Below are 43003 nucleotides of genomic sequence, written 5' to 3'. Positions count from 1 at the left end.
CACCGGTGAAGTCAACGTGGGCAACCGTCGCATCACCGGCCTGTCGGCCGGCGCCGAGGACACCGACGCCGTCAACGTCGCGCAGTTGAAGCAGGTTGCCGTCGACTCCACGGCCGACGCGGTCAAGTACGACAACAGCACGCACAACACCATCACGCTGACGGGCAACACGTACAACTCGACCACCAAGACCGGCGGCACGCGGATCACCAACGTCGCAGCAGGCGTCGATGGCGGCGATGCCGTCAACGTCGATCAACTGGAAGCAGCGAAGACCCGTTACTACAGCGTCAATGACGGTGGCGTGGTCGGTGCCAACCACGCGAACGACGGCGCCACCGGGACCAACTCGCTGGCCGCTGGCGTCGCCGCACAAGCGAGCGCCACGGAGAGCGTCGCGATCGGCTACAACGCAAAGGCCTATTCTTCCCAAAGCGTGGCGCTTGGCGCCAACAGCATCGCCAACGCCAGCCTGATCGCCAGCGCCTACAACCCCACCGCGCTCTACACGCTGGCGGGCTTGACCCCGATCGGGGAGGTGTCGGTGGGTTCGGCCGGCAAGGAGCGCCGCATCACCAACGTCGCTGCCGGCGCTGCTGACACAGACGCGGTGAACGTCGGCCAACTGAAGTCGGCGGTCAGCGCGATCTCCAGCAACCCCTCGGGCAACGACCGCGCGGTGACCTACGACGGTGCCGCCGGCTCCCCCAAGGACCAGGTGACACTGCAGGGCGCACAGTCGACCGATGGCGGCAAGACCGGCGGGACGACCATTACCAATGTCAAGCAAGGCGCGGTTTCCAATACCAGCACAGATGCCGTCAACGGCAGCCAGCTGTATGAAACCAACCAGCGTGTCGACAATATCGATGTGCGCGTAAGCAACGTCGAGAACAAGTTCATCGACGCATTCAGCGACCTGGACAATGGCTCGCGCTACTTCAAGGCCGACGGCACGAACACGGACGCCGACAAAGCGACCGTGCAAGCGGGCACCAACGGCGTTGCATCCGGCTCCAATGCCGCCGTTTCCGGAAAGAATGGCGTGGCCATCGGAAATGGCGCGGCTGCCTCCTCGGAAGAGACCGTCGCCGTCGGAGCCAATGCCAAGGCATCGGCGTCCGGAGCAACCGCCACCGGCAGCGGCGCGCGAGCGTCCGGCAAGAGGAGCTCCGCGGTCGGACAAAACGCAAGCGCCAGCGGCAACAACTCCGTTGCCGTGGGCGCGGGCGCCAAGGCCTCGAATGCCAACAGCGTGGCGCTGGGAGCAGATTCGGTGACGAATCGCGACAACTCGGTCTCGGTCGGCTATGCCGGCGGCGAGCGGCAAATCACGAACATGGCCGCGGGCACCGCCCCGACCGACGGCGTCAACGTGTCCCAGTTGAACGACACCAAGAACGACATCATGAACTACACGAACGGGAAGCTGCGCAATCTGCGTAACGATGCCAACGCCGGCACCGCGTCGGCCATGGCCATGGCCGCGCTGCCCCAGGCGACGCTTCCTGGCAAGGGCATGTTCGCGCTCGGCGGTGGCACTTATGGCGGCCAGAGCAGCTTGGCTGTCGGGGTATCCGGCATGTCCGAAAGCGGCAAGTGGGTACTCAAGGCGAATGCGACCACCAACACCCGGGGCAATGTCGGCGCCGCGGTCGGGGTTGGCTTCCACTGGTAATCCACTCGTTCCTCAACCTGTCCCTGCGGCCACGGAGGCCGCAGGACTCTTCTCAAGCTGAAGATTATGAAGATCAACCAAACATGGGCGGCCCGTAGCCTGGCCGCGGCCGTCATCGCGCTCTTGCAGGCGTGCGCCAACACTCCCCCGGCCTCTTCCTCCGCTATCGATGGACAGGAAGCCGCGCTGCGCTTCCCGGCCCAAGAAAAAGCCTGGCCCAAGGAAGGGTCCTACCCCAACGTGGAGAATCTCCGCCTGCTTGGTCCCGGAATGACCAAGGATCAGTTATACGGTCTGCTCGGACGGCCACATTTCAATGAAGGGTTCTTCAACGTACGGGAGTGGAACTACCTGCTACAGATCCGTACCGGTCCCACGCCCCAGGATGGCGTGACCACATGCCAGTTGAAAGTCCTTTTCGATTCCAACATGAAAGCGGCCTCTTATCATTGGAAGCCCGAGAATTGCGCAGAGCGCACAGAATCAGCGCCGTTACGCGCCCATGCTTCGCCCCCGACGTTGTTGAAGCGCACGGTGCTTTCGGGCGATGTGCTGTTTGCATTCAATGGTTCCAGCCTGGCCGACATCACTCCCAAAGGACTTGAGCAGCTGCAACGTCTGGCGCGCGAACTGGCCAGCCTCAAGAGCATCACACGCGTGGAGATCTCTGCCTATACGGACAGCATCGGCAGCGACAGCTACAACGTGGCGCTCTCACAAAAGCGCGCGGCTTCCATACGATCATTACTCGTCCGCGCCGGGGTCGACGCCAATATCATCCAAGCCCGCGGCATGGGTAAATCCGTCCCGCCGCAATCGCAATGCGGACCCATGTCCAAGGCGGAATTGATACGGTGCTCCGCCCCAGACCGTCGCGTGGAGGTCCAGGCCTTCGGGACGAACTGATTTTTCGGGGCAGCCCAATTGGACTGCCTCCGTACGAATACCCATCCCTGAGACACTGCGCCACCTAGAACAGCACGCCCTCCTGCGGCGACAGCGGCGGCGGCAGGTCCTTATCGCCCAGCAGCTCTCCCACATTGATCTCGATGCTGCGGCACAATGCGTCCAGCGGCAGGTTGTTGGGCAAGCGGTCGAAAGGTTCCTCGATCTGTTCGCCCAAGGCATCCAGGCCGAAGAAGGTGTAAGACAACACGCCCACCATGAACGGCGTTACCCAGCCTATGCTGCCGACCAGGCAGAACGGCAATAGCAGGCAATAGATGTATACGGTGCGGTGCAGCAGCAGGATGTAGGCAAAGGGTATCGGCGTACCGCGTATCCGCTCACAGCCGCCGCCAATGTAGGACAGCCGCGTGATCTGGCCATCGATCTCCGCGAGAAGAATGCTATCCAGCCGCCCTTCCCGTCTCAATTGCGCGTATGCCTGGCTTAAGTCACCCAGCTGCACACTGGGCGGATTCGAGGCTTGCATGAGACGGGCCGCTCGGTCCGCGGGCAACCATCGCTGCAGGTCTTCCTTGGGGTCGCTTTGCCTCAGCATGTGCCGCAAGGCATGGGCGTAGGCAACCAAGCCATGCGCCAGTTCACGCTGGCGCGCGGCAGGCAGGCCGTCGGGAAAGCTCAGCGTCAGCCGGGTCAGATTGCGAATGACGATCAGCAGCTCGCCCCAGAGAGTACGCGCCTCCCACCAGCGTTCGTAGGCGACGCTGTTGCGAAACCCCAGGAAAATGGCCAGGGTCAAACCCACCAGCGTCAGCGGAACGGCGCCAAGTCCGACGCCGCTCAAAGGCAGGCGATGCTCCGCCAGCACCACGGCCGTCGCCAGGAGCATCATGGCCGCCACCCTTTTCCAGATAACGGAAACGATGGACCCTTTGAGCGTGAAAAGCAGCAACCAGGGAGAGCGGGAGGCGGGGCGGACTATCATGGCGGCCTAAGCTTGCATGTCTGCCTGCGCGGCCTTGCGGATACGCACCGGAATCGATTTGTAGGAAGGGGTGCCGCATTCCTTGTCGATGTAGTCCAGCGGAACCAGCACATTGGCTTCGGGATAGTAGGCCGCCACGGAGCCTCGCGCGATGCTGTATTCAATCGCGGTGATACCCGTCAACCTCAGGGTCCGCACCGAAGACACGGTTTCGATGTCCACCAGGTCGCCATGTTCCAGGCCCTGCGCGGCCAGATCTTCTCGATTCATGAAAAGTACGTCACGGCGGCCAAAAACGCCGCGGTAGCGATCATCCAAGCCATAGATGGTGGTGTTGTACTGGTCGTGGCTGCGTATGGTCACCAACCGCAGCACCTCATCGGGCCAAGGTTCATAGCGCTCGCGCACGCCAGGAAACACCGAGAACATCGCCTTGCCCGTCGGGGTGTTCCATTTGCGCTCCGTGGGCGGCAGAGGCATGCGAAAGCCGCCGGGCACGCGGATACGCGCGTTGTAGTCTTCGAATCCCGGTATCGTGCGTTCAATCAGGCTGCGGATGCGGTCATAGTTTTCCACCAGCCGCAGCCAGTCCACCTTGCTATGCGGCAAGGTCGCCTTCGCCATGGCGGCCACGATCGCGGGCTCCGACCTCAGTTCAGTGGACGCCGGTTTGAGCTTTCCTGCCGAGGCATGGACCATGGACATCGAATCCTCCACGGTCACCGACTGTGGGCCTTCGGCCTGGACGTCGAGCTCCGTTCGCCCCAATACCGGCAACAGGAAGGTTTCACGGCCGACCAGCAGATGCGAACGGTTGAGCTTGGTTCCGAGGTGCACGCTCAGGGTCAGTTTCTTCATCGCCGCAAAGCAGAGTTCGGGATCGGGTAAGGCGACGGCGAAATTGCCGCCCAGGCAGATGAGCGCCTTGGCCGTTCCGTCCACCATGGCTTGCATGGCTTGTACCGCGTCGTGACCGTGGCCATGGGGCGGTTTGAAGCCGAAGACCTCCTCCAACTTGCCGAGAAACTCGGCGGACGGCTTTTCCGTGATGCCAACGCTGCGGTTGCCTTGCACGTTTGAATGGCCGCGCAATGGGCAGATGCCCGCGCCGGGCTTGCCGAAGTTGCCGCGCAAAAGCAGGAGGTCGGCGATCAGCTTCACATTGGCCGTGCCCGTGTTGTGCTGGGTGATCCCCATGCCGTAGGTAACGATGGTCGCGTTGGACTTGGCATAGGCTTCCGCCACATGTTCGAGGTCGGCACGCTGCAGGCCGCTTTCGGTTTCGATGTCGGTCCAGGAAGTCGCTTCCAGGTCCGCGGCCAGCGCATCGAACCCAAGGGTGTGCTCGGCGATGAAACCACGATCCAGCACGTTGCCGCGCTGCGCTTCGAGCGCAAGCAGCGCCTTCATGATGCCCTTGAGCGCGGCCGCGTCGCCGCCAGCCCTTACCTGGTGGTACGTGGAAGCGATATCGGTCGAGCTGAAAGTCGCCATTTCCACGATGCTCTGCGGATCGGCGAAACGTTCCAGGGCGCGTTCGCGCAACGGATTAAAGACAATGATAGGGACCTTGCGCCGCGCCAATTCGTGCAGCGTGCCCATCATGCGCGGGTGATTGGTGCCGGGATTGTGGCCGATCGAAAGAATGAGTTCCGCATGGTCGAAGTCTTCCAGCGACACCGTTCCCTTGCCGATGCCAATGGACTGCGGCAACCCCACGCTGGTCGCCTCGTGACACATGTTCGAGCAATCGGGGAAGTTGTTGGTGCCGAACTCGCGCGCGAACAGTTGAAACAGATAGGCCGCCTCATTTGATGCGCGCCCCGAGGTATAGAATTCGGCCTGATCTGGCGCATCCAGACTGCGCAGCGTCTGGCCGATGCGTTCGAAGGCCGCATTCCACGACACGGGCACGAACTTGTCGGTGGCCGCGTCGTAAGCCATCGGATGGGTCAGTCGGCCGAAATCCTCAAGCTCATAGTCCGACAGTTCCAGCAATGACGACACCGTGCGCTCGGCGAAGAACTCCGGTGTCACGCGCTTGCTCGTCGCCTCCCACGTGACCGCCTTGGCGCCGTTTTCACAGAACTGGAAAGTGGATCTGTGTTCCTTGTCCGGCCATGCGCAACCAGGACAATCGAAGCCCGCAGGCTGGTTGGTGCGCAGCAGGACCACGGGGGCTTCCATGACCTCCATCTGCTGCCGCACGGCCTGGGCCGTCGCCTTCAATGCCCCCCAACCGCCCGCCGGGCCGTCATAGGGTCGAATACCTGGCACTTCGCGTCGTTTGGTCATGAAAGTCTCCTGGCAGCACTTTTGCGCCGCAATTGCGCGCAAGCTGTCCCGCCAGAATGCGGCAATCGGGAAAAGTCAGCCAATTTTTCCTTTGAACCTCTTGATAACCCCTGATTATCAAGGCTTGGGCGGCAGGGCGTGATTGAGGACGGCTTCCAGGTCGGATTGACTGGCGATCTGCCAGGCTGCCGAGGACAGGGCGGGTTGCTTGTCGCGCCGCAACCTCACCAGACAAACATCCTCGGCGTGTTCTGGGGTAATGGGGTGCGCCAGCAATCCAGCCCCTTCGTACTGCGCCGGCAAGGCGCTCATAGGCAGGATCGAGAATGCCCGTCCACTCTGGCATTCCGCCAGGAGCACGCGGATATCATTGCTTTGCAACACGACTCGCGGCTTTGCCTGCACGGCATCGAAGCATTTATTCAGGGTTTGGCGGTTTTGCATGTCGGGGCTCAGCAAACATAGCGGCAGCTCACCGACTTCCGACCAATCGAGCTGGCGCGGCAATGACGCCTGCTCGTTCGCCACCAGCACGTAGCGCTCCGAATACAGCGGCATTGCGTCAAATTCGGCGTTGTCGAGCACGGATCGTTGATAGAGAATGCCCAACTGGATTTCCTGGGCCTTCAGCCTGCACAATATTTCGGGCGTGCTGAGCGAGGTAACCTCCAACGTCAGTTGGGGCAGGATCTCGCGATACTCCGCACTGAGCAGCGTGGCCGCATGGTTGGCCGTTGGAATCGCGCCTATTGCCAGATGCCCCTGCGGCACGCTGCGAACCAGATCGGCCTCCTGCCGCAGCCCATCCAGGGATGAGACCACCTGCCGCACCCACTGGATCACCCGTTCGCCCTCGGGCGTAACGCCTTCGAAGGTCCGATTGCGCTTGATGATGGTGATCCCGAGTTCGCGCTCGAGCTCCCGGATCCCATTGGACAATGCAGGTTGCGATACATGGCAGCTTTCCGCCGCCCGCCCGAAATGCCGATACTTGTCCAGCGCCAAAAGATAGTTGAGTTGGCGGATAAACATTCACATCCCTCGCAACAAAAACGCCCGCAAAAGCGGGCGTCTATTCATCTGGCTACCGGCCGGCGCCAAGGCGGCACTCAGCGGCCGTTGGCCTTGGCCGTAATGCCGTTGGCCGCGCCCATGTCGGTGTTGGGCACATCGCGCAGCAGCACGCGCACGTCCTGGCCCGAGATGCCGATGCTGCCGCATACCGCCTCGTTCAGCGCAGCGATCAGGGCAGCCTTCTTGGCTTCGTCGCGGCCCGAGATCAGGGCGACGTCGACGCGTGCCATGGCCTTGCCGATTTCTCCGCCCACGATCACGTGTTCCGCCGGCACTTCCTGCAACACGATTCGCACGCTGGGAAGCGGCGCCGCGATGCTCTCGACGACGGCGTTGGAGGCGGCCTTCAACAGAGCGGCCTTCTGGGCGGCCGAATGGCCTTCCATGATCTGGACATTCAAAATAGGCATGACTGATTCCGATGTTCCGAAAAAGGAGAAACCGGCCCAGGCGGCCGGCAAACCATCATATCCGGACTTGGCCCGCGCAAACGGCCGCGCGGCCCAGGTCCGGATTAGGGTTTCTCCCTGTCAGGCAGCCTGATCGCGTTGCGGCGGCGCGGGCTGTTCCTGCGTGTCGGCGGAAACCTCTTCGGCCGGAGCCGTCGTTTCGGCCAGCGCCGGGGTGACCAGCTCCACGACCTTCTTGCGCGACAGCATGCCGATGAACTCGTCGTCTTCGCCTGTCACCGCGACCGGCTGGTCGCTGTGCACCAGTTGCGCCAGCACTTCGCCCAGGCCCGCCGTAGCCGGCACGGATGCCAGATCCTCGACGTAGCGCGAGATATCGCGCGCGCCCTCCTCGATGGCTCGGGTGGCCGCCTCGGCGGTCAGCACGCCCGCGAGCCGCTTGCCGTCCAGCACCGGCGCGTATTCATAGTTCAGGGCACGCATGCGGTCCATGGCGTGGGCGGGACGCGAACGCATGGTCAGCGTCAGGCGCGCCGGGTTCACGGCGTGCGTGGCGTTGAGCACCTTGGTGCGGTTCACGTCCTGCAGGAACGACTGCACGTAGTCGTTGGCGGGGTTCAGCAAAATGTCTTCCGGTGTCCCTTCCTGCACCAGTTCGCCGTCCTTGAGGATGGCGATGCGATTGCCCAGGCGCAGCGCCTCGTCCAGGTCATGCGTGATGAAGACTATGGTCTTGTTGAGCTTGGCCTGCAGTTGCAGCAGCTGGTCCTGCATCTCGCGGCGGATCAGCGGATCCAGCGCCGAGAAGGCTTCGTCCATCAGCAGGATTTCAGCATCGGTGGCCAGCGCACGGGCCAGGCCGACACGCTGCTGCATGCCGCCCGACAATTGGTGCGGATACTGGTTCTCGAAGCCCGACAGGCCCACCTGGTCCAGCCATTCGCGGGCGCGCTTTTCGCGTTCGGCGCGCCCCACGCCCTGCACGGTCAGCCCGTAGGCGGCGTTGTCCAGCACGGTACGGTGCGGGAACAGGCCGAAGCGCTGGAACACCATGCTCATCTTCTTCTGGCGGAAAACTTCCAGGTCGCGCTTGTTCAGGCTGACCACGTCCACGCCATCAACCAGGATATGGCCGGCGCTGGGCTCGATCAGGCGGTTGAAGTGGCGGATCAACGTGGACTTGCCGGAACCCGACAGGCCCATGATGACGTAGATGCTGCCCTCTTCGATCGACAGGCTGATGTCACGCAGGCCCAGCGTGTGGCCGCTCTCGGCCAGCAACTGTTCCTTGCTCATGCCGCCCTGGGCGGCTTCCAGCCATTTCTTCGGATGCGGCCCGAAGACCTTGTAGATGTTCTTGACCTCGATCTTGCTCATCGCTGGCCTCCCTTGCGCATGCGCTGTCCATACGATTGCGTGATCCGGTCGAACAGCACGGCCAGTACCACGATACCCAAGCCCGCCAGCAGGCCGCGGCCCACTTCCAGGCGGTTGATGCCCAGCAGCACTTCATAGCCCAGCCCGCGCGCGCCGATCATCGAGGCAATCACCACCATCGACAGTGCCATCATCGTGGTCTGGTTGATGCCCGCCATGATGTTGGGCAGCGCCAGCGGAAGCTGCACGCCGAAAAGCTGCTGACGCGGATTGGCGCCGAAGGCACGCGAGGCTTCCAGCACTTCGCGGTCGACCAGGCGGATACCCAGGTCGGTCAGGCGGATCAGCGGCGGCACGGCGTAGATCACGGTCGCGATGATCGCGGGAATCTTGCCCAGGCCGAACAGCATGACGACGGGGATCAGGTACACGAAGCTGGGCATGGTCTGCATTACATCCAGCACCGGCAGCATGATGGAGCGCAGCCAGTTGACGCGCGCCATCAGCACGCCCAGCGGGATGCCGATAAGCACCGACAGGCCGGCCGCCATGATCATCAGCGCCAGCGTCTGCATGCCGGCGTCCCACAGGCCCAGAACCCCGATCACGCATAGCAGCGCGCCCATCGCCAGGCTCAGGCCGATGCGGCGGCTGACGCCCCAGGCGATCGCAACAGTGACCGCGACCACCGCCCACCAGGGCGAGCTGCGCAGCAATTGCTCCAACCACACCAGGGCATGCAGCACGGGCTGGGACAGAGTCTCCAGCGTGTCGGCATAGTTGGTGACCAGGTGATCGACAAAGCCGTCGATCGCCCCCCGGACCTGCCGGGCGGGAATAATTTCAGGAAACATTCGTTCTACTCCATTCTGGCGCACTCACCGCCCGGACCGCGCCCGCATCCCCGGAATCGGGCAATGCGGCGCAAGCTTGCGGCTTCCAGCTAGAAAACGGCCGGCCATCCCGGCAACGCCAGCGCGTCTCGGTCCGGGCTCTGGGGCCCGGCCGGCGGCCATCCCGGCAAAGGAATCCGGCCCCAGGCGGGGCCGGTGCGCGCCCGGACGGCGCGCAGCCAGGCACATGGCGGGTTACAGCGCGCTCTGGACGCGCCCGGCGACGTCAGCGGGGACCCATTTGGTCCAGACGTCGGGTTTGTTCTTCAGGAACCACTTGGCCACGGCGTTGGCTTCGTCGCCAGACTCTTCCATGTGGGCCAGGGTTTCGTTGATCACCGGCAGCGGCACCGAAACCTTGGACAGGAATTCAGTGAGCTTGGGCGCCTCCTCGGAGAACTTGGTGTTCACCGCAGTGAAGACGGGATTGTCCGGATAGGCGCTGGGCTCGGGCTTGGCGCACTTGGGCGACGTCAGGCACTTGTGCTTTTCGGCGTCGTAGGGCGGCATGTCGAGCTTGACCAGGTCCATCGAGCCAACCAGGGGCGTGGGCGACCAGTAGTAGAAGACCACGTTCTGCTTGCGCTTGTATGCGGACATCAGCGCCGCCTTCTGCGCGGCGCCCGTACCGGGCGAATACAGCGTGTAGGTGTCGTCCAGCTTCAATGCGTGGAACAGGTTGTTGCTGGTGATTTCGCAACCCCACCCTGCCGGGCAGCCATAGAAGCGACCCTTGCCGGGCTCTTCGGGATCCTTGAACTTGTCCTTGAACTTGGGCAGGTCGGCCGCGGACTTCAATTCGGGCAGACGCTCGGCCGTATAGCGGGGGATGTACCAACCCTCGGCGCCCATGTAGAGATCGCCGATGCGCTTGACCTTGCCGGTCTTTTCGGCGCGGTCCCAGGGCTCGGCCACGCTGTTCAGCCAGATCTCGGTATTGATATCCAGATCGCCACGCTCCAGCGCGGCCAGGGCGGGCAGGGTTTCGGTGGGCAGGGTTTCGGTTTTGCAACCGTAGCCCTTTTCCATGATGAAACGTTCGACGTCAACGAGGACCAGGTTGGATTCCCAGTTCATGCCGCCGAAATTGACCGGACGCTTGATTTCGCATTGGACGTCGGCGGCTTGGGCCGCACCGGCAAAGGCGAAGAACACAGCCGCGGCGGCCAGGGTCTTGACAGGGGTAAAACGCATTGGCTTTTGCCTCCATAGGTTCAGGGACACTCGCCAGGCTTGGGCCCGGAGGTGCCATGGAGCTAAGGGGGTTGTGCGGAAGACGGGCAGAACCGCCAATACAAACCGACACTAGCAACAAGACGGTCCGCGAGGGTGCGGCATCTTGCAAGACAGGAGTTTCAAAAACGTGATTTTTGAAAACCCACAGAAAGTGAACAAACTGAACGAAGAAGCCAGCATCTTAAACGAAATTGATGCTCAACCCAACCCCATCCCGGAATGAATCAGATACATTTCCGGAAAAAATGATCCGGGGTTACCCGCAACGGCAAGGGGCGAAACAGCGATTTTCCCTAGAGGATTTTGATTCAGAAGCGAAGACACATTCAGTAAAAAATAAATTCATATCCACACGCTTTAACCGCCTCAAAATGGCCGGAAATACGCGTTCCGGCCAGTGCATGGACACGCCAGCAGCAGGCTTTCCCCGAATTTTCGAGGGGGAACGGCCACACTGTGGACGCTTAACGGCCGCTAGCCGTTCTTGCCGTACACGTTCTCGCCGTACATATAGTCCCGGCGCCAGGGATAGGCGAGGTCCGGCGGATTGTCCAGCTCATCGGCGCGCCCCGTCGCCGGGTGCTGGCCCAGGATCTGGTGCAATGCGATCCAGCCATGCTCGAAGGCCATGGCGCAGCCCGCCAGGTAGAGTCGGTAGGCGCGTAGCGAACGCTCGCCCTGCTCACCGCCCAGGATGCGCGCCGCCTCAGAAAGGCGCGCCTCCAGCGCATCGCTCCAGGCCCATAGGGTGCGCGCGTAGTGTGGCCGCAGGTTTTCCACGTCCACTTCTTCCAGCCCGCCGTTGGTCAAGGTTTCCATCACCACGCTGACGTGGGTCAGCTCGCCGCCGGGGAAAATGTACTTCTCGATGAACTCACCCATGCCGTTGCCCAGCTCGGCGTTGTAGACGCCGGCCGCGGTAATGCCGTGGTTCATGATCAGCCCGCCCGGCTTGAGCAGACGGCGCAGCTTGGCGAAATAGCCCTCGAGCTGCGCGCGGCCCACATGCTCGAACATGCCGACCGATGCAATCTTGTCGTAGGGTGCGGACTCATCCAGCTTGCGGTAGTCCAGCAGCTCCATCCGGACCCGGCCGGCCAGCCCCTTTTCCTGGATCAGCTTGCTCACATGCGCATGCTGATTGCGCGATAGCGTGATGCCGGTGGCGTCCACGCCGTAGTTTTCCGCCGCCCACAGCAGCAACCCGCCCCAACCCGCGCCCACATCCAGGAAACGTTCGCCTTCCCGCAGGCGCAGCTTGCGGCAGATGTGATCCAGCTTGGCTTCCTGGGCCTGGGCGAGCGTCATGCCCGGCTCGCGGTAATAGGCGCAGGAATAAACCCGGCGCGGATCCAGCCAGAGCGCGTAGAAATCATCCGACAGGTCATAGTGGAACTCGATCTGCTTGGCGTCGCGCTCGACCGAATGGCGCCAGACCGACATCACCTTGCGGACCAGCTCCGTGAGCCAACCGCCCCTGGCGGCATCCACGGGCGACCCCGGCAGCAAGGCGGCGGCGGCGGTCATGACATCGCGCATATTGCCTTCGATGTCGATACGGCCCTCCACGTAATCCTGCCCCAGCACGCCCACCGCTCCTTCGGCGAGATGGGCCAGCGCGGTCTTGTCATGCGTGACGAAACGGACGCGGGGTTCTGGTGGCCCCAGCACGGCGCCATCCGGCAGAACCAGTTGGACCGGGACCGGCAGGGCCTGAAGTTTGCGTTCCACTACAGACAACAAAGGATTCACGACTGCTCCTCTGAACTAGCTACGGACCTCGATGACTGTATCGGAAAAAACTTGCAATTTGCTTGTAAGGTTGCCCGTGATACAGTCGTTTACTTGGCCCAAAACGTGCAACAAACCGCATCCGGGCCCTGTCTCTGCGCTTACCGCGATCCACATGCCCCCAGCAAATTCCTTTCGCAGCGGCCTGCCCGGCTGGCTGATACTCATGGGCGCGCTAACGGCCATCGGCCCGTTCGCCATTGATATGTACCTGCCCGCATTCCCCACGATTGCGGCAAACCTGGGTGTGCCTCGCGGCGACGTCGAACGCACGCTGGCCGCCTATCTGATCGGCCTGGCCATGGCGCAGGTGTTCTACGGACCGATGGCCGACCGTTACGGCCGCAAGCCCCCGCTGCTGGTTGGCCTGACGCTGTTCATGATCGCCTCGCTGGGTTGCGCGCTGTCCGGATCGGTCGAAGCGCTAACCGGCTGGCGCGTGGTGCAGGCCATGGGCGGCGCCGCAGGCATCGTGATCCCGCGCGCGGTCATCCGCGACCACTACGAAACCCATGAAGCCGCGCGCGCCATGTCGCTGCTGATGCTCATCATGGGGCTGGCCCCTATCCTCGCGCCGCTGGCCGGCGGGCAATTGCTGGCCATCACCTCCTGGCGCAGCCTGTTCTGGGTCATGCTGGCTGGCGGCGCCATGCTGATGGCCGCCGTGATGTTGATCATGAAGGAATCGCTGGCGCCCGAACGCGTGGTGCCGCTGCGTTGGGAGACCATACTGCGGAACTACCGCGACCTGTTCGCCCACCGCGGCTTCATGGCGCACAGTCTGGCCGGCGGTTTCGGCCAGGCCGGCATGTTTGCCTACATCATTGGTTCTCCGCGCGTCTTCATCGAACTCTACGGCGTCGCGCCGCAGTATTACGGCCTGCTTTTCGGCACCAACGCGCTGTCGCTCATCGTCTGCTCGCAGATCAGCGCCCGCCTGTTGCGCACCTACACACCGCGACAGCTGCAGCGTCGCGCCCTGACCTCGCTGGCCTGCGCCAGCCTGGCCGCGGTCGCACTGACGCTGGTCGGCTGGATGACCCTGCCCCTGCTCATGCTGTGCCTCATCAGCTACATGGGCAGCCAGGGCTTCGTGAATCCCAATTCGGCGGCGCTTGCCCTGGCGGACCAGGGCAAGCGGCTGGGCGCGGCTTCCGCGCTGCTGGGAACGCTGCAATTGTCTTGTGGCGCGCTGGCCGGCTTCGCTGTCAGCGCCTGGCAGACCGACAGTGCCCTGCCCCTGACAACCACGCTCGCGGCCTGCGCCTGCCTGTCCTGGATCTCGGGCCGCGTGGCGCAATCGCACACCAGCTAGCCTGCCTGCTTGATTTATTTAGACTTTTCGTATTAGAATCTAAGTCTTCACATGAAGTTTCCCGTGCCGGACTACTATGCTTTGTAGTTCAGCACTCTGACCCCAACCGCGTAATTGGCTAAGTCTGGCAATTCCCCCAGGAGCGAACTCCTCAGGAATTCCCGGCAATCCCAAGAATTCGTCGGGTGGCAGGCAGCGGGTATAAGCACTGGGGCGGACCAGTCTGGGCTTTAATGACCATTCCGATCTCCCCTCATCCACTAAGACTGGGTGGCCGGCATAGGCAAGGTACTGCAGCAGCGTACAACGCCTTTACAGCCCGGCGGCTGAAACCCCGTCTACCCCCCAAGCGATGCGCGCAAAAGAACGACCTAAAGAGGTGCATCCATGGCACGCGTATGCCAAGTGACCGGCAAAGGCCCGATGGTGGGCAACAATGTTTCGCACGCGAACAACAAGACCAAGCGTCGCTTCCTGCCCAACCTGCAATCGCGCCGGTTCTGGGTTGAAAGCGAAAACCGCTGGGTCCGCCTGCGTGTTTCGGCCAAGGCCATCCGCACGATCGACAAGAACGGCATCGACGCCGTGCTGGCCGAAATGCGTGCCCGCGGCGAACTGGCTTAATCGGCCTCCCCGCCAATCTACATACTAGGAGCACGACATGGCCAAAGGTATCCGCGAAAAGATCAAGCTCGAGTCGACCGCCGGCACGGGTCATTTCTACACGACCACCAAGAACAAGCGCAACATGCCCGAGAAGATGCTGATCAAGAAATTTGATCCGGTCGCTCGCAAGCACGTTGACTACAAGGAAACCAAGCTGAAGTAATTCAGCCGGTATTCCCGCAAGACAAAAAAAGCCCTGCATCGCAGGGCTTTTTTTTCGCCTGCCCGCCGCCGCGCATCCCCTGATTCCCTGTTGCCCGGCGCCGGGGTGCATGTTTCAATTGGGCCGCTGTCATCCGCCGCCTCGAGGCGCCTGGTCCTCTTTCCACGCGATATCCGCCATGTTCCGTCCCTGCCTTACCCTGTTGCGCCGCGCCGCGGCGCCGGCACTCCTGGCCCTGGCGCTGGCCCCGACCGCCTCCGCCAAGGACAAGGAGCCTCCCATCCGAATCGGCGAGATCAACAGCTACAAAGCGATCCCCGCCTTCCTGGGCCCATACAAAAAGGGCTGGCAGTTAGCACTGGAAGAGGTCAACGCAAGCGGCGGCGTGCTGGGCAGGAAGCTGGAGGTGATCTCGCGCGACGACAACGGCAACCCGGGCGATTCAGTGCGTGCCGCCCAGGAATTGCTGGCGCGCGAAAAGGTGGACTTGCTGTTCGGCGGCTTTCTTTCCAATACCGGCCTGGCATTGACGGACTTTGCCAAGCAGCAGCAGGTGTTCTTCCTGGCGGCGGAACCGCTCACCGACAAGATCACCTGGCAGGAGGGCAACCGCTACACCTACCGTCTGCGTCCCTCCACCTGGATGCACGTGGCGGCCCTGGCCCCCAAGGCGCTGGCCTTGCGCAAGAAGCGCTGGGCCATCGTCTACCCCAACTATGAATACGGCCAGTCCGCCGTGGCCACCTTCAAGGCCATGATGACCTCGTTCCAGTCCGACGTGGAATTCGTTGCCGAGCAAGCCGTGCCGCTGGGCAAGGTGGACGCGGGCGCCGTCGTGCAGGCCCTGGCGGACGCCAAGCCCGATGCGATCTTCAACGTGTTGTTCGCTGCCGACCTGACCCGATTCGTGCGCGAAGGCAATACCCGCGGCCTGTTCGAAAACCGAGCCGTCGTATCCGTGCTTTCCGGCGAACCCGAATATCTCGAACCCCTGGGCGCCGACACCCCCACGGGCTGGATCGTTACCGGCTATCCCTGGTATGCCATCGACACGCCGGCCAATACCACCTTCGTCGACGCCTACAAGAGACGCTACAACGAAACGCCCAAGGTGGGCTCGGTGGTGGGCTACGCCTCCCTCATGTCCATCGCCGAGGGCCTGAAGGCCGCCGGCGCCGTGGACACGGAGAAGCTGGTCGACGCCTTCGCCGGCCTGAAGGTGGACACGCCCTATGGCCAGATCCAGTATCGCAAGATCGACCACCAATCCACGATGGGCGTGTACGTGGGCGTGACCGCGGTGGAAGACGGCAAGGGCGTGATGAAGGATTTCGCCTACATCGACGGCGCGCGCCTCCAGCCCCCTGACGAGCAAGTGCGCAAGATGCGTCCGGCGCACTGATGAGCCTGTCCGGGCTGCTGCTGCAGCTGCTCAATGGGCTGGCGGACGCCAGCGCGCTGTTTCTGGTCGCCGCCGGCCTGTCGCTGATTTTCGGCGTCACGCGCGTGGTGAATTTCGCGCACGGTTCGTTCTACATGCTGGGCATCTACCTCGCCTGGACCTTCACCGGATATTTTGGCGACGGGGCGGGTTACTGGGCTGGATTGCTGCTGGCGGCGCTGGTGACCGGCCTAGTCGGCGCGGCCGCCGAATGGCTGGTGCTCAGGCGCCTGTACCAGGCTCCCGAACTGTTCCAACTGCTGGCCACCTTTGCGCTGGTGCTCATCATCGGCGACGCGGCGCTGGCGATCTGGGGGCCGGAAGACCTGTTCGCGGCGCGCGCGCCTGGCCTGTCCGGCGCCGTGCAGATCCTGGAACGCCGCTATCCCGAATACGACCTGCTGCTGATTGCCGCAGGTCCCGTGGTACTGGGTCTGCTCTGGCTGCTGCTGATGCGCACACGCTGGGGCCGCCTGCTGCGCGCGGCGGCCGAAAATCGCCGGATGCTTGCAGCGCTGGGCGTGAATCAGGCCTGGCTGTTCACCTCGGCTTTCACGTTGGGCGCGTTCCTGGCGGGACTGGGTGGCGCGCTGGCGGCGCCGCGCGTGCCGGCCACGCTGGGCCTGGACCTGGAAATCATCGCCAGCGCTTTTGTGGTGGTCGTGGTGGGCGGCCTGGGTTCGATCCCCGGCGCCTTCCTGGCCGCCTTGCTGATCTGCTCCGTCAAGGCGCTGTTCGTTTTCCTGGGACAGGTGCAGATCGGCCCCTGGGTCTTCAATCTTTCCAAGCTCACGCTCCTGGCCGAATTCGCCGTGATGGCCGTTGTGCTGGTGGTCCGCCCCTGGGGCCTGCTGGGCAAGCCCTCCGAAGCCACCTCCCACGCCACCGCCGCCGAGCGTCCCATCGCTCCCGCCGGCCGGCGTTTGCGCCTGGCCTACGGCGTGCTGCTGGCGCTATTGGCGCTGGCGCCGGTAGTGGCCGCGCACAACCCCTACCTGGGCATCCTGCTGACCGAGATCCTGATCGCCGCGCTGTTCGCCGCCAGCCTGCATTTCCTTACCGGACTGGCCGGCATGACCTCGTTCGGCCATGCGGCCTGGTTTGGCCTCGGCGCCTACGGCGCCGCGCTGCTCTTGAAGCTGGCGGCCGTGCCGATGGAGGCGGCGCTGCTCCTGGGGCCCTTCGCCGCGGCGCTGGGCGCTCTGCTGTTCGGCTGGTTCTGCGTGCGCCTGTCTGGCGTCTATCTGGCCATGCTGACCCTGGCGGTGGCGCAGATCCTCTGGGCGCTCGCCTATCAATGGGACGATGTGACGGGCGGCAGCAACGGGCTGATCGGCCTGTGGCCTTCCGCCTGGCTCACCCAGGGCCCCTGGTTTTATTACCTCACGCTGGCGCTTTGTGCGGCCGGCATCGCCTGGCTGCGCCGGCTGGCGTTCTCACCCCTGGGCTATGCCCTGCGCGGCGTGCGGGATTCCGCCTTGCGAGCCGAAGCGCTGGGCATGGACACCCGCCGCGTGCAATGGGCGGGCTTCGTGGCCGCGTCCTTCGCCGCGGGCTTGGCAGGCTCGCTGTATGCGTTCTCCAAAGGCAGCATCGCGCCCGACACGCTGGCCGTGAGCCGGTCCGTGGACGGACTGGTCATGGTGCTGCTGGGCGGCCTGCAGACCCTGGCCGGCCCGCTCGTGGGCGCGGCCGCCTATACGTGGCTGCAGGACGCCGCCGCCCGCAGCACCGAATACTGGCATGCCGTGTTGGGGCTGGCCATCCTGGCCCTGGTCATGGCCTTTCCCGAGGGCCTGGCCGGCGCCGCGGCCCGCCTTGCCGCGCGCTGGAACGGGAGGCGCGCATGACGCCCGCCCCGCTGCTCCAAGTCCGCGACCTGCGCAAATCCTTCGGCGGCATCGATGCCCTGGCCGGCGTTTCCTTTACGCTGGAAGCTGGCAGGATGCTGGCGCTGATTGGCCCCAACGGCGCAGGCAAGTCCACCTGCTTCAACGCGCTGGGCGGCCAGCTCCGGCCCGACTCCGGATCGGTCCTTCTGGACGGGCGCGAGCTGGTCGGGCTCTCGGCGCGCAGGATCTGTCAGCTGGGCGTAGGCCGCAGTTTCCAGACCGCCGCCACCTTCCGCTCCATGACCGTGCGGGAAAACGTGCAGACGGCGCTGCTGTCGCGCGACCGCTTGCTGCTGAATCCGTGGCGGCGGGCGGCCCGGCACGCGGTCGAAGAGGCCATGTCGCTGCTGTCGCAAGTACAGATGACGGACAAGTCGGAAGCGCATTGCGGCACGCTGGCCTATGGCGACGTCAAGCGTGTCGAACTGGCCATGGCGCTGGCGCATCGACCCCGTCTTTTGCTGATGGACGAACCCACGGCCGGCATGGCGACCAATGAACGCCACGCGCTGATGCGGCTGACGCGCACACTGGCCGACACGCAGCGCATGGCGGTCCTCTTTACGGAGCACAGCCTGGACGTCGTGTTCAAGCATGCCGACCGCATTGCGGTGCTGGTGCGCGGCAGCGTGCTGGCCGAGGGAGCGCCCGCGCAGATTGCCGCCGACGAGCGGGTAAGGGCCGCCTACCTCGGCACGGAAGCGCCGCAGCCGATCTGAAGCCGGCAGCGCCCGCGCCGCATCAGTCGTTCCTCAGCCCATTGGGCTGGCATTCCCAGAAGATCTTGGCCTGGCAGCCCTCGCAAATGCCGCGGTCCAGCTTGGCGTAGATCGAATGCAATGCCGTCGCCTTGTCGGGAAAGATGTGGTCCTCGCCCAGGCGCTCCAGGAATCCCGTGCGGCGCCACATGTCCATCACTTCCGGCCGCGGACGATGGAAATAGAGGTCGCCCCCCATGGCTCGCCGGGCAGCCAGCTCGTCCTCCCAGACCTGTGCGCCAGCCATATCGATGAAGTTCATGCTCTTGGCCATGACCAACAGATGGCGAGCAGCGTCGGGCGCGGCGCGCAGCTCATGCAGACGCTGCGCCACATGGGTGGCCGCGCCGAAATACACCGATCCCTCCATGCGCAGCAGCTTGAGCTGCGGGCATTCGGGCAAGGCGTCGGACGCGTGCTCCAGCACCACGAAACGGCGCTCCAGCCCGCGCGAATCGAAACCCATGGTGCGCATCGCGGGCCGCGAGGTACGGTGCAGATAGACCATCAAGGACAGCACCGTGCCCAGCAGGATCGCCACTTCCATGCGTATGGTGATGGTGGCGGCCAGTGTCGCGGCCGCGATGATGCATTCGCCGCGCTGGGTACGGATCAGTTGCCGCCAGCGCGGAATGTCGAACAGGGTCCAGGCCACGAGCAGCAGCAGGCCGGAGATCGCGGCATGCGGAATCATGGCCAGCAACGGGGCCGACAAAGCCACCAGCGCCACCAGCAACAAGGCCGAGAATACGGATGCCAGCGGCGTCTTGGCGCCAGCTTCGTAATTGGGAATGGAGCGGTTGAGGGATCCGCAGGACAGGTAGCACGAGAAAAAGCCGCCCACAATGTTGGACAGCCCCTGCCCCACGAACTCGCGATTGGCATCGATGCGCTGGCCCGATCGGGTAGCCACGGCCTTGGCGATGGAAATGGACTGCGCCAACGCCACGATCGTCAGCGCGAAGGCCACGCTCAAAAGCTCCGGCAAGGCGCGCCAATCGACGCTCGGTATGTGGAATGGCGGCCACGGCCGGGCCAGCGCGCCCAGCACGGACACCGGTTCGCCATCGGTCAGCGCATTGAAGGCCGCGGCCGCGAGCGCCCCCGCCGCCAGCCCCGCCAGCATGTACGGTTTGCGTTTATCCAGCCGCCGCAGCAACAGGGCCACGGCCAAGGTCGTCAGCGTCACCAGCAAGGCGCCCAGGTGCACCTGCCCGAGGTGCGTGGCCAGCGTCGCCAGCAGGGCGCCCGCGCCGTGCGCGTCCGGCGCCGGCATGCCCAGGGCGTCCTTCAGCGCATGCACGGCGATAAGCAGGGCCGCGCCGCTGGTGAAGCCGAACAACGCCGAAGGCGAGATGAAATGCGCCAGCGATCCCAGTCTCAGGGTGCCCACCAGCCATTGCATCAGCCCGACCAGCACAGTGACGGCAAGCGCCAGCTGGATGTAACCCTGGCTGCCGGCGACCGCCAGCGGCGTCAGCACCGCATAGAGCGCCAGCGAGTTGGCATTGGTCGGGCCGGACATGACATGGCGGCTCGATCCGAACAACGCCGCGACGATACAGGGAACGATGGCGGAATACAGGCCATATTCGGGCGGCAGCCCGGCCAGCATGGCGAACGCCACGCCCTGCGGCAGCACCAGCAACGCGCCCAGCAGGCCCGCCGTGGCATCCGCGCGCAAGGTACGCGCATTGACCTCATCCACCCACGAGCCGAACAGCCGGCGCGCTACGCTCATCCCCCCCTGCATCATTCTTTCTTGTCCCTCGGCATCTGCTTTTGAATCGGCCCGCGTCACGCCGTGGCGGCGAGGCCTTTGGCCCCGACCGCGGCGCGTTTGAGCCGGCATCGGGGCCGTCTAGCGTAATCGCTAGCGCCCCTCGCGCGCAACGCGTTCCGCTTACTTCAGGTAACGGCGCTCCAGCTCGCGCATCTGGGCATCGCCCTGCAGCTCGATGATCTCCTTGACCGTCGGCAGGACGGCGTCCACCTCGTGGATGCCCCCCTCGCGGCGGATGCGGGCGAACACGTCCCGCATCGCCCCCGCCGCGGCGCGGATGGCGTGATTGCCATAAATGACCAGGCCGACCTTGCCCAGCGCCTGGATATCGGATTCGCGCAACTGCGGATAGGCCGTGGGCACCAGCACCAGCGGCACGCGGCCTTGCCAGGCGGAAACGAACGACAGGATCTCGTCGGGCGCACTCTGCCTGGAATGGATCAGGATGGCGTCCGCGCCCGCGGCTTCGTATTCGCGGGCGCGCGCCAGCGCTTCCCGTTCGCCGGCTCCCGCAATCAGCGCCTCGGTCCGGGCAATCACGCAGAAATCCGCGTCGCGGCGCGCGCCGCAGGCCGCTTCGATCTTGCCCTGGAACTCCGCGACCCGCACCAATTCCTGCCTGCCGGCGGCACGCAGGCTGGTGTCCTTGGGAAAGGTCTTGTCCTCCATCACCACCGCCGATACGCCGGCGGCTTCGTACTGCGGCACCATATAGGAAACGTTGATCGCATTGCCGAACCCGGTGTCGATATCGGCAATGACGGGCGCCTCCACCGTCGCTGCGATCGCCCGCATCATGTCCAGGTGCTGCGATGGCGAGAGAATATTGGCGTCGGGCACGGCGTAGCTCGCCGACAGTTCGAAGCCGCTGCCCCAGATCGCGTCGAACCCGGCCTCGGCCGCGAGTTTGGCGGCCAGCGGGTTGTGCGCCGACATGGCGTGCATCAAGGCGGGATCCTGCAATTTCTGGCGAAAACGGGCGTTTCTATTCATGGCGGGAACGTGGCCGTAAACCCGGCGCGCCGCGCGCCGGCTCCGGCCATCGTAGCGCCAATCCCGGTCTCGCCGGGACGTCAGCCTGCCTCGCCCCCGCGCCGCGACTTCATGGCCTGCCCAATGGCAGCCAGCACGTCGTCCGCAATCAGCCTCGCCGCCATCGGCAGCAGTTCGCTCTCTTCGCGCTGGATATGCGCGGCGTAGGCGCTGGCGAAATCCTGGACCTGGCTCATGGGCAGCTCGGCCTGGCGCCCCGCCGCAATGTCGGAAAGCGCCTGGCGCAAGGGCTCCCAGCGCTGCGCCAGTTGCCGGTGCTCGGCGATCAAGCCATCCACCAGCGCATGCAGGCAGACCGCGTCGGATCCGGCCATCGACTCGATCAAGGCGGGGAACAAGTCCTCTTCCTCGTCTTCGTGGTGATGCACGGCCGCCGTATCGAAGTAGCGAAGGACGCTGGCCGCGGCGGTCTGGGCCGCCGCGTCGCTCCCGTGGGCGGGCAAGTGCCGGCTCAAGCGCTCCAGCGTGGCGCACTGGCGGGAAATGCGTCCGTGGCAGGCCGACAGCAAGGCCAACGGATCATCGGCGCCGGGCGCCGGGGCCGGACCTCCAGGAAAGCTCACCGCCATTGCACACCTCCGTTATCCGGCGTGGCCGCGCCACCACAAGCGGATGGAATCCCACGCGCGCCCCGCGAATCCAGCCTCGGCCACGGGCTCCAGGGCCACCACGGGGAACTGCATGGCCGGCTTGCCGTCGACCATCACGCGCAGCGCGCCCACGGTGGACTGGGCAGCGATCGGCGCAATCAGCGGATCCTGCGGCGTCCAGACCGGTTCGACCTTGGCGCCCGCGGGCACCGTCACATACGCATCGCGCGCGAATCCGGCTTTCAGGCTGTCGTGCTCGCCTTTCCATACCTCGGGCGTGGCGACGGCCTGCCCGCGCGCGTACAGCTTGATGGTATTGAACCCCTGAAAGCCCCACTCCAGCAACTCGCGGCTTTCCTGCGTGCGCAACTTGTCCGACGCCGTGCCCACCACCACGGTGATCAGGCGGCGCTGGTCCGCGCCATTTGGCCGCTGCGCGGTGGCCACGATGCAGTACCCGGCCGAGTCGGTGTGCCCGGTCTTCAGGCCGTCCACGCTGGGATCCAGCCAGAGCAGGCGGTTGCGGTTCGGCTGCGTGATCTTGTTGTAGGTGAACTGCTTGGCCGAGTCGTAGGTTTTGTAGAGCTGGGGATAGTCGCGGATGAAGCGCGTCGCCAGGATCGACAGGTCGCTGACGGTGGAATAGGTCCCCGCATCCGGCAAACCATGCGGGCTGGCGAAGCGCGTGGCATGCAGGCCCAGCTTGGCGGCGGTATCGTTCATCCGCGCCACGAAGGCCTCGACGCTGCCCGACACCGCTTCCGCCAGCGCAATCGCCGCGTCGTTGCCCGACTGGATCATCAGCCCACGCAGCAGGTCATCCACCGACACCTTGGAGCCCGGCTCCAGGAACATCTTCGAGCTGCCGGCCGGCACCTTCCAGGCGCGCGTCGACACCGTGACCAGCTGCGTGGCCGACAGTTCCTTCTTGCTCAGGGCCTCGAACACCACGTAGGCCGTCATGATCTTGGTCAAGGACGCCGGCTCGATCCGCGCCGTCGCCGCGTGCGACGCGATCACCTGCCCGCTGGTCTCGTCCAGCAACAGCCAGGCCTTGGCCGACAAGGCCGGCGCCGTCTGCGCCAAGGCGCTCGACACGCACGCGGCCGCGACGAGCAAGCCCGCCGCCAACTTCTTCATCAACATATCGCTGCTTCACTTCCATGCTTGGTTTTTTCCCGCGCGAGAGCCCGCGCGGCGCCCGCAATTGGAACACGCGCGGCGCGGTTGGTTCAGCGCCGTCGGCATATGAAAAGATGGGCGAGGAATGTCACGACATCTTGCAAGACGCCTTCTACAAAGCACTTTCTGTGTCGAAAACAACAAACAAAGGTCAAAAACCCGCTGGAAAACCGCATAAATCACCACTCTTCCGCTATCATCGGCCGCGTAGCGTTAAATGCCGATAACCGGCGCGCGCTGCTCCATGACCTCAACATACGGATTTTGACCATGGCCACGAAAGCAAAAGCTCCTGCCAAGAAAGTCACCAAGCCCGCCGCCAAGGCGCCCGCAAAGAAGGCAACTGCTGCCAAACCCGCTGTGAAGCCCGCTGCAAAGCCGGCCGTCAAAAAGGTCGTCGCCGCCAAGAAGGTCGCTGCTGCCCCCAAGGCCATCAAGGCAGCCCTGAACAAGACCCAGCTCATCGCTTACATCGTTGAGCAATCCGGCGTTGAAGCCAAGTCGGTCAAGGCCGTCCTGGCCAGCCTGGAAACCTCGGTGCTGAGCTCCGTGGACAAGAAGGGCGCTGGCGAATTCACGCTGCCCGGCCTGTTCAAGGTTGCCGTGCAGAAGGTTCCCGCCAAGGCCAAGCGCTTCGGCAAGGATCCCTTCACCGGTGAAGAGCGCTGGTTCCCCGCCAAGCCGGCTTCGGTCAAGGTGAAGGTTCGCCCGCTCAAGAAGCTGAAGGACGCCGCGCAGTAATTCCGCGCGTACATCCGGTCAAGCCGGAAGGGCCCGCCTCGCAAGAGGCGGGCCCTTCTTTTTTGCGGCGCTCCCGCGCGCCATGCACAGAGCCTCGTCCGAATTTATCTTTATGTTAAGATACTTCACGTAAAAACAAATACGGCCTGCCCCATGAATGACCTCGTCGATCTGGTGATCTCGCAATGGACGCGGGAATGTCCCGCCCAGGATTTCGCCGCCATGTCCGTCGTCACCCGCGTATTCCGCCTGAATGCGCTGGCCGCGCGCAATGTGAACCGCAGCTTTCGCCGCTATGACCTGCATCAGGGCGAATTCGACGTCCTGGCCACGCTCTACCGCAGCGGCGCCCCCTACGCGTTGAATCCCCAGAAACTGGTGGAAGCCCTGCTGCTGACCTCCGGCGCCATGACCAACCGCCTTGACCGCCTGGAACAGGCCGGCCTGCTCACGCGCAGCCCCAATCCGGAAGACCGCCGCGGCGTCATCGTGTCGCTCACGGCCGAAGGCCTGCGCGTCATCAAGCTGGTACTGAAGGACTACCTGAAAGACCTCAACGAATTGCTGGAACCGCTGTCCGCCAGCGAACGCAAGCAACTGGCGGGCCTGCTGAAGAAGCTGCTGATCAAGCAAGACCAGGAAACGCCCGGCGGCATCGGCACTTGAGCCTGCCGCCCGAACGTCCCCGCAGCCGCTTTTCCCCGATTCAAATCCATGACTTCCGCTACCCAGCCTTCCCAGACGCCGGTCTTGACCGCCCCCATCATCCTGCTGATGTCGGTGGCCACCGGCCTCGCCGTCGCCAGCAACTACTACGCGCAGCCGCTGCTGCACACGATCAGCGAGCAATTCTCGCTGTCCACGGCGACAGCCGGCAGCATCGTCACCACCGCGCAGCTGAGCTACGCAGTGGGCCTGATACTGCTGGTGCCGCTAGGCGACATGTTCGAACGCCGCGGCCTGATCGTGCTGATGAGCCTGCTGTCCGCGGGCGGGTTGCTGGTGTCCGCGTTCGCCCCCAACATCACCGTGCTGATCCTGGGCACGGCGCTGACCGGCATGTTGTCCGTGGTCGCCCAGATCCTGGTGCCGTTCGCCGCCACGTTGGCCGCGCCCCATGAACGGGGCAAGGCCGTGGGCACGGTCATGAGCGGACTGCTGCTGGGCATCCTGCTGGCCCGCACCGTCGCGGGCGCGCTCGCCGACGTAGGCAGCTGGCGCACGGTCTATTGGGTGGCCGCCATTCTGATGCTGTTCATGTCCGCCGCCCTGTGGCGCCTGCTGCCCCGCCACCAGAGCCCCGCCGGGCTGAGCTACCCGCGCCTGCTGGGTTCCATCCTGCGCATGTTCGTTGAAGAGCCCCTGTTCCGCGCCCGTTCGCTCCTGGGCGCGCTGCTGTTCGCGGCCTTCAGCATGCTGTGGACGCCCCTGACCTTCCTGCTGGCCAGCCCCCCCTATCAATACAGCAATACGACCATCGGCCTGTTCGGCCTGGCCGGCGCCGCCGGGGCGTATGCCGCGAACCGCTTCGGTCGCCTGGCCGACCGCGGCATGGGCAATCTGGCCACCCGCGTCGGACTGCTGTTGCTGCTGGGCTCCTGGGGGCTGATGGCCTTCGGCCAGGTATCGGTGCTCGCCTTGCTGGCTGGCATCCTGGTCCAGGACCTGGCGATCCAGGGCGTCCATGTCACCAATAGCAGCTCCCTCTACCGGCTGCGCCCTGAAGCGCGCAGCCGGCTGACCGCGGGCTACATGACCAGCTACTTCATCGGCGGCGCATCCGGTTCGCTGGTATCGTCCTGGCTGTACGCCCATTTTGGCTGGCCCGGCGTGGTCACGGCGGGCGCCGTCCTCGGGGTGATTACGCTGGCATACGGCGCCTTGGCGCCCAGCGCGCGCATCCCCGAAACGGCTCCGTCCCCTGCCCGCGCCTAGCACCTCCTATAATCAGGGGTTTTGGCCGCCTCCGCGCCCGCGCGGCGAGGCGGCTCACCCTTTTTTGCCACCGTGCACGAGCCCATGCAGGAACGTTACCTCCCCAATACCGTCGAAGCAGCCGCCCACCAAGACTGGCAGGCCCGCGACGTCTATCTCGTCCATGAAAACGCGAAGAACGCCGACGGCTCCGAAAAGCCGAAGTTCTACGCCTGCTCCATGCTGCCCTATCCCAGCGGCAAGCTGCACATGGGCCACGTGCGCAACTACACCATCAACGACATGATGGCCCGCCAGCTGCGCATGCGCGGCTACAACGTCCTGATGCCCATGGGCTGGGACGCCTTCGGCATGCCGGCGGAAAACGCCGCCATCAAGTCCAAGGTTCCGCCGGCGAAGTGGACGTACGACAACATCGCCTACATGAAGAAGCAGATGAAGGCGATGGGTCTGGCGATCGACTGGACGCGCGAGATGTGCGCCTGCGATCCCCAGTACTACAAATGGAACCAGTGGCTCTTTCTCAAGATGCTGGAAAAGGGCGTGGCCTACCGCAAGACCCAGGTCGTCAACTGGGATCCGGTGGACCAGACCGTGCTGGCCAATGAACAGGTCATCGACGGCCGCGGCTGGCGCTCGGGCGCGCTCGTGGAAAAGCGCGAGATCCCCGGCTACTACCTGCGCATCACCGATTACGCCGACGAGCTGCTGGGCGCCGTCCAGAACGACCTGCCCGGCTGGCCCGAACGCGTGCGCCTGATGCAGGAAAACTGGATCGGCAAGTCCGAGGGGCTGCGCTTTGCCTTCCCGCACAAGATCGCCGGTCAGGATGGCCAGTTGATCCAGGACGGCAAACTGTACGTATTCACCACCCGCGCCGACACCATCATGGGCGTGACCTTCTGCGCGGTGGCGCCGGAGCACCCCCTGGCCACTCAGGCCGCCTTGTCCAATCCGCAACTGGCCGCATTCATCGAACAATGCAAGCTGGGCGGCACGACCGAGGCCGAAATGGCCACGCGCGAAAAGGAAGGCATGCCTACCGGGCTGTTCGTCACGCACCCGATCACGGGCGCCGACATCGAGGTCTGGGTCGGCAACTACGTGCTCATGAGCTATGGCGACGGCGCCGTCATGGGCGTGCCGGCGCATGACGAACGCGATTTCGCCTTCGCCAAGAAGTACGACCTGCCCATCGTCCAGGTCGTGGACGTGGCGGGCAAGGAATATTCCACCAACGCCTGGCAGGAGTGGTACGGCGACAAACAAGCCGGCCGCACCATCAATTCCGGCAAGTACGACGGTCTCACGCACAAGGAAGCAGTCGACGCCATTGCCGCCGATCTCGGCGCCCTGGGTCTGGGTGAAAAACAGACCACCTGGCGCCTGCGCGACTGGGGCATTTCGCGCCAGCGTTATTGGGGCACGCCCATCCCCATCATCCATTGCGCGGATTGCGGCCCGGTCCCGGTTCCGGAAAAGGACCTGCCCGTCGTGCTGCCCGACGACCTCATCCCGGACGGCAGCGGCAACCCGCTGGCCAAGAACGAGGCCTTCCTGTCCTGCTCCTGCCCCAAGTGCGGCAAGCCGGCGCGGCGCGAAACGGACACGATGGACACCTTCGTGGACTCGTCCTGGTATTTCATGCGCTACACCTCGCCTGGCAATGACAACGCCATGGTCGACTCGCGCAATGACTACTGGATGCCCATGGACCAGTACATCGGCGGCATCGAGCACGCAGTGCTCCACCTGCTGTATGCCCGTTTCTGGACCAAGGTCATGCGCGACATGGGCTTGCTCAATTTCGACGAGCCCTTCACCAAGCTGCTGTGCCAGGGCATGGTGCTGAACCACATCTATTCGCGCAAGACCCCCCAGGGCGGCATTGAATACTTCTGGCCGGAAGACGTCGAAAACGTCTATGACGACCGCGGCGCCATCGTCGGCGCCAAGCTGAAGTCGGACGGCTCCGCCATCAACTACGGCGGCGTGGGCACGATGTCCAAGTCCAAGAACAACGGCGTCGATCCCCAGTCGTTGATCGACACGCTGGGCGCCGATACGGCCCGCCTGTTCGTCATGTTCGCCAGCCCGCCGGAACAGACTCTCGAATGGTCCGACTCCGGCGTCGAAGGTTCCAACCGCTTCCTGCGCCGCCTCTGGTCCATCAGCTATGGCCAGCGCGAAGCCGTGGCGCGCGGCTTGGCCAATGGCGCCGATTGGACGCAGGCGCCAGCGGCCGTCAAGGACCTGCGCCGCGAAGTCTACGGCCTGCTCAAGCAAGCCGACTACGACTACCAGCGCATCCAGTACAACACCGTCGTGTCGGCGTGCATGAAGATGCTCAACGCCATCGACGACGCCAAGCTGCCCGAAGGCGCTGCCGCGGACGCCGCCTACGCCGAAACGCTGGGCGTGCTGCTGCGCGTGCTGTACCCCGTGGTGCCGCACATCACCTGGCACCTGTGGCGCGACCTGGGCTACGCACACGAACTGGGCGACCTGCTCGACGCGCCCTGGCCTCATGTGGACGAAGCGGCGCTGATCGCCGACGAAATCGAACTCATGCTCCAGGTCAATGGCAAGCTGCGCGGCTCCATCCGCGTGGCCGCCAAGGCCGCCAAGGAAGATATCGAGAAGCTCGCCGCCTCCCAGGAGGAGGTCTCCCGCTTCCTGGAAGGCCGTCCGCCCAAGCGTGTCATCGTGGTTCCGGGCAAACTGGTCAACGTCGTAGGCTGATGAGGTCAAGCATGCACTTCGCCGGGCAACAAACGCACTCCTCCCGCCTACCCTGGCTGCTGCGCGGCGCCTGCCTGGCGCTGTTCATGCTGCTCTCCGCTTGCGGCTTCGCCTTGCGGGGAGTCACCCCCATGCCGTTCGAGACGCTGTATATCGGCATCCCGGATACCACGCAGTTCGGCGCCGACGTGCGCCGCGCGCTGCGGGCGGCCTCCCCGAACACAAAGCTCGTGACCAACCCCAAGGAAGCGCAGGCCATCCTCCAGCAGGTCGCGGATACCCGGACCTTGCGGGAAGTCTCTCTGAATGCCCAGGGCCGCGTCGAGGAATACGAGCTGGGCATCAACTACACGTTCCGCCTCATCGACGCCAAGGGCCGCGCGCTGATTCCGGACACCATGCTGTCGATCTACCGCGCAATGCCTTATGACGACCAGGTCGTGCAGGCCAAGCAAGGCCAGATCGAAACGCTGTACCGTGCCATGCAGCGCGACCTGGTGTCGCGCCTGCTGCGCCGGATGACTGCGCCGGAAGTGCGCAACGCGTTCGAGAACGCCGAGCAGCGCGGCGAAGATGGCGAAACCCCGCTGTACGATCCGACCGCACCGGATCAGCAGCGCACGCCCTCGCCGTGGCAGACCCCGTCCACCACGGACCCGGCCATCCTGCGCTAAATGGCACAGCCTCTGGACGCGGATCGCCTGGCCGAACACCTGCAGCGCCCAGGCAACCGCCTGGCGCCGCTTTATACGGTGTCCGGCGATGAACCCCTGCTCGTAACCGAGGCCGTGGACGCCCTGCGCGCTGCGGCCCGCAACGCCGGCTACACCGATCGCCTGTCCATGGTGATGGATGCGCGCAGCGACTGGAGCGCGGTCATCGCCGCCACCCAGAGCGTGTCGCTATTCGGTGATCGCCGCATTCTTGAAATCAAGATCCCGACCGGCAAACCGGGCAAGTCCGGCGCCGATACCCTGGCCAAGCTGGCCGAACAGGCCGAAAAGCAGGCGGATCCGGACACGCTCATCCTGATCGCCCTGCCCCGCCTGGACAAGGCCACCCGCGAAAGCCGCTGGGTGCAGGCCCTGGGCCGCGGCGGCATGATGGTCGATATCGCCAACATCGAGCGCGGCCGCCTGCCCGCATGGGTCGGCATGCGCCTGGCGCGCCAGAACCAGAAGGCCGACAGCGCCACGCTGCAATGGATGGCCGACAAGGTGGAAGGCAATCTGCTGGCCGCCCACCAGGAAATCCAGAAGCTGGGCCTGCTTTACCCGGAAGGCCAGCTCGCGGCCGAGGACGTGGAGCGCGCCGTGCTGAACGTGGCCCGTTACGACGTATTCGGCCTGCGCGACGCCATGCTTGCCGGCGATACCGGCCGCACCATCCGCATGATCGACGGCCTGCGCGCCGAGGGCGAAGCTCTGCCCCTGGTGCTGTGGGCGGTCGGCGAGGAAATCCGCCTGCTTGCCCGCGTCGCGGAGGCGCGCGCGCTGGGCCAGGACGTCAACGGCCTGATGCGCCGTCTGCGCATTTTCGGTGCGCATGAACGCCTGGCGCTGCAGGCGCTCGGCCGGGTCCAGCCGAATGTCTGGCCCGCCGCAGTCCAACACGCCCACGAGGTGGACCGGCTGATCAAAGGCCTGTCGGTGCCCGGGCGCCTGTCCGACCCCTGGGAAGAAATGACGCGGCTCGCGCTGCGCGTTGCCGCCGCCGGCGGACGACCGTGAAGGCGGCATAGCCGCCACCCTCGCTTTCCCTCCAGCCCTTCGGCTGGACTTCGCCCGGCCTAACCGCCGGATATACACTGAATCCCCAGGCGGCGCCCGCGCCGCCCCACCATCCTGATCGACGCTGCCATGTCCTCGTCCTCCATAGAACAAGCCATGCTCACCCTGGGCGAAAATGCCCGCCGCGCCTCGCGCGCCATGATGCGCGCCAACGGCGCCGCCAAGAACCTGGCGCTGCTGGCCATGGCCGACGCCCTCGCCGCCAGCCATGACGACCTCAAGGCCGCCAATGAAAAGGACCTGGCGGCTGCGCGCAACAACGGCCTGGAGCCGGCCCTGCTGGACCGCCTGACCCTGTCGGACAAGACGCTCGCGCACATGGCCGAAGGCCTGCGCCAGATCGCGGCCCTGCCGGATCCGATCGGCAGCGTTACCGCCACCAGCGTGCGACCCAACGGCATGCGCGTCGCGCAAATGCGCGTTCCGCTGGGCGTGATCGGCATCATCTATGAATCCCGTCCCAACGTGACCATCGACGCGGCCGCGCTGTGCCTGAAGTCCGGCAACGCCGCCATCCTGCGCGGTGGCAGCGAAGCCCTGCACTCCAACATCGCGCTGGGCCGCATCGTACAAACCGGCCTGGCCGCCGCGGGCCTGCCGCAGGATGCCGTGCAGGTCGTCGCCACGGCAGACCGTGCCGCGGTCGGCAAGCTCATCACCATGACCGAGCACATCGACGTTATCGTCCCGCGCGGCGGCAAGGGCCTGATCGCCCGCCTCTCGCAGGAAGCGCGCGTGCCGCTCATCAAGCACCTGGATGGCAACTGCCACGTGTATATCGACGCGGCGGCGGATCCGGACAAGGCGCATGCCATCGCGTTCAACGCCAAGACCTACCGCTACGGCATCTGCGGCGCCATGGAAACCCTGCTGGTCGACGCGGTGGCCGCCGTTTCCATCCTCCCCAGCCTGGCCGCCGCGCTCATCGAACATGGCGTCGAATTGCGCGGCTGCCCGCGAACGCTGGCCTTGCTGCCGCATGCCAAGCCGGCCACCGAAGAAGACTGGGCCACGGAATACCTGGGCCCCATCCTGGCCGTGCGCATCGTCGATTCGCTGGACGAGGCCATCGAGCACATCGCCCGCTGGGGCTCCGGCCATACCGACGCAATCGTCACCGAGGACCTGTCCGCGGCGCAGCGCTTCCAGCGCGAGGTCGACTCCAGCTCGGTGTACGTCAATCTGCCGACGTGCTTTGCAGACGGCTTCGAATACGGCCTGGGCGCCGAGATCGGCATTTCCACGAATCGCCTGCACGCGCGCGGTCCGGTCGGCCTGGAGGGCCTGACTACGCTGAAATGGGTGCTGAGCGGCGAAGGCCAGGTACGCGGCTGACGGACTCCCGTCCCTAGCTGCAAAACGGCTGACGCGGCCCTGAACACGGGGCCGCAATTAGCCTTTTACAATACCGCCAGCGATTTCCCGCAGGCATTCCTACCATCCGAACGCGGCGCACCGCGCATTCTTGAGATCCCCCATGCATTCACCCGCGATGGCCATGGCCTTCAGCCTCTTCCTGCTGTGCTTCATTACCTGCACGCTGTGCGGCATCGTGCTGTTCTTCAAAAGCAAACAGATCAACGCCGCATTGAAGCATCCGTATCTCCAGCACCGCCCGTTCAAGCAATATCCGCTATCGATCCAGGCGGCCATCATGCTGGACTATTTCTTCCGCCTCATGTTCCCCGGCACGCGGTTCTGGCTGATCGGTAACGCCAACGATCTGCTTTCCCACGTCGACCCAAAGAAAACGCCGCTGTCCCTGAAGTGGCCGATCGTCGGTTTCTGGGGCTCCTGCTGGCTCGGCCTGATCGCGATGATCGTCCTCTGGATCATGCTGTATCTGGGAGCTTGAACGCATGCAGATCAAAATCGAAGACTATCCTGGCAGCCTCGACGCTGCCCGCCACCTGATCGCGGCACGTGAATCCGGCATCCCCGGCCCGCGCCTGCCGGTCGACTGCCGGCCGCAGTCGATGAACCAGGCTTTCGCCGTGCAGCAACGCACCGCGCAACTGCTGCGAGAACACCATCAGGACGACATCGGCGCCTGGAAGAGCGCGCTGCCCACGCCCGAGAAAAGCGTCGTGGCGCCCATCTACGCGTCCACCGTTGCCTATGCCGAAGCCGGGCCCATCGCGGCCCGCACCGACATTGTGCGCATCGAGCCGGAAATCGCGTTCGAAATCGCCCACGATCTGCCCGCCCGCCCCCAGCCGTACTCGGAAGCGGACGTGGATGCCGCCATCGGCAGCGCGCGCCTGGCCCTGGAAGTACTCGGCTGCCGCTACGCCGCGCCGGAGCACGCCAGCCTGCCTGAGCTCCTCGCCGACCATATGTTCAACCAGGGCTTGGTGCTGGGACCGCGCATCGCCTCACCGCACGAGGCTCCCGGCAGCATGAGCATCACCCTGTCCGTGGACGGGGTCGAAACCGAACAGCACGCGGGCATCCATCCGAATGACCGCCCCAAGGCAGGGCTCTATTGGCTGGCCAACTTCCTGCGCGAACAAGGCCTCGGGCTGCGCGCCGGCCAGCATGTCATCACGGGTTCCTATGCGGGATTCCTGGACGTGCCTGCCAACCGCGATCTGGCGCTCGCCTATGGCGATCTCGGCGTCCTGCGCCTGCGCTTTGACAAATAGGCCTGCGCCAGCAGCGCCCCGAGCCCCCGCCCATGCTTACCTTGCGCCCCTTTGCCCTGACGGATTTTCCGCTTCTGGCCAGCTGGTTTTCCAGTCTGGCCGAGGTAGTGCAGTGGGGCGGCTCGCACCTGTCGTTTCCACTGACGCAGGCCGACGCGGCCGCTATGCTCGCTGAAGGACAGAGCACGCCGCCCAGCCGCCGCTGCTGGATGGCTTGCCGCGACGGTTCGCCTGTGGGCCATGCACAACTGGCATACGACTGGCGCGACGGCAACGCCCGCCTGGGCCGCGTCGCCATCGCGCCGGCCGAGCGCGGCCAGGGACTGGCCCGCCCCATGGTTGCGCTGCTGATAGATGAAGCGTTCAAGACGCCCGGAATCGAGCGCCTGGAGCTCAACGTATACATGTTCAATGAGCCCGCCATACGCACCTACCAGGCGCTGGGTTTCACCCTAGAAGGCGTAAGGCGGTCGTCCACGCGAGCAGGCGCGCAACGCTGGGATACCGGGATGATGGGCTTGCTGCGCTCGGAATGGCGCGGCGCGCAGCCGGCGTCGCCAGCTGCCTGACACACCTGCCGACGGATACGCGCGACGCTAGCGGGCCACGGGCTCCGCGACGCCGACCGGGTCGGCGGCCGCTTCAATGATCTCCCCCACCGTCAGGCACAAGTCCTCGCGGTAACGGCCCGCCAGCACCTGCACGCCCACCGGGCTTGGCCCGGCTGCACTCATGGCGCTACCCATCGAGACCGACAGACCCGGCAAGCCCATGAACGGCACGCCGATCTGCGTCATCTGTGCGCGCCAGACCCGCGCATAGGCCGCATCGCCCTGCAGGTCCAGGTTGTCTGGGAACGGCAGCTCGGCAGAGACGGGCAGCAGCAGCACGGGATACTCGGCAAAGAACAGTTCCCACTGGCGCGTCAATGTCGCGCGCCGCGTCAAAGTGGCTGAAAAGCTGGCGAGGTCGATGCTGGCGGCATTGTCGCGCTGGCCGGCCAGTGCCACCAGGGCCCCGCGGTCGCCTTCTTTCTCGGCTGCCGCGACCAGGGCCTCGTACCCATCGGCCAACCACATCCGGATTTGCAGGTCTGCCGCTTCCTGCATGGGCGGCACCGCGTCCAGGGTATCCACCGTCCAGCCGGCCTCGCTAAGCCGGCGAGCGGCCTCCTGCAAGGCCTTGACCACGGCGGGTTCAGTATCCATGCCGTCCGGGTTCAGGCACAACGCTGCCCGGTGCGGCGCCTCGGGTCCCACCAGCGGAGCCGGCACCCACCAGGGATCGCGCGCGTCCCGCGCCGCCAGCGCCGCCAGCCCCACCCTCAGATCGGCGATGCTGCGTCCCAGCGGGCCCGACACGGCGGTCAGTTGCCCGCCGATCGAGCGTTCCGGCAAGGCGGCGTTATATGCCGCCACGCGTCCCAACGAGGGACGCAGGCCATGCACGCCGCAGGCATAGGCAGGATAGCGGATGGAGCCGGCGATATCGGTGCCATGCGCCAGGTGACCGATCCCGGCCGCCACGGCTGCGGCCGCGCCGCCCGACGAACCGCCTGGGGTGAGAGCCGGATTGCGCGGATTCAGCGTATTGCCGTGGAGCGAATTGCCGGTGAACCAGCGCAAGGAAAAGGCCGGCGTATTGGTGCGTCCCAGGATCACGGCGCCCGCGCGCCGCAGATTGTCCACGACCGGGCTGTTCTGGGCCGCTATCACATCTTTTTGCAGGCGCACGCCGTTGGTCGTGGCATGCCCTGCCTGGTCCACGTTGACCTTCACGGTGACCGGCACGCCCGCCAGCGGTCCCGCGTCCTCTCCGCGAGCAAGCATGGCGTCCACTTCCGCGGCTTGGGCCAGTACCTCTTCCGGGTCGTAGTCTACGACCGCATTGATCGCGGGATTGACGGCATCCAGCCGTTGCAGCGCGCTTTGCGCGGCCTCGCGGGCGGACACTTCGCGCTTGCGGACGCGGGCGGCAAGCTCAACTGCGGACAAACGCCAAAGATCGGACACGCGCGACTCCTGTTCCTGTGTGTGTTGACGGGTCAGGCAAACCTTAGCGCCTGCCGCGCCCGCCCACAAGCCATGCCGCGGTCCTCGCCTATTTGTCCTCTTCGAAGACCTCGACGATCGCGTCGGCCACGGCGCGCACGCGGGCCGTGCGATTCAGGTCGCCGTGCATTACCAGCCAAAGATCATAGGGTTCGCTGCGCGTGGGCCAGATGCGCACCAGATCCGGGTACAACGGCGCCATGTGAATCGGCACCTGGCCGATGCCCAGTCCTGCCACCACCGCCTCGATGATCATCATGCCGGAGTTCAGTTCCACGCCGATGCGCCCATTGCCCGTAGGCTCGCCGCAGAACGTATCGGACCAGCCCGGCAGTACCGCCTGCTGGTACGTTACCAGCGCGTGCCCGGCGAATGCCGTGCCCAGGCGAGGTTCTCCATGCGCCTCCAGATAGGTTCGCGATGCGTACAGCCCGACCTCCTTGCGGGCCAGGTGCCGGTAGATCAGATCTGGATTGTCCGGCCTGATGTTGCGGATTGCCAGATCTGCCTCGCGGCGCGTCAGATTGCTCAGCTGGATCGCCGTGGACAGCGTCACGCGGATATCGGGATGATGGGTATGCACCCGCCGCACCGCCTCCAGGACGTAGTAGCTGGCGACGGTTTCCGAGGTCGCCACGCGGACCCCGCCCGACAACCTGTGGTCCAGCCCTTGCATCTGCCGCTGCAACTGATCGGCCGCCTGCTCCATGCGTTCAGCCGCCGCAAATGCCAGCTCGCCTGCCGCGGTCGGCACGTAGCCCCCGGGCGTGCGCAGGAACAGCCGCGCGTCCAGCGAGGACTCCAGCGCAGCCAGCCTGCGCCCGGCCGTGGCCTGGTCGATTTGCAGCAGCGCCGCAGCGCCGCGCAACGTGCCTACCCGATAGATGGCCAGGAAGATCCTGGCGTTGTCCCAGTCCATGGCAGCCTTCCAATGATGCATTTTTGCATCACTATAAAGCAGTTATTCGGCTTTTTTGCATCGGGCTACGGGCCTAAGCTTCACTCCTCGAAAGCCGCCGCCTCCTCAATCATGAACTCCGCCTGTTCCAACATTCCGGCCCCCACTCTCGATGCCAAGCCAGCCACCGGCCTGCTGCCGCTCGTCACGCTGGCCATCGGCTTCGTCATGGCCATGCTGGACGTCACCGTCGTCAACGTCGCACTGCCCAGCATCGCGCTCCAGTTCACCGTTCCCCTGACGGACCTGGTCTGGATCGTGGATGGCTACACCCTCACTTTCGCCGCGCTGCTGCTCGTGGCCGGGGCGCTGGCCGACCGCTATGGCGCCAAGAGGGTCTACCTGGCCGGCCTGGGTGTATTCACCCTGGCATCCTTGCTTTGCGGCCTGGCGCCAAACGCCGACATGCTGATCCTGGCGCGTATGCTGCAGGGGCTTGGCGCCGCCCTGTTCATGCCTAGTTCCCTCAGCCTGCTGACCCATGCCTATGACGATGAGCAAGTCCGCAACCGCATGCTGGCGGCCTGGTCCGCGATCGTGGCGGTAGCCGGCGCCGCCGGCCCGCTGCTGGGCGGCGTGCTGATCCACCAGTTCGGCTGGCGCGGGATTTTCCTCATCAACATACCCCTGGGCTTGGTCGGGCTATGGCTGGCGCGCAACCGTATTCTTGCGGCTCCGCGCAGGCCGCGCGCGCTCAATCCGGTCAGCCACCTGCTGGGCGTGATCGCACTGTCCTCGCTGTGCTTCGCACTGATCCAGGGCAATGCCTACGGCTGGTCGTCCGGCCCCATCGTGGCCATGGTCGCCCTGTGCCTGGCTGCCGCCGTGCTGCTGGTGCGGCGCGAACGCCGCCACGCCGAACCCATCATCCCGCGCGCCCTGTTTGCCACCACACAGTTCGCGGCGGCCAATGGCGTGGGCTTTCTGATCAATCTTGCAGCCTACGGACAGCTCTTTCTACTCAGCCTGTTCCTGCAGCAGGGTCGCGGCGCGGACGCCTTGCAGACGGGCGTGCAACTGGTGCCCATGCTTGCGGTGTTCTCCATCGGCAATCTGCTGTCCAGCCGTGTCTCCGCGCGCTGGAACGTATCGGCGTCCCTGGTGGGCGGCGTCTCGCTGGCCACGGCCATGAGCGCCGCAGGCATCTTCGCCTTCTCGCCCGACATGGCGTACTGGCCGTTAGCCCTCATCGTCGCGGTTGCCAACCTGGGCGTGGGCGTCGCCGTCCCCGCAATGACCAGCGTGGTCATGCAGGTTTCGGGCAGAAGCCATGCCAATAGCGCGGCGGCGGCGCTGAATGCCAATCGTCAATCGGGCGCACTGGTCGGCGTCGCCCTGATGGGCGCGATTCTGCATCTGCTGCCTGATTGGCACGCGAATTTACCCGTGTCCTACGTCGTTATCACCTTGGGCTACCTGCTCGCGGCCATGCTGGCCTGGCGGCATCTGCTGCATGCTCGGAACGCCTGAACGCCACCTCAAGATCCCTACCGCAGCCTCGTTCAGGCGTTCGTGGCAGGAAGAATTGCCACGCCGCGTCCTGCGAAGAACTCGTCGAATACGGCCAACGGCAAGGCGACGTCCGCCTGCGTGCCCGGCTCTCCCGAGGGATTGTGAAAAACCACCGAGTCCGGCGTGGCGCGCGTCACCAGCACCAGATGGCCGCCCTTCTTGGGCGGCTGCCGTTCCGGCCAGCGTATCCACGGATGCACGGACGCCATGAAGTACGCGGCCTGTGACATCAGGCCGGGCAACTGGTCCACGCGCAGATCCACGTGCACCCGGGCCTGCAGGCCGAACACCTCACCGACATAGCGCACGAACGGCGCGTAGATCATGCCCTTGATCTGCTCGCCTTCCACCGTATAGGCGCCATAAGGCAGGCTGCCCCGCGCCAGCTCCAGTGTCGGGTAATCCCGGCCGTCGCGCGCGGCCAGCACCATCTTCAGGCAGGCCATGCCGCAGACGTGGCTGGCCCAGCGCGCATACTCGTCCACATCGCGCGCGCCGGAGCCGCGCCAGGCCGGGTCATCGGCCAGCGCCAACTTGCCTTGAATGATGTCGCCTGCCAGATGCGCCGACTCCCATTGGCAAAAGTACGGCACGGCGGATCGTGGGGCAGGCGTCGCGTTCATGCGGAACTCCGGGATTCAGGATGCAAACGTGAGCCGTCATCTTGCCCGCGCCGCGCCCGCGTGGCAACGGGCCGGCGTTTGCTTCACAATGTTCCTATCCGCGCTCATAGGAGACCCCGCATGTCCACCCCTGCCACGTCGTCCAATCCGCCAGCCATCCGCCGAGTCGCCATCGTGGGCGCCGGCACCATCGGCGCCAGTTGGGCCGCGCTGTTCCTCGCCCGCGGCCTCGAGGTCGTCGTCAGCGACCCGGCCCCCGACGCCGAATCGCTGACGCGCGCACGCGTGCAGGCCGCATGGCCAGTGCTCGCCGAACTTGGGCATGTGCTGCCTGGCGCATCCGCCGACGCCTTGCGTTTCGAACCGGAACTGGAAGCTGCACTGGCCGGCGCGGACTTCGTGCAGGAAAACGCGCCCGAACGCGAAGACTTCAAGACAAACCTCTTCGCCCGCATGGATGCGGTGTTGCCGCCGCACGTGATCGTGGCGTCGAGCTCCTCGGGGCTCATCATGAGCCGGCTGCAATCGCAATGCCGCCATGCCTCGCGCTTCGTCATAGGCCATCCTTTCAATCCGCCTCACCTGATTCCCCTGGTCGAGGTAGTGGGCGGCGAACAGACCTCGGCCGACACCATCGACCGCTGCATCGCCTTCTACCGCAGCCTGGGCAAGTACCCCATCCGCCTGAACAAGGAAGTCCCCGGCCACATTGCCAACCGCCTGCAAGCGGCCCTGTGGCGCGAAGCGATCCATCTTGCGGCGGAGAACGTCGCCAGCGTCGCCGACATCGACGCCGCCGTGTCGCAAGGCCCGGGGCTGCGCTGGGCGCTGTTCGGTCCGCACATGACTTTCAACCTGGGCGGTGGCGCCGGCGGTCTGGCAAACTTCATGGACCATCTGCTGGGTCCCGTCCAAACCTGGTGGGACGACCTTGGCGCGCCTGACGTCACGCCAGAACTGCAGCAGCGTCTGATCTCGGGCGTCAATGCCGAGGCCGGCACGCGCAGCATTGCCGATCTGGTCCAGGCTCGCGATGCGCAACTCACCGCGTTGCTGAAAACACTGCGGCGTTGAATCGGCATCGGCCAATGCAACAACGTCACGCCAGTAAATCCTCATAACCCTTGATACGGGCAGGCCACAGCCCGCCCCTTCGATCGCAGGATCACTCCAAATGATTTCCGTAACGCATGACACCGCTCGTTCCCGCTACACCGCCACCGTTGATGGCGTCCTGTGCGTGCTCGACTACCAATTGCAAGGCAACACCATGGCAATAACCCACACGGGCGTGCCCAGCCAAGTGGGCGGGCGCGGCATCGCTGCGGCGCTGACCCGTCACGCGCTGGACGACGCGCGCGCCCAGGGCTGGAAAGTGCGTCCCTTGTGTTCGTACGCCGACGCCTACATCCGCCGCCATCCCGAGTACAGCGATCTGCTGGCCTGAACGTATCCAGCGTCTCCATCGTGACCAAGTCATCCAAGCTCCCGGCTAACGCCTGTCCTTGCGGCGGCCCCAAGCCCTACCTCGAATGCTGCGGCCGCTGGCACGAAGGCCCGCAGGCCATGCAGGCGCCCACCGCCGAAGCGTTGATGCGTTCCCGCTACAGCGCCTTTGTGCTGGACAAGCTGCCCTATCTGCTGGCGACCTGGCATTCCTCCACCCGGCCGGCTGCACTTGAGCCCAATCCGCCCGACCTGAAATGGCTCGGGCTCGCAGTCAAGAAAGCGCTCGTGCAGGACGCGGACCACGCCACGGTAGAATTCGTCGCGCGCAGCCGCCAAGCCGGCCGGGCCCATCGCCTGCATGAGCTCAGCCGCTTCGTCCGCGAAGACGGGCGGTGGTATTACGTGGATGGCGACCTGAACTGATTCCGGCGCTTCATGCGGAAACCATGGCCGGGCCGTCCTGCTCGACGGCCTGCTTCAGCACCATCACCAGATGCTGTTCGGCCGCATTCAGCATGCGCTGGTTGCCCACGATGGCCAGCTCGGTCGGCGGCACGGGCGCAAAGCCCGCATCCGCGCCCAGCACCTCATGCGTGTCCAGGCACGCAAACGCCGGCAGCACGCTCACGCCCAGCCCGGCAGCGACAGCGGCCTGCACCCCCGCCAGGCTGTGGCTGTGATATGCGATATGCCAGGTCCTGCCCGCGCTCTCCAAGGCGTAGATTGCACGCTTGCGATAGATGCAGCCCTGCGGGAAGACGACCAGCGGCACTGCAGCGTCCCTGGTCCTGCTGTGCTTGCCTCCCACCCAGACCAAGCGCTCCGGCCACGCCGCCAGACTAGGTCCGTCGCCCGGTTCGCGCTTGATCAGCGCCAGGTCCAGTTCGCCCGAGGCCAATCCGGTACGCAGCTCCCCGCTCATGCCGCTCCTCGTCTCCAGGAACACGTCCGCATGGCTCTCGGCGAATCCCGCCAGCAGCGCCGTCAGCCGGGCCACGTCGAAATCCTCCGGTATCCCCAACCGCAGCGCCCGCGTCTTGCGGGGCGCTGACAGTATGTGCTCGGCTTCGCCGGCGATGGCCAGCAAGCGGCGCGCATAAGCCACCATCAGTTCGCCGTCCTCGGTCATCGCGACGTTGCCCCCCGCGCGGTCCCGCAACAGCAGCGTCTTGCCGACATTCTGCTCCAGCTTGCGCACCTGCTGGCTGACGGTAGATTGGGTGCGATGCACCCGGCTGGCTGCGCGCGTAAAACTTCCCTCGTCCACGACGCACACCAAGGTCTTGAGCAGTTCCAGATCGAGCATGGCGAGCAAGTTATTTAATAATCAACTGACTAGAGTTCCATTATTAATTTTACAACTCTTATGGCGCGGCCTACGCTGAAAGCGTCCCAACCCTCTCAAGGAACCACCATGCCCTTGGCGCAACTACCCCGTCCTCAATGGCTTACCTTCGACTGCTATGGCACCCTGATCCAGTGGGACGAGGGCCTCCAAGCAGCCGTTGCCCGCATTCTGGCCACCGACGCCCGCGCGCAAGGACAAACTCCCGCGCACTTCCTGCACGTCTACGACACCCATGAACACCGGCTGGAACGCGCGCGCCCACATCGCAGTTTTGCCGACGTCAGCCGAGAAGCGCTTCGGCTCACCATGCAAGAACTCGCGCTTGAGTATCGGCCGGAATACGCCGATATGCTGGTCGGCAGCATCTCCGCCATGCCTCCTTTTCCGGAGGTCGTGGAAACGTTGGCTGCCCTGAAGCAGGCGGGCTTTCGGCTTTGCATCATCTCCAACACCGACGACGCGATCATCGCCGGCAATGTCGCACAACTGGGCGGCCATATCGACCGCGTCGTCACGGCCGAGCAAGCAGGCGCCTACAAGCCCGCACGCGAAATCTTCGCTCACGCCCATCGCAGTCTGGGCGTTACTCCCGACGAAGTCGTGCACATTTGCGCCAGCCCGCACCTGGACCTTGCGGCTGCGCGCGATATAGGCTTTCGCTGCGTCTGGATAGATCGCGGCACTGGCCGCCAGCCCTTGCCCGACTATCAACCTGACGCTACCGTAGGGACCTTGGACCGCGTGCCTGGCTTGTTTCGCGATGCCGGCTGGCTATGAAGGGGTACGCCTCTTTCCCCGATCCCTACTCTCCAAAGGAACCCATGAACCAAGAACCCCATTTTGCCGATGCGCTCTTTCACGCCGAACCCGTGGCCGCGCTGCGCGCCGATCTGGCGCTCGCGTTGCGAGCCGCCGCGGCGCATGGCTTGGGAGAAGGCGTGTGCAATCACTTCAGCGTGGCCTTGCCCGGAGACTCCGAGCATTTCCTGCTCAATCCCCGTGGACTGATGTGGCACGAAGTGCAAGCGGACGACATTGTGCTGATCGATGCCCAAGGCAACAAACTCGCTGGCCGACACGCAGTCGAACCCACGGCCATGTTCATCCACGCAGCGATCCACCGCATTGCCGGGAAAGCTTGTGTCCTGCACACGCACATGCCCTACGCCACCGCCTTGACCCTGACCTCGGATCGCGGGCTCGACACCACGCTTTCGCAGAACGCCATGCGTTTTCATGGCCGGCTGGCCGTGGATGAGCACTACAACGGCCTGGCGTTGGACGTCAGCGAAGGCGAACGCATCGCGCATGCGATGCAGGGTGCCGATGTCGTGTTTCTCGGCAATCACGGCGTCGTCGTTTGCGGTGAGCGGCTGGATTATGCCTACGACGACCTGTTCTTCCTGGAACGCGCCTGTACTGCCCAGGTGCTTGCCCAGTCTACGGGACGCCCGCTAGTCCCCGTCGCCCCCGAACTGGCCGCAAAAGTTGCGGCTCAAGTCCAGGGCGAACGCCTGCAATCCGAATTGTTCTTCGCTGCCTTGCGGCGCCAATTGCCGTAAGCACGTCATGCCAAAGCACCCGGCGGCTAAGCGAGCGCCTCTCTAAGCGAACGTCCTAAGCGCGCCAAGCCCTAAGCAAGCCCAACGCGTGCGCCAAAACAAAAATCCCTCGCAGGCTCTTCCGGCGAGGGATTTTTCTTTACCGCGGCGTCACAAAGA

General features: G+C 64.9%; 40 protein-coding genes. 24 read left to right on the top strand and 16 right to left on the bottom strand.

Translation table 11 applies throughout. The features are described 5' to 3' along the window. Together VCS63_RS20875 and VCS63_RS20870 are read left to right on the top strand one after the other, a co-directional pair. Positions 1-1678, top strand: a 1678-nt coding sequence (locus tag VCS63_RS20875; protein ID WP_323880928.1) for a YadA family autotransporter adhesin, incomplete at its 5' end; no start/stop codon positions are given. Positions 1679-1744: 66 nt separating this feature from the next. Further along, complete coding sequence (locus VCS63_RS20870) at positions 1745-2584, top strand: OmpA family protein (RefSeq protein WP_323880927.1); 840 nt, start codon at positions 1745-1747, stop codon at positions 2582-2584. 64 nt (positions 2585-2648) lie between these two features. Here the strand turns inward: VCS63_RS20870 and VCS63_RS20865 are convergent, their stop codons facing one another. From VCS63_RS20865 to VCS63_RS20830, 8 genes are all read right to left on the bottom strand, one after another. After that, positions 2649-3569: a bestrophin family protein gene (locus tag VCS63_RS20865; RefSeq protein WP_323880925.1), complete on the bottom strand. Its 921-nt coding sequence runs from the start codon at positions 3567-3569 to the stop codon at positions 2649-2651. Positions 3570-3575: 6 nt separating this feature from the next. After that, positions 3576-5864: an FdhF/YdeP family oxidoreductase gene (locus VCS63_RS20860; protein WP_323880923.1), complete on the bottom strand. Its 2289-nt coding sequence runs from the start codon at positions 5862-5864 to the stop codon at positions 3576-3578. Positions 5865-5981: 117 nt separating this feature from the next. Then, positions 5982-6896: a LysR family transcriptional regulator gene (locus VCS63_RS20855; RefSeq protein ID WP_323880921.1), complete on the bottom strand. Its 915-nt coding sequence runs from the start codon at positions 6894-6896 to the stop codon at positions 5982-5984. Between the two features lie 77 nt (positions 6897-6973). Beyond that, complete coding sequence (locus VCS63_RS20850) at positions 6974-7348, bottom strand: tautomerase family protein (protein WP_042794601.1); 375 nt, start codon at positions 7346-7348, stop codon at positions 6974-6976. 120 nt (positions 7349-7468) lie between these two features. Beyond that, positions 7469-8725, bottom strand: a complete 1257-nt coding sequence (locus tag VCS63_RS20845) for a glycine betaine/L-proline ABC transporter ATP-binding protein (RefSeq protein WP_323880919.1) — start codon at positions 8723-8725, stop codon at positions 7469-7471. Beyond that, positions 8722-9579 carry an ABC transporter permease gene (locus VCS63_RS20840; protein ID WP_063640950.1) on the bottom strand — a complete coding sequence of 286 codons (858 nt, stop codon included), beginning with the start codon at positions 9577-9579 and terminating at the stop codon, positions 8722-8724. Before VCS63_RS20840 ends, VCS63_RS20845 begins: the two co-directional genes overlap by 4 nt. Positions 9580-9813: 234 nt before the next feature. After that, a complete protein-coding gene (locus VCS63_RS20835) occupies positions 9814-10812 on the bottom strand; it encodes an ABC transporter substrate-binding protein (protein ID WP_042794603.1) in 999 nt (332 codons plus the stop codon). A gap of 516 nt (positions 10813-11328) precedes the next feature. Further along, the gene (locus VCS63_RS20830; protein WP_088607738.1) at positions 11329-12606 is read right to left on the bottom strand and encodes a class I SAM-dependent methyltransferase; all 1278 of its coding nucleotides are present in this window, start codon (positions 12604-12606) and stop codon (positions 11329-11331) included. A 205-nt stretch (positions 12607-12811) separates the two neighbouring features. Here VCS63_RS20830 and VCS63_RS20825 point away from each other — a divergent pair, with 205 nt between their 5' ends. From VCS63_RS20825 to VCS63_RS20800, 6 genes are all read left to right on the top strand, one after another. Further along, positions 12812-13960, top strand: coding sequence for a Bcr/CflA family multidrug efflux MFS transporter (locus VCS63_RS20825; RefSeq protein ID WP_063960767.1), 1149 nt, complete (start codon positions 12812-12814; stop codon positions 13958-13960). 387 nt (positions 13961-14347) lie between these two features. Next, complete coding sequence (gene rpmB, locus VCS63_RS20820) at positions 14348-14584, top strand: 50S ribosomal protein L28 (RefSeq protein ID WP_006385639.1); 237 nt, start codon at positions 14348-14350, stop codon at positions 14582-14584. A 37-nt stretch (positions 14585-14621) separates the two neighbouring features. Next, the gene (gene rpmG, locus VCS63_RS20815; protein ID WP_003810296.1) at positions 14622-14789 is read left to right on the top strand and encodes a 50S ribosomal protein L33; all 168 of its coding nucleotides are present in this window, start codon (positions 14622-14624) and stop codon (positions 14787-14789) included. 178 nt (positions 14790-14967) lie between these two features. After that, on the top strand, positions 14968-16191 hold the full coding sequence (locus VCS63_RS20810) for an ABC transporter substrate-binding protein (RefSeq protein WP_063960768.1): 1224 nt from the start codon (positions 14968-14970) through the stop codon (positions 16189-16191). Then, complete coding sequence (locus VCS63_RS20805; protein WP_323880912.1) at positions 16191-18080, top strand: ABC transporter permease; 1890 nt, start codon at positions 16191-16193, stop codon at positions 18078-18080. The genes VCS63_RS20810 and VCS63_RS20805 overlap by 1 nt, the downstream gene beginning before the upstream one ends. Further along, the gene (locus VCS63_RS20800) at positions 18077-18841 is read left to right on the top strand and encodes an ABC transporter ATP-binding protein (protein ID WP_042794604.1); all 765 of its coding nucleotides are present in this window, start codon (positions 18077-18079) and stop codon (positions 18839-18841) included. Before VCS63_RS20805 ends, VCS63_RS20800 begins: the two co-directional genes overlap by 4 nt. A 22-nt stretch (positions 18842-18863) precedes the next feature. Here the strand turns inward: VCS63_RS20800 and VCS63_RS20795 are convergent, their stop codons facing one another. From VCS63_RS20795 to VCS63_RS20780, 4 genes are all read right to left on the bottom strand, one after another. Beyond that, on the bottom strand, positions 18864-20621 hold the full coding sequence (locus tag VCS63_RS20795) for a SulP family inorganic anion transporter (RefSeq protein ID WP_063640946.1): 1758 nt from the start codon (positions 20619-20621) through the stop codon (positions 18864-18866). 162 nt (positions 20622-20783) lie between these two features. After that, positions 20784-21656 (bottom strand): phosphonopyruvate hydrolase, encoded by an 873-nt coding sequence (locus VCS63_RS20790; RefSeq protein WP_323880911.1) that lies wholly within the window; start codon positions 21654-21656, stop codon positions 20784-20786. 80 nt (positions 21657-21736) lie between these two features. Next, the gene (locus VCS63_RS20785; protein WP_042794606.1) at positions 21737-22285 is read right to left on the bottom strand and encodes a hemerythrin domain-containing protein; all 549 of its coding nucleotides are present in this window, start codon (positions 22283-22285) and stop codon (positions 21737-21739) included. Between the two features lie 12 nt (positions 22286-22297). Continuing rightward, positions 22298-23452 carry a D-alanyl-D-alanine carboxypeptidase family protein gene (locus tag VCS63_RS20780; protein ID WP_084738588.1) on the bottom strand — a complete coding sequence of 385 codons (1155 nt, stop codon included), beginning with the start codon at positions 23450-23452 and terminating at the stop codon, positions 22298-22300. A 306-nt stretch (positions 23453-23758) separates the two neighbouring features. Between VCS63_RS20780 and VCS63_RS20775 the strand changes: the two genes are divergently transcribed. The 10 genes from VCS63_RS20775 (at position 23759) to VCS63_RS20730 (ending at position 33910) form a co-directional block, all read left to right on the top strand. After that, on the top strand, positions 23759-24229 hold the full coding sequence (locus tag VCS63_RS20775) for an HU family DNA-binding protein (RefSeq protein WP_042794607.1): 471 nt from the start codon (positions 23759-23761) through the stop codon (positions 24227-24229). 153 nt (positions 24230-24382) lie between these two features. Continuing rightward, positions 24383-24895 (top strand): MarR family winged helix-turn-helix transcriptional regulator, encoded by a 513-nt coding sequence (locus VCS63_RS20770; RefSeq protein WP_042794608.1) that lies wholly within the window; start codon positions 24383-24385, stop codon positions 24893-24895. 48 nt (positions 24896-24943) lie between these two features. Further along, a complete protein-coding gene (locus VCS63_RS20765; RefSeq protein ID WP_323880910.1) occupies positions 24944-26164 on the top strand; it encodes an MFS transporter in 1221 nt (406 codons plus the stop codon). Between the two features lie 84 nt (positions 26165-26248). Beyond that, positions 26249-28906 carry a leucine--tRNA ligase gene (gene leuS, locus VCS63_RS20760; protein WP_042794610.1) on the top strand — a complete coding sequence of 886 codons (2658 nt, stop codon included), beginning with the start codon at positions 26249-26251 and terminating at the stop codon, positions 28904-28906. An 11-nt stretch (positions 28907-28917) separates the two neighbouring features. Beyond that, positions 28918-29580 carry an LPS assembly lipoprotein LptE gene (gene lptE, locus VCS63_RS20755; protein WP_063640943.1) on the top strand — a complete coding sequence of 221 codons (663 nt, stop codon included), beginning with the start codon at positions 28918-28920 and terminating at the stop codon, positions 29578-29580. Then, positions 29581-30636, top strand: a complete 1056-nt coding sequence (holA, locus tag VCS63_RS20750) for a DNA polymerase III subunit delta (protein ID WP_042794612.1) — start codon at positions 29581-29583, stop codon at positions 30634-30636. Between the two features lie 129 nt (positions 30637-30765). Further along, entirely contained in the window at positions 30766-32031 is a 1266-nt protein-coding gene (locus VCS63_RS20745) for a glutamate-5-semialdehyde dehydrogenase (RefSeq protein ID WP_042794613.1), read from the top strand. Positions 32032-32173: 142 nt separating this feature from the next. Continuing rightward, positions 32174-32551, top strand: coding sequence for a hypothetical protein (locus tag VCS63_RS20740; RefSeq protein WP_170946331.1), 378 nt, complete (start codon positions 32174-32176; stop codon positions 32549-32551). 4 nt (positions 32552-32555) lie between these two features. Next, positions 32556-33341 (top strand): 2-keto-4-pentenoate hydratase, encoded by a 786-nt coding sequence (locus VCS63_RS20735; protein ID WP_323880909.1) that lies wholly within the window; start codon positions 32556-32558, stop codon positions 33339-33341. A gap of 32 nt (positions 33342-33373) precedes the next feature. Beyond that, positions 33374-33910, top strand: a complete 537-nt coding sequence (locus tag VCS63_RS20730) for a GNAT family protein (RefSeq protein ID WP_323880908.1) — start codon at positions 33374-33376, stop codon at positions 33908-33910. A 27-nt stretch (positions 33911-33937) separates the two neighbouring features. Here the strand turns inward: VCS63_RS20730 and VCS63_RS20725 are convergent, their stop codons facing one another. Together VCS63_RS20725 and VCS63_RS20720 are read right to left on the bottom strand one after the other, a co-directional pair. Continuing rightward, positions 33938-35353 carry an amidase family protein gene (locus VCS63_RS20725; protein ID WP_323880907.1) on the bottom strand — a complete coding sequence of 472 codons (1416 nt, stop codon included), beginning with the start codon at positions 35351-35353 and terminating at the stop codon, positions 33938-33940. Positions 35354-35441: 88 nt separating this feature from the next. Further along, complete coding sequence (locus VCS63_RS20720) at positions 35442-36311, bottom strand: LysR family transcriptional regulator (RefSeq protein ID WP_076814941.1); 870 nt, start codon at positions 36309-36311, stop codon at positions 35442-35444. Positions 36312-36422: 111 nt separating this feature from the next. On the opposite strand from VCS63_RS20720, the gene VCS63_RS20715 reads away from it, so the two are divergent. Then, positions 36423-37820, top strand: a complete 1398-nt coding sequence (locus VCS63_RS20715) for an MFS transporter (protein WP_323880906.1) — start codon at positions 36423-36425, stop codon at positions 37818-37820. Between the two features lie 32 nt (positions 37821-37852). Here the strand turns inward: VCS63_RS20715 and VCS63_RS20710 are convergent, their stop codons facing one another. Beyond that, positions 37853-38485: a hypothetical protein gene (locus VCS63_RS20710; RefSeq protein ID WP_042794617.1), complete on the bottom strand. Its 633-nt coding sequence runs from the start codon at positions 38483-38485 to the stop codon at positions 37853-37855. A 120-nt stretch (positions 38486-38605) separates the two neighbouring features. On the opposite strand from VCS63_RS20710, the gene VCS63_RS20705 reads away from it, so the two are divergent. The 3 genes from VCS63_RS20705 to VCS63_RS20695 all read left to right on the top strand — a co-directional run bounded on the left by VCS63_RS20705 (position 38606) and on the right by VCS63_RS20695 (position 40357). Further along, on the top strand, positions 38606-39559 hold the full coding sequence (locus tag VCS63_RS20705) for a 3-hydroxyacyl-CoA dehydrogenase NAD-binding domain-containing protein (protein WP_323880905.1): 954 nt from the start codon (positions 38606-38608) through the stop codon (positions 39557-39559). Between the two features lie 100 nt (positions 39560-39659). Next, positions 39660-39932 (top strand): GNAT family N-acetyltransferase, encoded by a 273-nt coding sequence (locus VCS63_RS20700; protein WP_063640937.1) that lies wholly within the window; start codon positions 39660-39662, stop codon positions 39930-39932. 20 nt (positions 39933-39952) lie between these two features. Next, positions 39953-40357, top strand: coding sequence for a YchJ family protein (locus tag VCS63_RS20695; protein ID WP_042794620.1), 405 nt, complete (start codon positions 39953-39955; stop codon positions 40355-40357). A gap of 10 nt (positions 40358-40367) precedes the next feature. On the opposite strand, the gene VCS63_RS20690 is transcribed toward VCS63_RS20695, so the two are convergent. After that, complete coding sequence (locus VCS63_RS20690; RefSeq protein WP_063640935.1) at positions 40368-41240, bottom strand: LysR substrate-binding domain-containing protein; 873 nt, start codon at positions 41238-41240, stop codon at positions 40368-40370. A gap of 108 nt (positions 41241-41348) precedes the next feature. Between VCS63_RS20690 and VCS63_RS20685 the strand changes: the two genes are divergently transcribed. Both VCS63_RS20685 and VCS63_RS20680 read left to right on the top strand, forming a co-directional pair. Beyond that, on the top strand, positions 41349-42059 hold the full coding sequence (locus VCS63_RS20685; protein WP_323880904.1) for a haloacid dehalogenase type II: 711 nt from the start codon (positions 41349-41351) through the stop codon (positions 42057-42059). A 44-nt stretch (positions 42060-42103) separates the two neighbouring features. Continuing rightward, entirely contained in the window at positions 42104-42844 is a 741-nt protein-coding gene (locus VCS63_RS20680) for an aldolase (RefSeq protein ID WP_063640933.1), read from the top strand. Positions 42845-43003: the final 159 nt, after the last annotated feature.

This window comes from Achromobacter sp. D10 (assembly GCF_035282245.1).
In the GTDB taxonomy this organism is placed as follows: domain Bacteria; phylum Pseudomonadota; class Gammaproteobacteria; order Burkholderiales; family Burkholderiaceae_B; genus Achromobacter; species Achromobacter insolitus.
This window is presented reverse-complemented; position numbering and strand designations above follow the sequence as displayed.

Excerpts from the sequence above, each read along its gene's own strand:
- VCS63_RS20870 (WP_323880927.1), top strand. The coding sequence starts at position 1,745 with ATGAAGATCAACCAAACATGGGCGGCCCGTAGCCTGGCCGCGGCCGTC.
- VCS63_RS20865 (WP_323880925.1), bottom strand. The coding sequence starts at position 3,569 with ATGATAGTCCGCCCCGCCTCCCGCTCTCCCTGGTTGCTGCTTTTCACG.
- VCS63_RS20860 (WP_323880923.1), bottom strand. The coding sequence starts at position 5,864 with ATGACCAAACGACGCGAAGTGCCAGGTATTCGACCCTATGACGGCCCG.
- VCS63_RS20855 (WP_323880921.1), bottom strand. The coding sequence starts at position 6,896 with ATGTTTATCCGCCAACTCAACTATCTTTTGGCGCTGGACAAGTATCGG.
- VCS63_RS20850 (WP_042794601.1), bottom strand. The coding sequence starts at position 7,348 with ATGCCTATTTTGAATGTCCAGATCATGGAAGGCCATTCGGCCGCCCAG.
- VCS63_RS20845 (WP_323880919.1), bottom strand. The coding sequence starts at position 8,725 with ATGAGCAAGATCGAGGTCAAGAACATCTACAAGGTCTTCGGGCCGCAT.
- VCS63_RS20840 (WP_063640950.1), bottom strand. The coding sequence starts at position 9,579 with ATGTTTCCTGAAATTATTCCCGCCCGGCAGGTCCGGGGGGCGATCGAC.
- VCS63_RS20835 (WP_042794603.1), bottom strand. The coding sequence starts at position 10,812 with ATGCGTTTTACCCCTGTCAAGACCCTGGCCGCCGCGGCTGTGTTCTTC.
- VCS63_RS20825 (WP_063960767.1), top strand. The coding sequence starts at position 12,812 with ATGGGCGCGCTAACGGCCATCGGCCCGTTCGCCATTGATATGTACCTG.
- rpmB (WP_006385639.1), top strand. The coding sequence starts at position 14,348 with ATGGCACGCGTATGCCAAGTGACCGGCAAAGGCCCGATGGTGGGCAAC.
- rpmG (WP_003810296.1), top strand. The coding sequence starts at position 14,622 with ATGGCCAAAGGTATCCGCGAAAAGATCAAGCTCGAGTCGACCGCCGGC.
- VCS63_RS20810 (WP_063960768.1), top strand. The coding sequence starts at position 14,968 with ATGTTCCGTCCCTGCCTTACCCTGTTGCGCCGCGCCGCGGCGCCGGCA.
- VCS63_RS20805 (WP_323880912.1), top strand. The coding sequence starts at position 16,191 with ATGAGCCTGTCCGGGCTGCTGCTGCAGCTGCTCAATGGGCTGGCGGAC.
- VCS63_RS20800 (WP_042794604.1), top strand. The coding sequence starts at position 18,077 with ATGACGCCCGCCCCGCTGCTCCAAGTCCGCGACCTGCGCAAATCCTTC.
- VCS63_RS20795 (WP_063640946.1), bottom strand. The coding sequence starts at position 20,621 with ATGAGCGTAGCGCGCCGGCTGTTCGGCTCGTGGGTGGATGAGGTCAAT.
- VCS63_RS20790 (WP_323880911.1), bottom strand. The coding sequence starts at position 21,656 with ATGAATAGAAACGCCCGTTTTCGCCAGAAATTGCAGGATCCCGCCTTG.
- VCS63_RS20785 (WP_042794606.1), bottom strand. The coding sequence starts at position 22,285 with ATGGCGGTGAGCTTTCCTGGAGGTCCGGCCCCGGCGCCCGGCGCCGAT.
- VCS63_RS20780 (WP_084738588.1), bottom strand. The coding sequence starts at position 23,452 with ATGTTGATGAAGAAGTTGGCGGCGGGCTTGCTCGTCGCGGCCGCGTGC.
- VCS63_RS20775 (WP_042794607.1), top strand. The coding sequence starts at position 23,759 with ATGGCCACGAAAGCAAAAGCTCCTGCCAAGAAAGTCACCAAGCCCGCC.
- VCS63_RS20770 (WP_042794608.1), top strand. The coding sequence starts at position 24,383 with ATGAATGACCTCGTCGATCTGGTGATCTCGCAATGGACGCGGGAATGT.
- VCS63_RS20765 (WP_323880910.1), top strand. The coding sequence starts at position 24,944 with ATGACTTCCGCTACCCAGCCTTCCCAGACGCCGGTCTTGACCGCCCCC.
- leuS (WP_042794610.1), top strand. The coding sequence starts at position 26,249 with ATGCAGGAACGTTACCTCCCCAATACCGTCGAAGCAGCCGCCCACCAA.
- lptE (WP_063640943.1), top strand. The coding sequence starts at position 28,918 with ATGCACTTCGCCGGGCAACAAACGCACTCCTCCCGCCTACCCTGGCTG.
- holA (WP_042794612.1), top strand. The coding sequence starts at position 29,581 with ATGGCACAGCCTCTGGACGCGGATCGCCTGGCCGAACACCTGCAGCGC.
- VCS63_RS20745 (WP_042794613.1), top strand. The coding sequence starts at position 30,766 with ATGTCCTCGTCCTCCATAGAACAAGCCATGCTCACCCTGGGCGAAAAT.
- VCS63_RS20740 (WP_170946331.1), top strand. The coding sequence starts at position 32,174 with ATGCATTCACCCGCGATGGCCATGGCCTTCAGCCTCTTCCTGCTGTGC.
- VCS63_RS20735 (WP_323880909.1), top strand. The coding sequence starts at position 32,556 with ATGCAGATCAAAATCGAAGACTATCCTGGCAGCCTCGACGCTGCCCGC.
- VCS63_RS20730 (WP_323880908.1), top strand. The coding sequence starts at position 33,374 with ATGCTTACCTTGCGCCCCTTTGCCCTGACGGATTTTCCGCTTCTGGCC.
- VCS63_RS20720 (WP_076814941.1), bottom strand. The coding sequence starts at position 36,311 with ATGGACTGGGACAACGCCAGGATCTTCCTGGCCATCTATCGGGTAGGC.
- VCS63_RS20715 (WP_323880906.1), top strand. The coding sequence starts at position 36,423 with ATGAACTCCGCCTGTTCCAACATTCCGGCCCCCACTCTCGATGCCAAG.
- VCS63_RS20710 (WP_042794617.1), bottom strand. The coding sequence starts at position 38,485 with ATGAACGCGACGCCTGCCCCACGATCCGCCGTGCCGTACTTTTGCCAA.
- VCS63_RS20705 (WP_323880905.1), top strand. The coding sequence starts at position 38,606 with ATGTCCACCCCTGCCACGTCGTCCAATCCGCCAGCCATCCGCCGAGTC.
- VCS63_RS20700 (WP_063640937.1), top strand. The coding sequence starts at position 39,660 with ATGATTTCCGTAACGCATGACACCGCTCGTTCCCGCTACACCGCCACC.
- VCS63_RS20690 (WP_063640935.1), bottom strand. The coding sequence starts at position 41,240 with ATGCTCGATCTGGAACTGCTCAAGACCTTGGTGTGCGTCGTGGACGAG.
- VCS63_RS20685 (WP_323880904.1), top strand. The coding sequence starts at position 41,349 with ATGCCCTTGGCGCAACTACCCCGTCCTCAATGGCTTACCTTCGACTGC.
- VCS63_RS20680 (WP_063640933.1), top strand. The coding sequence starts at position 42,104 with ATGAACCAAGAACCCCATTTTGCCGATGCGCTCTTTCACGCCGAACCC.